The following is a 54701-nucleotide window of genomic DNA, read 5'->3' as shown; positions in this document are numbered from 1 at the left end:
CGACCGGCGGCCTGAAGCTCGTCCGCGATGGCTCGGCAATAGGCGTCGTCCACGCCGACGACGGCGGTATCGGCGCCGCGCAGGAGCCGCGCCTTGACCTCGGCATAGTGCTCCATCGAGCCGTGGCGATCGAGATGGTCGGGCGTGAGGTTGAGAAGCAGGGCGACGGAGGGCGCAATCGAGGGGGCGAGGTCGATCTGATAGGACGAGCACTCGACGACGTAGAAGCGCGTCGGCACGGGCGGATCGAGCGTCAGGACGGCGACCCCGATATTGCCGCCGAGCTGCGTGTCGCGGCCGGCCGAGCGCAGGCAATGAGCGATGAGCGCCGTCGTCGTCGACTTGCCGTTCGTGCCGGTGATGGCGACGAAGGGGGCCTCCGGCGCATGGGCCCCGCGCTCGCGGCTGAAGAGCTCGACATCGCCGATGATCGGAACGCCGGCTTGCGCCGCGAGATCGGCCGTCCAGTGCGGGCGGGGATGGGTCAGTGGCACGCCGGGCGAGAGGATCAGCGCCGAGACGCCGGACCAGTCGATATCGTGGAGGTTTCCCGTCGCGATGCCGTCGCCCGCGGCGGCTTCGATGCTGGCGGGATTGTCGTCGAAGGCGATCACCGTCGCGCCGCCGGCCTTGAGCGCCAGGGCCGTCGCGCGGCCGGACCCGCCGAGCCCGAAGAGCGCGACGGTCTTGCCGGAAAAACTCGTGACCGGGATCATGGCGGCCTACCGCAGCTTCAGCGTGGAGAGGCCGACGAAGGCCAGCATGAAGGCGATGATCCAGAAGCGCACGACGACCTGGCTCTCCGTCCAGCCGAGCTTCTCGAAATGGTGGTGGATCGGGGCCATGAGGAAGACGCGCTTGCCCGTGAGCTTGAAGCTCGCGACCTGGATGATCACGGACATGGCTTCGATCACGAAGAGGCCGCCGATGATGGCGAGAACCAGTTCGTGCTTGGTCGCCACCGCGATGGCGCCGACCATGCCGCCGAGCGCGAGCGACCCGGTGTCGCCCATGAAGATGGCGGCGGGCGGGGCGTTGAACCAGAGGAAGCCGAGGCCCGCGCCGATGACCGCGCCGCAGACGACGGCCAGTTCGCCCGTGCCGAAGACGTAGTGGATCTGCAGGTAGTTGGCGAAGTTCACGTTGCCCGCGAGATAGGCGATGAGGCCGAAAGCGGCGCAGGCGATCATGATCGGCACGATGGCGAGGCCGTCGAGACCGTCGGTCAGGTTCACCGCATTGCCCGCGCCGACCATGACGAAGGCGCCGAGCGCGACATAGAACCAGCCGAGATCGATCAGGAAGGACTTGACGAAGGGAAAGGCCAGCGAGGTCGCGAAGGTGCCCGTGCCGGCATAGACCGTCAGCGTGCAGGCGATGCCGGCGATGGCGAACTCGATGGCGAGACGCGCCTTGCCGGAAAAGCCCTTATGCGACTGCTTCGTCACCTTCAGGTAGTCGTCGTAGAAGCCGATCGCGCCGAAGCCGATCGTGACGAGCAGCACGGTCCAGACGTAGAGATTGCTGAGCTCGGCCCAGAGAAGGGTCGAGGACAGGATGCCCGTCAGGATCATCAGTCCGCCCATCGTGGGCGTGCCGGCCTTCTTGAAATGGGTCTGCGGCCCGTCCGCGCGGATCGGCTGGCCCTTGCCCTGGCGCAGACGCAGGTTCGAGATGATCGCCGGCCCGAACAGGAACACCACGATGAACGAGGTGATCATCGCGCTTCCCGTCCGAAACGTGATGTAGCGGAACACGTTGAGGCCGGGGAAATCGGCAGAGAACTGGCCGAGATATGCGAGCATTTACACGGTTCCCGTCTGCGTCGCGGTCGAGCCCGCGCCATTCGCGGAACCCGGCACACCGGAGCCATGGGCCGCGATCAGCCGGTCGACGATGCGCGACAGGCCGATACCGTTGGAACCCTTCACCATCACGACATCGCCGGCGCGAAGATGCCCCAGCAGGCTTGCCTGAAGCTCGTCGAGACTCTCGTGCCATTCGGCCGGGAGTGTGCCGTCCAGCGCATCGTCAAGCGCCTTCATCTCGTTGCCGAGGAGGTAGACCCGATCGACCCCGGCCTCGACCAGCACGGGCCCGAGTTCGGCATGAAGATCGCCGGACTGCTCGCCGAGTTCCAGCATGTCGCCGAGAATGGCGATGCGGCGTCCGCCGGAGGACGGCGCCGCCGCGGCGAGAACCGCGATGGCCGCGCGCATGGAGGCGGGATTGGCGTTGTAGCTCTCGTCGATCAGCGTCAGCTCGCCCTCGCCGAGGGGCAGGCGATGGCGCTCGCCGCGCCCCTTGCCCGCGCGCCAGCTCGACAAGGCGGCGGCGACGGTCTCGACATCGGCACCGACCAGCTGCGCGGTGCCGAGGACGGCAAGGAGGTTGTCGGCGATGTGGCGGCCGGAAGCGGCCAACTCCAGGGCGACCTCCGTCTCGCCGATTCTGGCCCGCATCCGCGCGCCGTCGGGCATGGGCTGGAAGTCGAGAAGCCGGTACTCGGCCCCCTCGCCCTCGCCGAAGATCTTGATGTCGTCGACGCCAGCCGCGCGCGCCATTTCGATCAGGGCAGGCCCCTGCGGATCGTCGGCATTGACGACGGCCGTGCCGCCCATGACGAGGCCCTCGAAGACCTCGCCCTTCGCTTTGGCGATCTCGCCGATGTCGTTGAAATGTCCGAGATGGGCGGGCGCGATCAGCGTCACGATGGCGACGTGCGGGCGAACGATCTTGACGAGCGGGCGGATCTCGTCGGGATGGTTCATGCCGATCTCGAAGATGCCGAAGCGGGCGTCGGCGGGCATGCGGGCGAGACTCAGCGGCACGCCCCAATGGTTGTTGAACGAGGCGGCGGAGGCATGGACCTTGCCGGCGGCGGAAAGGCCGTGGCGCAGCGCTTCCTTGGTCGTCGTCTTGCCGACGCTGCCCGTGACGGCGACGATCTTGGCCTTCGATCGGGCGCGGGCGGCGGTGGACAGGCGCACGAGGGCGGTCAGCACGTCCTCGACCACGATGAACTGTCCGTGCACGCGGCCGAGCGCGGGCAGCTTCTTCTCGGACACGACGAGGACGGACGCCCCGGCCGCCACGGCGGCGGTCAGGAACGTGTGGCCGTCGAAGCGGTCGCCCTTGATGGCGAAGAAGGCGTCGCCCGGCGTGACCGTGCGCGTGTCGATCGAAAGGCCGGTCACGCCTCGCGGCATGGTGCCGATGGCACGTCCGCCCGTGGCCGCGACGAGCGCGTCGATATCCCAGAGATAATCCGTCATTCCGTTTCCCCCGCGATGGCGCGACGGACCTCCTCGTGATCGCTGAAAGGCAGGGTCTGCCCGCCGATGGTCTGTCCGTGCTCGTGGCCCTTGCCGGCGACGACGATCGTGTCGCCGGCCTGCGAGAGGCCGACCGCGTGGCGGATCGCCTCGCGCCGGTCGGCGATCTCCTCGGCCCCGGCGGCGGCTTCGATGATCGCGGCGCGGATCGAGGCCGGGTCTTCCGAGCGCGGGTTGTCATCCGTGACGATCGCGACATCGGCAAGGCGGGCCGCGATTTCGCCCATGATCGGGCGCTTGCCGCGATCCCGGTCGCCGCCGCAGCCGAAGACGCAGATCACGCGGCCCGTCGTGAAGGGACGCACGGCCGAGAGCACGTTCTCCAGCGCCTCGGGCTTGTGGGCATAGTCGACGAAGACGGGAACGCCGGATGCCGTGGTCCCCGCGAGGTCGAGGCGGCCGGGCGCGCCCTCCAGATGTTCGAGAGCCCCGAGCGCCGTCTCGGCGGGAACGCCGGTGACGATGGCGAGCCCTGCCGCCGTCAGCGCGTTCGCCATCTGGAACTCGCCGGCCAGCGGCAGCACGACGCGATGGATGCGCCCCTCCGCCTCGATCTCGGCGATCTGGCGGCTGCGCTCGTGCTCGAGGCGTTTCAGCTGAAGGAGCGTGCCCTTGCGGCCGACCGTCTCGATGCGCATTCCGGCATGGAGCGCGATGGCGATCGCCCGGTCCGACCAGGGGTCGTCGGCGAAGATGACGGCGGGCGCGCCGCGCGACAGGAGGACCTCGAAGAGCCGCATCTTGGCGGCGAAATAGTCCTCGATGGTCGGGTGGTAGTCGAGATGATCGCGGCCGAGATTGATGAAGGCGCCGGCAGCGAGCGTCACGCCGTCGAGGCGGCGCTGGTCGAGACCATGGCTGGAGGCTTCCATCGCGACATGGCTGACGCCCTCGGCGGCAAGCTCCGCCATGACGCGGGCAAGCTCGATCGGGTCCGGCGTCGTCAGCGAGCCGTAGTCGTCGCGGGTCGGCGAGCGAATGCCGGTCGTGCCGACGGAGGCGGCGGCATGGCCGGCTTGCGCCCAGATCTGGCGGGTGAAGGCCGCGATGGAGGTCTTGCCGCTGGTGCCGGTGACGGCGACGATCGTCTCCGGCTGGCGCCCGTGGAAGCGCGCGGCCATGAGCGCGAGCGCGCGGCGCGGATCGTCGGCGACGAGAAGCGGCAGGGCGGTCTCGACGGGCGCTCCCGCGAGGATCGCGGCGGCGCCCTTCGCCTCGGCATCGCGCACGAAGCCCGCGCCGTCGGCCCGAGAACCGCTTAACGCGGCAAAGAGATAGCCGGGCTTCACGGTCCGAGAGTCCGAGGAAAGGCCCTCGATCCGAGTACCGAGCCGTTCGGCCCCGCTGGCGATGCCCTCTGCAAGATCGCTGATCTTCATCTGTCCCAACCCGCGTTCGATGCGACGACCGGCGGATGGCGCCATCCGGCCCGGAAAACGTCGCGGACCTTTAGTGACTGTCGGCCGGCTTGGATAGGTCCCCGGCGAGGGCCCGCCCGCCCGGGCCCGGTCAGTTCGAGACGAGAAGCGGCCGGTTGGCCTCGCTGAAATCGGGCTTCACCTTCAAGAGCGCGGCCGATCGGCGGATGATGGCGCCGACCGTCGGCGCCGCGTTCATGCCGGCCGTCGCGCCCGCCTTGCCCGCTTCGGGCTTGGGCTCGTCGAGGACGACGAGAACCACGAAGCGCGGCTTGTCGATCGGAAAGGCGGCCAGATAGGCGTTGAAGCGCTTGTTGGCGGCGTAGCGACCGTTCACGACCTTCTCGGCCGTGCCCGTCTTGCCGCCGACGCGATAGCCGGCGACCTGCGCGCTCTTGCCCGAACCGCTCCGTCCGTTGAGATCGAAGAGATAGCGGATCTCGTCGCTCGTCCTCTTGCGCACCACCATTTCGGCCACGGCATCGGCCTCGGCCTTGGTGCGCGGCAGGAAGGTCGGCGGGATCAGCCGGCCGCCATTGACGAGCGCGGCGGCCGCGACCGCCGTCTGGAGCGGCGTCGTCGAGACGCCGTGGCCGAAGGAGATCGTGATCGAGTTCAGCTTCTTCCAGACCTTCGGCTGGGTCGGCATCGCCGTCTCCGGCAGCTCCGTCTTCAGCCGCGTCAGAAGGCCCATCTTCGTCAGGAAGGCCTTGTGGCCCTCGATGCCGACGAGATCGGCCTGCTTGGCGGTGCCGATATTGGACGAGTATTCGAAGATTTCGGGAACGGTGAGGACACGGTGCTTGCCGTGGAAATCGGAGATGGTGAAGCCGCCGATGCGGATCGGGCGGGAGGCGTCGAAGCTGTCGGTGATCTTCACGAGGCCGGAATCCAGCGCCATCGCCGTCGTGAAGGTCTTGAAGGTCGAGCCCATCTCGAACGTGCCCGCCGACATGCGGTTCATGTTTTCCGTCTTCAGCGCGTCCTTCGGATCGTTCGGGTCGTAGTCGGGCATCGAGGCCATGGCGAGGACCTCGCCCGTATCGACGTCGAGCACGACGCCGCCGGCCGCGATCGCGTCGTAGCGCTTCATCGACGCGGCAAGCTCGTCGCGCATGATGTGCTGGACGCGCAAGTCGAGCGAGAGGCGGACCGGCGCGAGATTGTCGCCATTGGCGAGGTTCATCCGCTGGATGTCGCCGAAGCCCTGGTCGTCGACATATTTCTCCATGCCGGCGATGCCCTGGTTGTCGACATTGACGAGGCCGACGACATGGGACGCTGTGGGGCCGCCGGGATAGAAGCGGCGCTTCTCCGTGCGAAAGCCGATGCCGGGGAGACCGAGCGCGAAGATCTGGCTCTGCTGGCGCGGCGTCAGCTGGCGCTTCAGCCAGACGAAGCCCGCCTCGCCGGACAGGCGCGCATGCAGGCTGCGGGCGTCGAGATCGGGCAGGACGGACAGGAGCGCCTCCGTCGCCTCGTCGGGATCGACGATGCGGCGCGGCTCGGCGAAGAGCGAGGCGGTCTTGATGTCGGTCGCCAGCACTTCGCCGTTGCGGTCCACCAGATCGGGACGCGAGGCGACGACGGGACCTAAGCGGCCGTAGCTGGCACCCTCCCCCGGGATCGCGCCCCACATGAGAAGACGCCCGCCGATGACGGCATAGACACCGAAGAAGAGGCCGACGGCAATGGCGAAGCGTCCGCTGTGACGCGGCGGCGCCACGCGACGGGCGCGCAGGGGCACGCGCGACGATGTCGCCTCCGCCTTGGAAGCGCGGGAAAGGCCCGGCCAAGCCGGAAGCTTCATTCGCATCATCTCACGACGCTGCCGGCGTTGTCGGCGAAGCCGCCGAGCGCCTTGGTCGGGTCGGGCACGAGATTGATCGGCTGCTGCGGCAGCTCGTCGATGTCGACGATCTGGTCCGGCCGGATCGCCTCGAGGGACAGATCGGCATGGAAGGCCTCGGCGAGGCGCTGCAACCGGTCCGGCTGGTTGAGCAAGCTCCAGTCGGCCTGGAGAAGCGCGATCGTCTCGCGCTCCAGCGCGCTCTTGCGCTCGACGGCGGCGATCGCATCGTCGATCAGCTCGGCCTCGTGCTTCACCTTGAAGGTCCAGGCGGCGGCGGAAATCATGACCGCGATCAGGACGATATCGAGCGTCTTCAACATCGGGGTTCAGGCTCCGGAACGCGGCAGGTCGGCAAGGGCGGGAAGGTCGAAGAAGGCCCCGGCATCGGCATCGCCGCGCGGGGGCGCGTCCGTGCGAAGGCCGACGCGCAGCTTGGCCGAGCGGGCGCGCGGATTGGCGGCAAGCTCCGCCTCGCCGGCCGTCACCGCCTTGTTGCGCGAGGCGAAGGTCAGCACCTTCTCCGCGACGTCCGGCAGATGGCGCGAGCCCGTGACCTGCTCGGACCGGTCGCGCAGGAAGCGCTTCACGATCCGGTCCTCCAGCGAGTGGAAGGTGACGACGACGAGGCGCCCGCCGGGCTTAAGGGCGCGCTCGGCGGCGAGGAGCGCGCGGGCAAGCTCGCCCAGCTCGTCGTTCACGAAGATGCGCAGCGCCTGGAAGGTGCGGGTCGCGGGATCGATCTTGTCCTTCGGCGCGCGGCCGATGACCTTGAGGATATGGCCGGCGAGATCGAGCGTCGTCTCGAACGGGCGTTCGGCGCGGCGCGCCTCGATCGAGCGCGCGATGCGCCCGGCCTGCCGCTCTTCGCCGAGGAAGTTCAGGATGCGGGCGAGGTCGCCCGTCTTCAGCGTGTTCACCACGTCGGCCGCAGAGGGGCCGGAGCGGCTCATGCGCATGTCGAGCGGGCCGTCCTTCTGGAAGGAGAAGCCGCGTTCGGCTTCGTCGATCTGCATGGAGGAGACGCCGATATCGAGCACGACGCCGTCGAGCGATGCAAAGCCAGCGGACGCCGCCAGCGCATCGAGATCGCCGAAGCGGCCGTGGACGGGCGTCAGCGCGCCCGAGGTTTCGGCCTCCAGCGCCCGCGCCGTCTCAATGGCACCAGGATCGCGATCGACCGCGAGCACACGGGCGCCGGCCGCGAGGATCGCGCGGCTATAGCCGCCCGCGCCGAACGTGCCGTCGAGGACGATCTCGCCGGATACGGGCGCCAGTGCCTCTAGAACCTCGGCGAGGAGAACGGGGATGTGGCGGACAGGCTCGCCCGCGACCGGCGCGGCGCCGCTCATCGGGAAGGCTCGGCCGGTCGGGAGGCGCCGGAGGCCCGCGCGGAGGCCAGACGCTCGCGCGCGGCGGCACGATGGGCCTCGAACTGCGAGGGCTCCCAGAGCTGGAAGAAATGATTGCGGCCGACGAAGACGACTCGGTCCGTGATGCCCGTGTGCGAGCGGATGAAATCGGTCACCGAGATCCGGCCCTCCGCGTCGAACTTGAGAAAGGCACCATCCCCGTAGGTGAAGAGCGACATGTCGGCATAGGCCTCGCTGAACGGGTCCTCGGAGGCCATGCGCTCTTCGTAGCGCGTCAGGAGATCCATGCCGCCGACGTCGATCGCGGGCTGACCGATGGCCTGCAAGGCATAGAGCTCCTGATGGCCGCGCGCCGCCAGAACCTGACGGAACCCGGCCGGAACCGAGACCCGGCCCTTGGAGTCGATGTTGTTGACCGAATTGGAAAGAAAACGGTCCATCGAGCCCCATGCCTGCATCCCCTTTCGCGACCCGCCCCATCACGGTCCCACCCCATCAGAAAACCGAACGCAAAAGCCCGTCCTCGGCCAGCGAACAGGCTGACAGAAGGGGCTCCGAACGCGCCGGAGTTGAATTCGTATGGCTGTAGAACCGCCCGATCGGGCCGCCGGGTGATGTCGTCGTGGTTAACATGGGCCCCTATGGGCGTCAATGGGAACGGCCCCCACAGACCTGTGGCAGGCATGCAAGCCGTTCATAGCTCATCAAGCTTAACACGTTCTTAATATGAGAGATTTCAATCCAGGCGTGGTGTGGCAAGCTTGCCTCAACCTGCCAGTTGCAGCGCAATATCCGGGGCTCGATCCCCAAGTGAAACCGGCACTTAAGCGGCTTCCCATGCCGCTTTCGGGCAAAGGCTCGAAGACGGCTACAAAATCAGGTCGCTTTACAATTTTGAATTGCTAACGCCACGGCATTTTCACCCGGAAATGGGAGTCCGCGGACGGTTCGAAAGTGCCAGTCGGCCTATAAGCCGGGTTCTGTGAGCGGCTCTCGCCGCCCGGCGACCATTCCTCTGGGACGACGCTTGCGCGCCGCCTCGAGCAACCCACCCGAACGACTGACCCGGAGAGGCCGGCGGTCGCCCGCCACGTCGTTCCTATTCGGTCTTGCTCCCGGTGGGGTTTGCCGTGCCGCCCATGTTGCCATGAAGCGCGGTGGGCTCTTACCCCACCGTTTCACCCTGACCCCGCAGACGCCATCCGCCAGCGCACGAGGCGCCGGTGCGAGGATGGGCCGCGAGGCGGTCTGTTCTCTGTGGCACTTTCCCTAGGGTCGCCCCCGCCGGGCGTTACCCGGCACCGTTTCTCCGTGGAGCCCGGACTTTCCTCCCCCGCCGTCTTTCGACATTGGCGGCAGCGGTCGCCCAGCCGACTGGCGCGCGAGCCATCGGACGCGCGCGCGCTCGTGTCAACCCGCGAGCGCGCTCAGGCGACGGCGAAGGGCGAGGTCGGCAGGCTTACGAGGAGGCGGTGGAGCGTCTCGATCGTGGAGAGGTCGGCGACGCCATCGATCTTGGCCGGGCGGAAATGGCGCTGGAAGGCGATGGTCGCAAAGCGCGTCGCCTCGTCGAATCGGCCGTTCGCCTCGACCTCGTAGCCATAGGCGGCCAGGAGGCCCTGATAGGCCGCGACGGGCTCGCCGGCATCGCCGAGCCCGAAATAGCGCCCGCCCCGGATCGGCGAGGGCGCGACGTGGTGGCCGAGCCCCTCGCGGTGCAGCCGATCCCAGGGGAAGAGCTCGCCCGGGTCCTGCTTGCGGGCGGGCGCTATGTCGGAATGGGCGAGGATGTTTTCGGCCGGTATGGCCCATCGCGTGCCGATGTCGCGGCAGAGCGCGATCACGCGCTCGATCTGCGCGTCCGGGAAAGGCCGATAGCCGTGGTCGTGGCCGGGATTGACGATCTCGATGCCGACGGACCGCGAGTTCACGTCGTCGCGCCCCCGCCAGCTTCCCGCGCCCGAATGCCAGGCGCGCAGGCGCTCTTCCACCAGCTGGACGATGCGGCCGTCCTCGTGGACGAGATAGTGGCAGGAGACCTGGCTCCGCTCCATGGCGAGCCAGCGGGCCGCCGCTTCGCCGTCCTCCATGCCGGTGTAATGGAGGATGACCATGTCCGGCCCCGCCTGCCCGCGCCGTTCGCCGATGTTCGGCGAGGGCAGGATGGCATCGACCAGCAAGCTGTCCGGCGCGAAATCCGACCTCACGAGGCCACCGCCCGAGCGACTTCGTCATAAGCCGCGTTGATCGCCTTGATGCGCTCGAGGCCGATCGCCATGAACTCGTCGGGCACGCCGCGCGCCGCGAGGCGGTCCGGATGGTTCTCCTTGACCAGCTGGAGATAGCGCGCGCGCACCACGGCCGGCGGCGCATCCGGCTCGACGCCGAGCACGGCATAGGCGCCCCTGCGGCCCGTCGAGACATGCCGGCGCAGGATCGCGGCGAACTCGGCTTCGGGGATGCGGAAAATCTCGGAGACGTGGGTCAGGAAATCCAGCTCTCGCTGGTGGATGACGCCGTCGGATTTGGCGATGTGGAAGAGGCCGTCCAGAATGTCCGCCAGGAGCTGGCAGCCGCCGCTCGGGTCGGTGCAGAGCGTCGTCATCCGGCGCGCATAGGCCTCGTATCCGGCCGTGTCCTCCTTGGCCAGATCGTAGAGGCGGAAGACGTTGCGCAGCTCCTGCGGCGGAATGTCGAAAATCTGCCGGAAGGCCGAGATTTCGGGCGCCGAGACGATGCCGTCGGCCTTCGCCATCTTGGCGGCCAAAGCGATCATGGCGACGGAGAAGGCGACGCTGCGCCGCGTCTCGCGATCGCCGGAAAACAGCGTTCGAATGCTCTCGTAGAGGCCTTCGAGCGTTTCGCGTCCGCTCTGCGGCAGGGATCGAAGAAGGGCCGCGAGGCTGGAAAGGATCTGCATCGACTGTTCCGAACCCGCCTCTCTAGCACCCGCTGCGCTGTCTCCTGGCGTTCCCCCGATCCTATCGCGCCGCAACAGGCGGCGTCACCCCCCGTTCTCCTGCCGAACACTCCTTCTTGAAAGCGCAGGCTTCCAGAAAGTGGCCTCGAAACGAAAACGAGGCGACCCGCCGAATGCGGATCGCCTCGCGATCGTTCGAAAGCCCCCGTCCCGCCCCGCGCCGAAGGCGCGGCGCGGGAGCATCGAGGCTTACTGGGTGGTCGTGGTGCCCGTGGTCGTGCCCGTGGTTCCGGTCGTGCCGGTCGCGGGGGCCGTGGTGCTCATGGAGCCCGTCGCAGGCGTCGTGGTGGTGGTCGTTGCAGCCGGCGCGGTCGTCGTCGTCGTTGCGGCGGGCGTCTCGGTCTTGTTGTCCGAGCAGGCCGAGAGCGCGAGGAGGGCCGAGGCGCAGATTGCGAGAGAGATCGTCTTCATCGTCAACATCCATTTCGTTGTTTCGGAGCCTCAACGCATGGAGGCCCCGCGGCGTTCGGTCTCCCATCATCACGCCTCATTTCGATGCGCAACGATCCGAACCCTTCAGGTGGAGCATCGACGATGCCCCGCGCAATATATGGGGTGCGCGACGGGCGCGGCGAGGGAGAGGCAAGCTTTCGATGCTAGAGGCCGCGTGGCGACGCCGAACCGAACCCACGATTTCAAGCTCTTGCACCCTTGCGGAGATATCATGACGCCTCCTCCGTCCCGCCCCCTTTCGCGCCGCGCCTTCCTGCCCCTTCTGGCCGGCGGGCTGCTCGGCGGCTGCAGCGGCGGCGGGCTCGACGCGCGTGATCTAGCGCTGTCCGGTTTCACCGGCCCCAGCCCGAACCACTATCCGATCCACGGGATCGACGTTTCGAAATACCAGGGCGACATCGACTGGTCGGCCGCCCGCAATGGCGGCGTCGCCTTCGCCTATCTCAAATCCACCGAGGGTGGCGACCGCGTGGACTCGAGGTTCGAGGAGAACTGGAAGCGGGCGGGCGCGGCCGGCATGCCGCGCGGCGCCTACCACTTCTTCTACCATTGCCGCTCCGGCGCCGAGCAGGCGCGCTGGTTCATCCGCACCGTGCCGAAGCAGGCCCATGCCCTGCCCCCGGTTCTCGATGTCGAGTGGACGCCGGATTCGCCGACCTGCACCATTCGCCCGCCGCGCGAGGATCTCGTGCGCGAGATGGAGGACTTCCTCAACATCGTCGAGAAGCATTACGACACCCGGCCCATCATCTACGCGCCGATCGACATCCATCGCGACCGGCTCGTCGGCACCTTGCCGCGCCACGAGTTCTGGCTGCGGGCGGTGAAGGATCATCCGAACAACGTCTACACCGACCGACCCTTCCGGTTCTGGCAGTGGACGGCGACGGGAACGGTGCCGGGCGTGACGGGCGACGTCGACCGCAACGCCTTCTCCGGCTCCAAGGGCGACTGGGCGAAATGGCTGAAGGCGCGCAGCATCCGCGCCTGAGCGCGCCGATGGCAGCTTGACGAGGCGGCGCTTTCCTTCAAACCGCCACGTTGGACCTAAATAGGTCCGCGCCAGTCGCAGCGCCTGATTCGAGGCTCCGCCGGGGATCGATGACCCGGCCCGGCCGAAGGCGCGTCCGTTTCGAAGGAAAGCCTGCCCATGTCCGTTCGCCGCCTCGCCGTCTGCCTCGCGCTCCTCCTCTCCGGCACCTCGCTGGCCGCAGCCCAGTCCGCTCCCGCCTGCGGCGGCGACTTCGGCGCCTTCATCGAGGGCGTGAAGACGGAAGCGCGGGCGGCCGGCATTTCGGAGGCCGCGATCGAGGCCTCGACGGCGCGCATGGTGCCGAACCCGAAGGTGCTGGCGCGCGACCGGGCTCAGGGCGTGTTCAGCCAGACCTGGGGCGAGTTCTCCACCCGCATGGCGAACGCCTCCCGCCTGAAGCAGGGCAAGGCGAACCTTCAGAAATACGCCTCCACCTTCAAGAAGATCGAAGCGGAGACCGGCGTGCCCGGCCCGGCGATCGCGGCCTTCTGGGGCCTCGAGACCGACTATGGCGCCGTTCTCGGCGACTTCGACACGCTGAGCGCGCTGGCGACGCTGGCGCATGACTGCCGCCGACCGGAGCTTTTCCGCCCCCATCTCATCGGCGCGATGCAGGTCGTCGATCGCGGCTATCTCACCCCCGACGAGATGAAGGGCGCCTGGGCCGGCGAACTCGGCCAGACGCAGATCCTGCCCGAGGAGTATCTTAAGTTCGGCACGGACGAGGACGGCAACGGGCGCGTCGATCTCCTGAAGGACGACGAGGACGTTCTGGCGACAACGGGCAAGTTCATGCAGTCGCTCGGCTGGCGCAAGGGCGAGCCCTGGCTCGAAGCCGTGCGCGTGCCCGACGACTTTCCCTGGGATCGCGCCGCGCTCGCCAACAAGGAGCCGCGCTCGGAATTCGCGAGCCTTGGCATCACCAAGGCGGACGGCTCGGCGCTCGAAAGCGACGCGCTGCCGGCCTCGCTCATCCTGCCGATGGGCCGGGGCGGCCCGGCCTTCCTCGCCTTCCCGAATTTCGACGTCTATCTCGAGTGGAACAAGTCGCTCGTCTATTCCCTGACGGCCGGCTACTTCTCGACCCGCCTCGCCGGCGCTCCGCCGATCGACATGGGCAATCCTCAGAAGGGCCTTTCGACCGACGAGATGAAGTCGCTCCAGACCAAGCTCGCCGGCCGCGGCTACGATGTCGGCAAGGTCGATGGCATTCTCGGCGGCGCCACCCGCGAGGCGGTCCGCCGCGAACAGCAGCGCTTGGGGATCCCCGCCGACGGCTGGCCGACGCCGGACCTGCTTGCCGCGCTCTGAAAGCGTTCTGAGCGATGGAAGACGGCTGGAACGAGTCGGCGGAAGGTTGGATCGAGGCTCAAGGCGTCGATGGCGACTGGGGCCGTCGCTTCGTCCTGGACCGGCCCATGATGGCACGCGTGACCGGTCGAGACTTTATCGACGCCATCGATATCGGCTGCGGCGAAGGCCGATTTTGCCGGATGCTGCGCAGGAGCGGTCTCCGCCCCGTCGGGATCGATCCGACGGCGGAGCTGATCGAACGGGCTCGCCGGCTCGATCCGGACGGCGACTACCGTATCGGAAAAGCGGAAGCACTGAATGTTGCGGATCAATCCTTCGATCTCGCGGTCAGCTATCTTTCCCTGATCGACATCCCCGATCTTCCAAGGGCCATTTCCGAGTTCAATCGGGTGCTTCGTCCCGGCGGCACTTTGTTGATCGCCAATTTGCAAAGCTTCAATACGGCTGGTCCGCCCAAGGGCTGGACGCGCGAAGCCGATGAAACGCAGCGTTTCTACATTGATGACTATCTCGACGAACGTGCGCAGTGGGTTGAGTGGGGTGCCATCAAAGTCCTCAACTGGCACTGGCCGCTGAAAACCTACATGAAGCTTCTACTGGAAGCGGGCTTGCAACTTCGACATTTCGACGAACCAGAGCCGGTTGAGGCAGAACAATCCCAAACCGACCGCTACCGCCGGGCGCCGTATTTTCTCATCATGGAATGGCAAAAGCCGTCCTGAACGATGGCGCCTCAACCGCGGTGCAGGAAGTCCGCGACCCGACCGTCGCATACGACGGAACACAAATGCCGCAGACTGATTTTGACCGAACGGCCCACGAACCTTTCACTCTCGTCTGCTATCGTCGTCCGATGAGCAACATCCACAAGTTCGAACCCCGCAAGCCGAAGCCAGCGCCCGCCAAGCCGAAGCGCGACACGGCGAAGCGAAACGCCCTCGTCGTCATCATCGGCGTCGCCGTTCTGGTCGTAGCGTCGATGCTGTTGAGCTCGTTCGGAACTGAGATGTAAACTTGCTAGGATGAACGGCGGCAGATGTTCCGTTACACTTACGATGACATCTTGCTAGGCTTGGCGTCGTAGAAACCCGGGGCCAATTATGCCGGACGCCATCCTTCCGTTGAAGCGCTATTTCGACTTTTTCGGGCGCTCGCGTCGACGGTAATTTTGGCTTTGGGTTCTGCTGTACTTCGTTATTTCGCTGGTTTTGCCCACGGTGGATTTGATCGCAGGACTTGGCGGCGCCGTAGACACGCAAGTCGCGGCGAACGCGACATCTTATACGCTGAACGGTGGTCTTCTCAGTAAGATCTGGTTATTTGGAACTCTACTGCCCAGCTTTATGGTTACGGCGCGCCGTCTGCACGATAGCGAACGAAGCTCTTGGTGGATTGCACTTCCTTTAGCACCCATTTTTATCGCAAACTCCAGCCTACCTTTTTACCTTATTGGTTCGGAAATGCCGTCTACCGAAGGCGAAATTCTCAAACTAACAATCTATCTGGGCGGTTTTGCGCTTATCAGTCTTGTGTCGGCGATCATATTTCTTGTTTTTCTCTGCCTCGAAGGTACACCGGGCACAAATCGCTACGGGCCCAATCCAAAAGATCAAAAGTAACTCGCCGCGGCGGTGGCCGGCGTACAGACCGTTTGATTTCAAGTTCCTTCTGCGTGCACCCGCCCCGCCTGCCGCCTGCGCCGAATGGCCCGCCGCAGCGCGCGCCGCCGGATGTTCAGCCGGTGCGCCCAGTCGCCCAGCGCATCGACGCTTCGCACGGCCCGGCCGCGTTCAAAGGAGAGTTCCGCCAGCGCCCGCCTGAACTCGACGATGCCGAAGCGGGCCTCGTTGTCGATCATGCGCATCAGCGACATCCAGGCGGGCGAGACGAGGAGCGTGATGGCCGTCACCGCGATGGCGAGGCGGTAGACGTCGTCGCCGATGGCGCCGGACGCGAAGGCGGCGGCGGCGATGATGAAGGAGAACTCGCCGATCTGCGCCATGGAGAGCCCGGCCTCCAGCGCGGTCCGGCGGGGCAGGCCCGCCATGCGGATGAGAAGGATGTTGAAGGCCGTCTTCGCCATGATGACGAAGATCGAGGCGAGGAGGACGAGCTTCCACTCCTCCACAATGAAGGACAGATCGATCAGAAGGCCGATCGACAGGAAGAAGACGACGAGAAGCAGGCTCTGGATCGGCTCGATCACCGGGATCACCCGCCCCCGCAGCGTGGAGGAACCGACGATCAGCCCCGCGATGAACGCGCCATAGGCGGGCGACAGACCCGCGACGCCGGAGAGCGAAGCCAGAGCCAGGCAGAAGGCGAGCGAGCCGAGGACGAGGATCTCGACATTGTTCTCCACCGCCGCCGCAAACGAGGGCCGCAGCTTCGGCCGCCGGCCGAGATAGCGCAGGAGCAGCGCCAGCACTCCGACCGCGCCGACGATCTTCAGCGCGATCATCGGCCAGCCGATCTCGGCGGTGCCGCCGAGCGCGGTGGCGAGGATGAGCATCGGCACGACGGCGATGTCCTGCGCGATCAGGACGCCGACCGTGATGCGCCCGACATCGGTGCGAAGCTCGCCGATCTCGGCCAGCATCTTCATCGCGACCACCGTGGAGGAGAGCGCGATGATGAAGCCGAGGATGATGGCTTCGGATAGCGTAGCGGTCGAGATCGCCATCAGGCCGAAGGTGATGGCCATGGCCGCGCAGAGCTGGCCGCCGGCGATCTGGAGCGCGGGCTTCAGCGTCTGCACGAAGGCCTTCAGCGACAGTTCCATGCCGATGAAGAAGAGCAGAACCACGACGCCCATCTCGGCGAGCGCGGAGACGTTCTCGGAGTTGTCGATGACGCCGAAACCCGTCGGCCCCAGCGCGATGCCGGCGAGGATGAAGCCGATCATCGGCGGCAGCTTCAGCTGCATGAGAAGCAGCCCCGACGTCACCGCGACGACGGTGACGAAGGCGATCTCGACCAGTCCGGTCGCATGTCCGGCTGCCTGTTCCAATCCGATCCCCCGCCCCTGCCGCGGCCCTGGAATCGGTCGCTGCGGCCATGGAGGGCAGGACTGCGGCTCCTTGATGGTGCCGCCCTGTGCGGTGCAAAAAATCCGTCGGAAAGGCCGGGGTCTTTCGCAAGGCGAACGGTCTTCCCATATGATTTCCAGACGCCGGCCCAACCCCCGGCGCGATGCCGGAAAGGTCCTTCGAGAAAGACGATGGTCTACAGCACCACCGCCGACGCCGTCCCCGAAGCCGCGTTCTCACGCTCCGAGCGCATTCGCCGCCTGAAGCGGATCAGCCGCCTCGCTCGGCTCATGGACACGGCCATCCGCGTGCCGGTCATCGGCGTGCGCTTCGGCGCCGATTCCGTCATGGGCCTCGTCCCCGGCATCGGCGACGCGGCCGGCGGCCTGATCGGTCTCTTCATCATCAACGAAGCGCGCAAGCTCGGCCTGCCCCGGCACAAGATCATGCGCATGGTCGGCAATGTCGGCCTCGACGTCGCGGTCGGCTCCGTGCCGCTCCTCGGCGACGTGTTCGACGTCTACTTCAAGGCGCACAAGCGCAACGCCAACATGATCCTCGACCACTTCCCCGATCACCGGGCGGATCTCGATCCCGAGCTTCTGAAGGACATCACGCCGAAGCGCTGAGGCGAGGTTCCGGGCTGCCGAAAGCTCATGTCGGTAGCTGCCAACAGCCTTAGTCAGGAACGCTTAAGTTAACGACCCGTTCGGATAGGACCACAGCGAAAGGTCCTTCCATGTTCATGCGAGTCGACAAGCTCCAGGCCGAGCTTCCTGCGCCGAAACGGGCGGATCCGAACGCGGCGGCCGCGCTTCAGGAACTCCTGGGCGGCAAGTACGGCGAAATGTCCACGCTCGGGAACTACATGTTCCAGAGCTTCAATTTCCGCTCCAAAGACAAGCTGAAGCCCTTCTACAGCCTCGTCGCCTCGATCACGGCGGAAGAGCTCGGCCATGTCGAGCTCGTCTCGAACGGCGTCGCCATGCTGGCCAACGGGCCGGACAAGCCCAAGGGCGACGAGAAGGACGGCGGCGACATTTCCGGCGCGCCCTTCGAGGACATGAAGGACATCCGCCTCGCGGCTGCCTTCCTCTCCGGCGGAGGCGGCGCGATGCCGGTGAACTCCAACGGCGCCTCCTGGAACAACGACTTCATCACGACGACGGGCAATGTCGTCGTCGATCTCCTGCACAACTTCCATCTCGAATGCGGCGCGCGCCTGCACAAGCTGCGCGTCTACGAGACGCTGACCGATCCGACGGGTCGCGAGGTCTGCGGCTATCTCCTGGTGCGCGGCTCGGTCCATGCGCATGCCTATGCGCTGGCTCTGGAGAAGATCACGGGCGTCAAGATCAAGGACTTCCTGCCGACGCCGAACATTCCGCTCGACAAGATCCCCGAGTGCCAGAAGTATCTCGACGAAGGCTCGCATCGCCGCCTCTATACGTTCAGCCCGAACGACTACAAGGAGATGGCCGGCATCTGGGGCAATGGCGAAGTCGCTCTGCCGAACGATCCGCCGGGCGAGCTGGAAGTCGTCGACGGCATGCCGGAAGGCGGCAAGATCCACCAGCTGACGGGCGTGCCCTCGGCCTTCACCCCGGACTACGCGCCGGAGGAAATGTTCGAGATCGCGCAGAAGCTCTACAAGGCGTCTCGCTGATCCCAGCAAACGATGGGCGAGGCGCTCGGCGCCTCGCCCTAAAAACCGGCAGATAACTGCATCTCGTTCTCTTGCAGATGCGCGAAGCTGACGGCGACGAGCCCCTTCTGCATCGCCTCCAGGTAGAGCGGGAGATCGGCCGTTAGCAGAACGCGGTCGTGATTCAGGATTGCGAGTAGACCGGCATCCGTCAGTCCCAGCGACCGAAATTCCGCGGATGGAGCGATGTTCACGGACGGGCTGTAGATCTCCTCGCAATGCAGGATCAGCCGCCGGAGCGAAGCGGCAATCTCCGACTTCATCGGTTCGGAAATCTGACGTGTCAGGTTGGACGTTTCTGTGAGCACATTGACGCTGCAGATGAGGCTTCGGAACCGATCGACCACGCGGCACAAGAGATCATGGTCCTCCGACCGATAGGCCGAAAGGCGCTTGTGGCGCTCGATGTAGCCGCGATCGGCATTGCCGACGACCAAGAGAACCGCAAGCTGGGTATCGAGAACAAGCGCCTTGCGCACCGCTCAGTTCAGCTCTCGCAACTTCACCGAGATGATCGCGCCATCCTCATCGCGCACCTTCACGACACGGTAGTGCCTGTTGGCCAAGGCATCGGCCCCCAGGAGGTTGGAAAGCCCGCGGCGATCGTCCCAGGGACGGGAGAATCCGAGGGTAATGTGCCAGACCCGCTCGTCGTCGCTGTACTCGATTTCTTCAAGCCCGAGATTTTGAATCGATTCACCGACGAACAATTCGGCTATGCCCCGTTTGGCGGAACTCACGGCTTCGGCTGGACGCATCGTAGGGCCCTTCTGTTCGGTCGCTTCAGATTTGGGAGAAAGCCGGCTCCGACGCAAGATGATCTCCCGCCCCTACTCCCCCATCGTCTCCAGGCTCGCATATCCTTCCGCCTTGCCGGGGTCGAACGGGGTCGTCACCTCGACGAACGTGTCGGGATAGAAGCCGTTGAAGCGGGTGCGAAGGGAGAGGGAGTAGGCGCCGATATGGCCGATCTCGATCCAGTCGCCGGTGTCCACCGTCTCGGGGAGCCAGAAGGGCCGGGAGAGGATGTCGACGCTGTCGCAGGTCGCGCCGCAGACGCGGAAGGGGGCGATGGTCTTCGGGTCGCCGTTGCGCCGGGTGCGGGCGGGATCGGGGATGAAGCGGGCGGGCAGCGTGATCTTGCCGGTCCAACTGTCGGATAGCGAGGCCCAGATTCCGTCGTTGATGTAGAGCCGGCGGCCCTTGCGCAGAAGCACGCGCACGATCAGCGAGAAGGCGCGCGCCACCACGACGCGGCCGGGCTCGGCGACGAGCGCCATGTCCTGGAAATCATGGGCTTCGATGTCGCCGCGAAGGCGCGACATGATCTGGCCGAGGCCCGGCATTTCGGGCTTCTTCGATTTCGGATCATGGCCGTATTCGGCGGGAAAGCCGCCGCCGACATCGAGCCCCGCCAGCGGAACGCCGGCCCGCGAGCGCACCCAATAGGCCGAGCGCAGCGCCCGCTCGTAGGTCTCGGGGTCCTCGATCTGCGAGCCGACATGGAAGCAGACGCCGACCTTGAAGCCGATATTGTGGCAGCGCTGGAGAAGCTCGACCGCATGGGCGGGCGCTGCGCCGAACTTCTTGGACAGCTCGTAAGCCGCGCTGCCCTTGGTCTGCAGGCGGATGAAGAGCGTGATGGTCGAGGGATCGAGATCGAGCGCGCGCACGATGCGCAGGATCTTGGCGACCTCGTCCTCGTGGTCGAGCGACAGGATCCGGATGCCGTAGGTCTCCAGCGCGAGCCGGATGTCGGACTGTGCCTTGACCGGGTGCATGTAGAGCATCTCGGCCTTGGGCGCGACGGCGCGCACGGCCGCGAACTCGCCGGGCGAGGCGACGTCGAAGATCCTCACGCCCGCCTCCGACAGGGCTTTCAGCACCATCGGCTCGCCATTGGTCTTCACCGCATAGGCGGTGTCGCCGGGAAAGGCTTCCATGAAGGCCTTGGCGTCCTCCTTCAGGACGTTGGGGCGGAAGCAGTAGACCGGCACGTCCGGCCGCAGCGCCAGGGCCGCATCCTTGGCCGTCTCGAAAATCTGCATCGGTGTTTCTTCAACCTTGCGCGAGGGGATCGGGCGGTCTCAGTCGCGAAGCGCCCGCACCTTTGGAAAACGGGTGGCATGCGAGGGCGTCATCTGCAACACCGGAGACCAAAGGAGCGCCTTGCGATGACCATCCAACCGACCGCCCCGCCTTCCATGAGCGGGCGCTCCTGGGCACTCCTCTTCGTGCTGGGCGGGCTCTGGGGCGGGTCCTTTTTCCTGACGCAGATCGTCATCCGCGAACTGCCGCCGCTTCCCCTCGTCGGCGCCCGGCTCGGTCTCGCCGCTCTGGCGCTTCTCGTCTACCTGCGCCTGCGCGGCATCTCGTTCGCGCCCCTGCGCCAGCGCGCGGGCGACTTCCTGATCCTCGGCCTTCTCAACAATGCCGTGCCCTTCCTTCTGCTCGCGATCGGGCAGACGCGGATGGGCGGCGGGCTCGCCTCGATCCTCAACGCCACGACCCCGCTCTGGACGATCCTCGTCGCGGCCATCGCGACGTCGGACGAGCGGCTGACCGGCCGCAAGCTCGCGGGCGTCATGCTCGGCATCGTCGGCGTCGCGGTGCTGGTCGGACCGGAGGCCTTCGGGACCGGTCATAGCGTTCCGGTCTACGCCTTCGCGGCCATTCTCGCGGCGACGTTCTGCTATGCGCTGTCCGGCGTCTTCTCCCGCCGCTTCAAGGGCGTTCCGCCGGCCGTCGTGGCGACCGGGCAGCTTTGTGCCTCCGGCCTGATGATGATGCCGCTCGTGCTCGCGGTCCATGGCCCTCTCGTCTACGGGGATCTCAGCGGCGGCGGCGCGGTCGCGCTCCTGGCGCTGGCTCTCGGCGCCACGGCGCTCGCCTTCATCCTCTTCTTCCAGATCGTGGCCGCGGCGGGCGCGACGAACGCCTCGCTCGTCACGTTCCTGGTGCCGGCCAGCGCCATCCTTCTCGGCGTGTTGTTCCATGGAGAGGCGCTGACGGCGGGCGAGGTCGGCGGCTTCGCGCTGATCCTGGCAGGCCTTGCCGCGATCGACGGGCGCATCGCGCGCCTGATCCACGCCCAGGCCGTCGCCCGATGAGCGCCCTCACCCTTCGCCAGCGCCTCTCCGCCATCGAGACGGGAGCCCTCTCGGCCAGCGCGTCGATCGCGGAATTCGCCGAGCGCGTCGATGCGGCGGATGGCGACATCCGCGCCTTCGTGCGCCGCGCGCCGGCCGAGACGCTCGAAGCCGCGCGCCATGCCGCGGGGCCGCTCGCCGGCATCCCGCTCGGCATCAAGGACATCTACGACACCGCCGACATGGCGACCGAGCATGGCTCGCCGATCTATGCCGGCCATCGCCCGCGCGCCGACGCGACGCTCGTCGCCATCGCGCGCGAAAAGGGCGCGTTCATCGCGGGCAAGACGGCGACGACGGAGTTCGCCTATCTGACGCCGGCCAAAACGCGCAATCCCCGCGATCTCGCGCACACGCCCGGCGGCTCCTCGTCCGGCTCGGCGGCTGCGGTCGCAAGCGGCATGGTGGCGGGCGCCTTCGGCTCGCAGACGGCGGGCTCGATCATCCGCCCCGCCGCCTTCTGCGGCGTCGCCGGCTACAAGCCGAGCTTCCGCCTTTTGCCGACCGTCGGCATGAAGAGCTTTGCCTGGTCGCTCGACACGGCCGGGCTCTTCGCCCCGACCGTGTCCGACGTCGCCCTGCTCGCCGCCCTCCTGACGGGCCGCGCGCTCGACGTGGAGCCGGTCGAGGCGCGGGACCTGCGGATCGGCATCTATCGCTCCGGCGCCGACGATGCGCTGTCGCCCGAGATGGCGGAGGCCGTTTCGCGGGCTGGGCGCCTCATGGAGCGCGCAGGGGCGAGTCTGATCGATGTCGCGGAGACGGAAACGCTGGCCGCGGCGCGTCTGGCGCAGCCGCTGATCCAGTCCTACGAGGGGGCGCAGTCGCTGGCGCATGAGCGGCTGATCGAGGGCGCTCGGCTGAGCGAGAGCCTGCGGCAGGCCCTCGCCGAGGGCGCGGCTCTCTCGCCGGAGCGCTACGACGAGGCCCGGCGCGCCGCGCGGCAGGGGCGCAAGGCGGCGACCGCCCTCTTCGAGGAGGTCGATGCGCTGATCGCGCCGTCGGCGCTCGGCGCCGCACCCGCCTCGCTCGCCACGACCGGCGATCCCGCCATGAACCGGCTCTGGACCGTGACGGGCAATCCGTGCGTCAACGTTCCAGGTTTTCAGGACGAAGACGGCCTGCCGCTCGGCATCACCCTCGTCACGCGCTTCGGCCGGGATCGGGCGGCCCTCTCGATCGCCGACCTGCTGGAGCGGCTCCAGCGGCCCGACTGAACCTTGTCCACAACAAGGCGATGGAATATTTTGGCGTCATTTTGATCATTTATGGCAAGCCATGCCATCAATGTCACCACTATGAGCATAGCATCCCGCGAACGATCACGGATTGAGATAAGCCGTCATATCCCGTGCGGTGCAGCATGAATTGGATCTTTACCTATCTGAACGGTGGGTTAACGTGTTGGGCATGAAACGTGAGGGAAACACGATGCTCATTTCGCGATCCCTGAACCTCCTGATGATCTCGGCCGCCTTCGTTTTCGTCGGCGCCATGGTCCTGGGGGTCCTGCCGTAGGGCTTTCGCAGCCCGTCCATCGGCGATCCAGATCGATATCCGAAAGGCCGGAGCGGAAACGCTCCGGCCTTCGCCGTTTATAGGGTTGCGAGGCAAGAGCGTCCGCCCTGGCGCCCCCTCGGATGTTCGAACGCTGAGGCTCGCGACTTCGAACATCGAGCGGAGTTAGAAAGGCGCTTGGGGCGAGCCGCTTCCCGTCTCGGGGAAGCGGACGCCGGTTCAGGCGGCGGCCGCCGTGCCCGCTCCGGCCACGCTTGCCGCCGGCTCGCCGGTCTTGGGGCGAAGGCCGAGAATGTGGCAGATCGAGTAGACCAGATCGGCGCGGTTCATCGTGTAGAAGTGGAAATCGTCGACGCCGCGCTCGACGAGATCGAGCACCTGCTCGGCGCAGACGGCGGCCGCGACATGGCTGCGGGTCTGCGCGTCGTTCTCCAGTCCCTCGAAGCGCTCGGCCAGCCAGGTCGGGATCGTGGCGCCGGTGGCGGCGGAGAAGCGCGCGACCTTCACGAAGTCGTGGATCGGCACGATGCCGGGCACGATCGGGATATAGATGCCCGCCTTGCGGACGCGCTCGACATAGCGCTCGTAGAGATCGTTGTCGAAGAAGAACTGGGTGATCGCCCGCGTCGCGCCATTGTCCACCTTGCGCTTCAGGAGATCGATATCGGTGGCGAAATCGGCGCTTTCGGGATGCTTTTCAGGATAGGCCGAGACGGAAATCTCGAAATCGTCGATGGCGCGCAGGCCCGCGGCCAGTTCGACCGCGTTCCGGTAGCCGCCGGGATGGGCGACATAGGCCGCGCCCGCGCCGGCCTGGCTGTCGCCCCGCAGCGCCACGAAATGGCGAACGCCCGTGTCGCGATACTGCCGGACGACGGCATCCACCTCCTCGCGCGAGGCATCGACGCAGGTCAGATGGGCGGCGGGCGCAAGGTCCGTCTCCTTCAGGATGCGCGAAACCGTGTGATGCGTGCGCTCGCGCGTGGAGCCGCCCGCGCCGTAGGTGACGGAGACGAAGCTCGGCGAGAGCGGAGCGAGCCGCTCGATCGCAGCCCAAAGCGTCTCCTCCATCTTGTCCGATTTCGGCGGAAAGAACTCGAAGGAAACGCGGATATCCTTGCCGGACGAGGGCGCGCGACGGGCCATGGGGCGTGCTTTCTTGCAGAGGGTCGAGTTGTCTAGACGGCGATAGAAGACGCGATCTCGGCCGCAGGGCGGCGGTCCCGCGCGAACCAGATCGTGACGGTCAGGCGGTCGGGCTCGGCCGAGCCGGGTCCGAGGCGATCGACGGAGAGGAGGTCGAGACCGGCCTCCTCCAGGATCGCGGAAAGCCATTCCTCGCTGAAGCCGAGGCGCAAGTGCGCGTGCTCGTTGCGTAGGAATTCCAGATGATGCGGGGCGAAGTCGACGACGGCGAGCCGGCCGCCCGGCGAAAGCACCGAGGCCGCCTCGCGGAGCGCGGCGGCGGGATCGTCGAGATAGTGCAGCACCTGATGCAGCGTCACGAGATCGAAGGCATCGCGCGGCACGGGCAGCCGATAGCAGTCGCCGAGGCGCACCGTGGCATTGGCGATGCCGCCGGCCTCGAGCTTGGCCCTCGCCACCTGCAGCATCTCGCGCGAGGCATCGATGCCCGTGGCGCGGCCGCTGCGGCCGGCCAGAAGCTCGAGCAGACGGCCCGTGCCGGTTCCGATGTCGAGCAGGCGCTCCACCGGCGCCTCGCCGATCCGGTCGAGCAGGCGGCGCTCGACATCGGCATCGGGCGCGTGGAGAAGGCGGATGCGGTCCCAGCTTCCGGCATTGCGCGCGAAATAGTCGGCCGCCCGCGTCGCGCGGTCGCGGCGCACGGCCTCCAGGCGCTCGGCATCGCGCCGAAGCGTCGCGTCCTCGCCGTCCACCCGCTCCAGCAGCCGCTCGACGAGATCGGCGACGGCCGCATCGTCGGCGAGGCGGAAATAGGCCCAGGCGCCCTCCTGGTAGCGCATCAGGATCTTCGACTCGACGAGAAGCTTCAGATGGCGCGAGATGCGCGGCTGGGACTGGCCGAGAATCTGGACGAGATCGGTCACGGTGAGATCGCCGACGGCCAAAAGACGCACGAGCCGAAGGCGCGTCGGCTCGCCCAGCGCCTTCAGCGCATCGACGGCGCGTTCGAAATCGAGATGGGAAGACGACATGGGAGCCCGCTGAACCATATAAAGATATCTTTATATGGTTTTCCGACGAGCGATCAAGCCCCTTCGTGCGGCCGGCGCTTGACGGAGCCCTGCCAAGACGGGCGAAGTCGCCGGATGACGACACCCTTACCCCCGGCCCCGTCCTCGATCCGCCCCGGCGAGGTGCCGTTCACCCTCGATCCCGCCGGCGCCGACGATGCGCGCCTCGCCTTCATCGGCCGCGTGCGCTCGTTCCATCGCTCGCGTGCGGAATGTCCGAAGAATCTCCGCGAGGCCCGCGAGCGCGGCGGGCCGGCCCATGTCGAGATCGCCGAGGCCTTCCGGCCGGCGCTGGCGGGCCTTGCAGCCGGACAGGCGGTGCATCTCCTCACCTGGCTCGACGGAGCGCGACGCGATCTCGCCCTCCAGACCCCGCGCCATTCCGCCGAGCCGCGCGGCACCTTCGCCCTGCGCTCGCCCGTCCGGCCGAACCCGATCGGGCTGCATCTCGTGCGGATCACCACGCTCGACATCGAAGCGGGCCTCGTCGGAATCGATGCCATCGACGTGCTGGACGGTACGCCACTTCTCGACATCAAACCTTATTTCGAGAGCGTGGACGTTCCGCCTCCCCTGCCCGAACGACCCGCCGGCGACGAGGCGAGATGACGACCAAGCGCCAGCAGGCGATCGCGAAATATCTCACGCTGACCATCCCGCGCGTCCCCTTCTTCGACGCGGAGGCCATTCGCGAGGCCGCGGGCGCGCGGCGCATGAAGGATCTGCCGCCGGCCACCGCGCTCTGGCTGGCGACGATCGCCTATATCCGCCATGCCCATACCGACTACGACACGCTGCTCGACGAAGGCTACGGCCGGGACGCCGCGCGCTTCTTCGTCGTGGACGCGATCAACGAGACCCTCGACCGATGGGGGGCAACCCGGCGCCTGGAGCCGGAGCCGGACGAGGAGAGCGGCGAGAGCGAGCCCGACGCATCCGGCGACTGATCTTCGCCGAAGGACAAGCGGAGCGCAGGGGGCCGCCGGACCGCGGAGCGAGAGTGCCCCGCCGTCGGCGGCTCCATCGAATGGATCGGCCGATCGTCCGTTGCACCGGCTTCGACCCGCCTTGCAGGATCGGCTGCCCGTTCGCGCCGTCGGCATCGGGTGATCCGGCGCGCAAACCGGCCGGCCGGCAGCAACGGAGCAGTCTTCTTCGAAAAGACGCGGTCGAAGCTCGCAGTGTACGATCCATGGATTGTTTGAACTGACACACTCTTGTAAGTCGAGCGCGTTTCGACGATGCCGACGGCCGCGCCAATAAGGACGGCTTAGTAACGAAAGTTTCCATCTCATGGCGACAACAGCGCGACCGATCGGTCTTCCAAGTAAGATCTGGCTCGTCTTCCTTGGACTTGTTCTATTTCTCGTCGGTGCATTCTTCGTCGTCGCGGGCAGGAAGCTTCTCAGCCTTGGCGGCAGCTGGTACTTCCTCGTCGCCGGCCTCGTCATCTGCGCTTCCGGCGTTCAGATCGCCCGCCGTCGCCCGTCGGGCGCCTGGCTCTTCGCGGTCGCCTTCCTCGGTACGGCCGCATGGTCGCTCTGGGAGGTCGGAACGACCTTCTGGCCGCTCGTCTCGCGGCTCTTCGCCATGGCGATCGGCCTCGTCGTCGTCATCCTCAGCGTTCCGCTTCTTCGCCGGAGCGCAGGACGCTCGCCGGCCTCGGGGCCGAGCTTCGCCTTGGCCGCGATCCTCGCCGTGATCTGCGGCGCGGTCGCCTACGGCATGTTCCTGCCCCATCCCGAGGTCGCGGCGACCGGAACGGTACCGACGACCCCGGTCGATCCCGCGGCCACGCCCACGAACTGGTCGAGCTACGGCAACGATGCCGGCGGCACGCGATTCGCGGCGCTGGACGAGATCAACCGCGACAGCGTCTCGAAGCTCGGCGTCGCCTGGACCTACCGGACGGGCGACACGCCGGAGAGCCCGACCGGCAACGGGGCCGAGGATCAGCAGACGCCGCTTCAGATCGGCGACCGGGTGTTCCTCTGCACGCCCCACAACAACGTCATCGCGCTCGACGCCGACACGGGACGCGAGGTCTGGAAGACCGAGATCAACGCCACGTCGTCCGTCTGGAACCGTTGCCGGGGCCTCGGCTATTTCGACGCGGCAGCCGCGCTCGCGCAGCCGACCCTGCCGGGCGCGACGCCCGTCACCGCCGTCGCCGTGGCGCCGGGCGCGCCGTGCCAGCGGCGGATTCTCATGAACACGATCACGGCCGAACTGATCGCGCTCGACGCCGAGACGGGCGCCTTCTGCCCGGACTTCGGCGCGAACGGCCGCGTCAATCTGAAGGCCGGGCTCGGCGCCGCGCCGGACCCGCAATATCAGCTCACCTCGCCCCCGACGATCGCCGGCACCACCGTCGTCGTCGGCGGGCGCGTCGCCGACAACGTCCAGGTCGACATGCCGGGCGGCGTCATGCGCGGCTTCGACGTCGTGACGGGACAGCTGCGCTGGGCCTTCGATCCCGGCAACCCGGCGATCACCGGCCTCCCGCCGGAAGGCCAGACCTACACGCGCTCCACGCCGAACGTCTGGGCGCCGATGACCTACGACGCAGCCTCCAACACGGTCTACATGCCGGTCGGCAGCCCGTCCGTCGATCTCTGGGGTGGCTCGCGCACCGAGCTCGACCATAGATACGGCGCCTCGATCCTTGCCCTCGACGCGACCACCGGCCGTGAGAAGTGGGTCTATCAGACCGTTCACAACGACCTCTGGGACTTCGACGTGCCCATGCAGCCGACGCTGATCGACTTTCCCGCCGCGGACGGATCGAGCGTTCCCGCGCTGATCTTCGGCACCAAGGCCGGACAGGTCTTCGTGCTCGACCGCGCGACGGGACGGCCGCTGACCGAGGTGATCGAACAGCCCGTGCGCTCCGCCGCCATCGAGCGCGAACAGTACGCGCCGACGCAGCCGCGCTCCGTCGGCATGCCGCAGATCGGCGCGCAGACGCTGACCGAGGCGGACATGTGGGGAGCGACGCCCTTCGACCAGCTCCTCTGCCGCATCCAGTTCAAGTCGATGCGCTACGACGGGCTCTACACCGTTCCGGGCACGGACACGTCGCTGAGCTTCCCCGGCTCGCTGGGCGGCATGAACTGGGGCGGCCTCTCGATCGACCCGAACGCAGGCTATGCCTTCGTCAACGACATGCGTCTCGGCCTTTGGGTGACGATGGTCCCGCAGCAGCCGAGCCCGGCCGCGACGGCTAATGCCGCCACGAGCGGCGCGGAGACGGAGAAGAGCGGCGGCGAGACGCCGAACACGGGAATGGGCGCGGTGCCCCTCAAGGGCACGCCCTATTCGGTCAACAAGAACCGCTTCCTGTCGCAGCTCCAGATCCCCTGCCAGAAGCCGCCCTTCGGCTCGCTGACGGCGATCGATCTGAAGACACGCCAGATCGCCTGGCAGGTTCCGGTCGGAACGGTTCAGGACACCGGGCCTTTCGGCATCAAGATGCTGGCGCCGATCCCGATCGGCATGCCGACCCTCGGCGGCACGCTCGCCACGCAGGGCGGCCTCGTCTTCATCGCGGGCACGCAGGACTACTACCTGCGCGCCTTCGACAGCGGCACCGGCCAGGAGGTCTGGAAGGCCCGCCTGCCCGTCGGCAGCCAGGGCGGACCGATGACCTACAAGTCGCCGAAGACGGGCAAGCAGTATGTGGTGATCTCGGCAGGCGGCGCTCGCCTCTCGAAGGATCGCGGCGACTACGTGATCGCCTACGCCCTGCAGCGGTGAAAGGAAGCATCACGGCCGGCGCGCGGGGGTCTCCTCGACGATGCGCCGGCCGTGTACGGGCTGCTCGGAGAAATCGCGAGGAGACCGTCGCCCATGACCTTCAGAGCCTCGCCGATGCGATGCTCGATGGGCTCGAAAGCAGCGTCGAACTATTGGTTCAGGAGTTCGGTCAATGCGTGACGCGGCAGGCGTTCGGACCCGCGGGTGACGCCGCTCAGGTCGCGCATGAGAATGGCCGCGCCGACCGTTCGCACGCTTCCGCGAGTAACGGCGCATCAGTAAAGGCTTGCCTTGAGCCATCGAGGTGAGCCCGCGAAGGATGGAGCCGACGTCAAGGATCGCACGCCCGCCGGGCTCCGACGCTTCGCCGGGGCGCCTCGCCCCCCTCCCCGGTTAGGCTCAGCAAACTCGTGCGCAACCGGGTGCGGAGCCTTCGCAGGCGCGACGATCTTGGGCAGAGCCTGCAGGCCCTCGGGCTTTCGGCAAGCTCGCATCGCCGGCCCGCCGGATGCCCGAACGGCTCGCGCATCACGCTCCCTCAACCGATACGACGTCGAACGAAGCGCCCGGCAGCGGCGAGCCTTTCGCAGCGCCCGCCGTCGCTGCCGCCTCGGGCGGTTTCACGCGGAACCAGGTCGCGTAGAGCGCGGGGAGAAAGAGGAGGATCAGCACCGTACCGCCCGCCGTGCCGCCGATCAGCGTGTAGGCCATCGAGCCCCAGAAGACCGAATGCGTCAGCGGGATGAAGGCGAGCACGGCGGCGAGGGCCGTCAGGATGACGGGGCGCGTGCGCTGGACGGTCGCCTCGATGACGGCATGGTAGTCGTCGAGGCCGGCGTGCTTGTTCTCCTTGATCTGCTCGATCAGGATCAGCGTGTTGCGCATGAGGATGCCGGCGAGCCCGATCATGCCGAGAATGGCGTTGAAGCCGAAGGGCTGGTCGAAGGCCAGGAGGATCGGCACGGCGCCGACGAGACCGAGCGGTGCGGTGAGCACGGTCATGAAGGTCGCCGAGAAGGACCGGACCTGGACCATGATAACGACGAGTGTCAGCAGGATCATGATCGGGAAGACCTTGGCGAGCGCGGCATTGGCCTTGGCCGCCTCGTCGATCGAGCCGCCCATCTCGATGCGATAGCCCTCGGGCAGCGAGGCGATCAGCGGCTGGAGGGCGGCCAGGACGGCGGTCGAGACCTCCGGCGGCTGCGCGGTTTCCGCGATGTCGGAGCGAACCGTGATGACGGGCGTCCGGTCGCGGCGCTTGAGGATCGGGTCCTCCATCTGCACCTCGGTGCGCCCGATCTGATCGAGCGGGATCAGCTTGCCGTCGCGGCTGGTGAGCGAGAAGTCCTTCAGCCGCGTCGGATCGAGCCGCTCCTCGCCGGCGCTGCGCGCGACGATGTCGACGGTGCGGATGTCCTCGCGGACCTGCGTCACCGTGATGCCGCTGAGAAGGAACTGGAGCTGCTGGGCCGCTTCGGTCGGCGAGAGGCCGATCAGTCTCAGGCGGTCCTGGTCGAGCACGAAGCGAAGGTTCGGCGTGCGGCTGCCCCAGTCCCGGTTGGCCTGTCGCACGTCCGGCACCGAGCGCATGACCGACAGCGCCTCGCCGGATATCCGAACGAGCTCCTCGGGGTTCGGCCCCATGACGCGGAACTCCACCGGGAACGGCGTGTAGGGACCGAAGACGAGCTGGGTGACGCGCACATAGGCTTCCGGCGCGAGGCCCTCTGCGACGGCTTCGCGCATCCGGTGCTTCAGCACCTCGCGGGTCTCGGCGTCCTTGGTAAGGACCACGATCTTGGCAAAGGCGGGGTCGGGCATTTCCGGCGACATGGCAAGAAAGAAGCGCGGCGCGCCCTGCCCGACATAGCTCGAGACCAGCTCGGCCTCGGGCTGCGCCTGAAGCCAGATCTCCAACCTCTCGACCGTCTTCGTGGTCGCCTCGATGCTCGTGCCCTCGGGCAGGCGGACCTCGACGAGGACTTCCGGCCGGTCGGAGGTCGGGAAGAACTGCTGCTTCACGCCGCCCATGCCGACGATCGCCAGCCCGAAGGCCAGCACCACGGCGATGCAGACCACGAACTTGTGGCGCACGGCCGCCGTGACGACGGCGCGCAGGCGCCGGTAGTTCGGCGTGTCGTAGATCGCATGGGTCCCGCCGGGGATCGGCTCGATGTCGGGCAGGAGCTTCACGCCGAGATAGGGCGTGAAGGCCACCGCCACGAACCAGGAGGCGATGAGCGAGAAGCCGACGATCCAGAAGATGTTGCCGGCATACTCGCCCGCCGTCGACTGCGCGAAGCCGACGGGCATCAGGCCGATCACGGTGACGAGGGTGCCCGACAGCATGGGCGCCGCCGTGTGGCTCCAGGCGAAGGCGGCCGCCTCGATCCGGTCCATCCCCTCCTCCATCTTCACCACCATGACCTCGATGGCGATGATCGCGTCGTCGACGAGAAGGCCGAGCGAGAGGATCAGAGCGCCGAGCGTGATGCGATCGAAGAAGCGCCCGGTGTCGAGCATGATGAGGAAGACCACCGCCAGCGTCAGCGGCACAGCGAGCGCAACCACGATGCCGACGCGCCAGCCGAGCGCGATCAGGCTGACGACGAGCACGACGCCGAGCGCCATCACGAACTTCAGCATGAACTCGTCGATCGAGGCCGAGATGTTCACCGCCTGATCCGACACCTTGGAGAGGCTCATGCCGAGCGGCAGCCGGGCGCCGATCTCGGCGGTCTTGGCTTCGAGCGCCTTTCCGAGGTCGAGGCCGTTCCAGGCATCCTGCATCACGACGCCGAGCATCAGGGCCGGTTCGCCCTCGGTGCGGATCTGGAAGCTTGCGGGGTCCTCGTAGCCCCGGCGCACGCTCGCGATGTCGGAGAGGCGCAAGGTACGCCCGGAGGCGACGATTGGCGTGTCCGCGATCTTCTGGACGTCGTCGTAGGCGCCGTCGAGGCGCAGGAAGACCTGTGGCCCCGCCGTGTCGATGGAGCCGGCGGGCGAGACGGTGTTCTGGCGTTGGAGGGCGAGGAAGACGTCCTGCGCGGAGACGCCGAGCGTGGCGAGCTTGGCATAGGAGAACTCGACGAAAATCCGCTGCGGGCGCTCGCCGAGGATGTTGACCTTCTTGACGCCGGGCACGTCGAGGATCTCCTGGCGCATGGCTTCGGCCTCGCGCACCAGCGCGCGCATCGGCATGCCCTTGGCCTTCAGCGCGTAGAGCCCGAACGTCACGTCCGAGAACTCGTCGTTGACGAAGGGGCCGAAGGCGCCGGACGGCAGGTTGCGCGCCTCGTCGCCGAGCTTCTTGCGCGCCTGATAGAACTCCTCCTGCACATCCTTCGAAGGGGTGTCATCCCTCAGCGTCAAGGTGAGGAAGGCCTGCCCCGGCCGGGCGATCGTCTCGACGCGGTCGTAGTGGCGCAGCTCCTGGAGCCGCTTCTCCAGCGGTTCGGCCACGAGGTCCTGCATCTCGCGGGCCGTGGCGCCGGGCCAGACCGTGGTGACGACGAGCGTCTTGATCGTGAAGCTCGGATCCTCGGAGCGCCCGAGGTTGACGAAGGCGAGCGCACCCGCGAGCGCGAAGACGATGATCAGGAAGAGCGTGACGGAGCGTTCGCGGACCGCGATGGCGGAGAGATTGAGGCTCACGGCTCAGAACCCCTTGGCGGGGAGAATGCGCACGGCCGCGCCCTCGTGCAGGAGATGGGCGCCGAGCGCCGCGACGGGCGTTCCCGGCTCGACGCCGGAGACGACGGCCGTTTCCTCGCCGAGCGAGAGGAGCGTCACCTTGCGCAGGTTCACCTTGGCGGCACCGCGGTCGACGACCCAGACGCCCGTCGTGCCGCCCTCATCGAGAATGGCGCCGATCGGCACCTCGGCCGAGGTCGCGGCCGTGGGGTCCTCGATCCAGACGGTCACGGTCGAGCCGATCGGGGCCATCGCGGCGTCGCCATCGAGCACGTAGCGCGCCTCGTAGGTGCGGGTCTCAGCGTCCGCGGCATTGGAAAGCTGGCGCAGGGTCGCCGTCCAGCGGCGGTCGCCGAGGCCGTAGACGCTGGCCTCCGCGGTCGATCCGATGGCGGGGCGCACGGTCTCGGGCAGCGAGATCGTCGCCTCGCGCTGTCCGCCATGGGCGAGACGGGCGACGACCTGGCCTGCGGAGACGACCTGTCCGGGCTCGCCGAGCGTCTCGACGATCGAGCCGTCGGCGTCGGCAACGAGGACCGCGTAGCCGGCCTCGTTGCGGGCGACGTCGGCCTCGGCCTCGGCGGCGGAGAGCTGGCCCTCGGCCGCGTCGAGCGCGGCGAGCGCCTGCTCGTAGCGCTGCCGGGGCGACTGGCCGAGCTTCAGAAGCGTGGCGTAGCGCTTCTCGTCGGCGCGCGCCTGCACCGCTAGGGCCCTCGCAGCGTCCGCCGCCTTGGTTCGCGCCGTCAGGGCAAGGCGGAGATCGCGGTCGTCGATCCGCATCAGCGGCTGGCCCGCCCTCACCTCGTCTCCGTCGTCGACGAAGCGCTCGACGATCTTGCCGGGCACGCGGAAGCCGAGATTGCTCTGGACCCTGGCTGCGACCGATCCGGTGAACGCCCGCTCCGCCGCGCCGATCCGCTGCGCCTCGACGGTGGAGACGAGCGGCGGCGCGAGGCGCGCATCGGCCGGCGCCGCGTCCGTCCGCTCCTGGCCGGACACGGAAGCATAGGCGGCGAAGCCGGCGCCGCCGGCGGCAAGCGCGACGACCGCATAGGCTGCAAGGCGGAGGGGTTTCATGGGACACCTCGTTTGACGGGAACCGACCGTCACGTTAGATTGCGTTTGCATTCTATATCGATAATAGAATGCGATTGCAATCTAAGAAAGGTGATCCCGATGCGCGTGTCGCGAGCCCAGGCCGAAGCCAACCACGAGCGGGTGATCGACGTGGCAGGCAGGCTCTTCCGCCAGCACGGCTTCAACGGGATCGGCCTCACCGACCTGATGAAGGGGGCGGGACTGACCCAAGGGGGCTTTTACAAGCAGTTCGCCTCCAAGGAGGATCTCGCCGCCAAGGCCTATGCACGGGCCTTCAAAACCGTGCAGGAGCGCTGGCGCCAGTTCGCCGGGCATGATCCGAAGCGGCCGCTGGCCTCCCTCGCGCGGAACTATCTGTCGCCCGAGCATCGCGACGAGCACGCGGAAGGCTGCGCCATGACCGCGCTCGGCGCCGACGCGGCGCGCGGGGGGCCGCTCGTCCGCGCGCCGATGGAGGACGGCGTGAAGGCCTATGTCGATTTCATCGCCAGTTGCATGCCGGAAGACGTGGCGGACCGTCGCGAACGCTCGATGGCGATCGCCTCCACGATGATCGGAGCGCTCCTCCTGTCGCGAAGCGTCAACGACGCGGACCTGTCGAAAAAGATCCTCGACGCCGCGATCCGCGACATCGTCGAGCGTCCGGAAGCCGGCGCGCGGGCCGAGGAGCCGCGTCCGTCCTGACGACGTCAAACGATCGACCGGGCCGGGTCAGGTCAAGCCCGAGCAAGCCAAAACATATCCGGCTTCCGAAGCACCCGGAAGGGTTCAGCCGTAGATCCACTGCTCGGGAAGGCGAGCCTCGAAGGCCTCGCCGAGGGCGACACGGCCGGGCTTCTCGATCCAGCCGACGAGGCCGCGCCTGTTCTTGGCGGCTTTGGGAAAGCCCATCTCGATATCGGCGCGCCCTTCGAAATGCCGGGCGATGCTGCGCCCCGCCAAGCGGCACGGAGCGTTGTCGCCGTCGATCTTCACGGTCGCGCCCCCTTCGAAGAAGAGGAGCGTGCGCGGCGGGAGATGAGTCAGATCGGCGATGCCCTCGATCAGCATGTTGCCGCCGATCCATTCCGGCTTGATCTCGGGAATGCCGAGCGCCTCGGCGGCCTGCGCCAGTTCGTCCGGCGCGAGCAGCGAGAGCTGGCGCTCGTTGCGCATTTCTGTGCCCCGCTTGTACCAAGGCTCGCGCCCGCCGGAGCGGCGCGTCGGGCCGCCATGCACGTCGCCGGCGATCCCGTCGAAGGAGAGGTCCAGCGCCTCCACCGGCGCGGACACGAAGTCCTCGCCGAGCGCGGCATAGAGCCCCGCGATGCGGCCGGACAGCTTGCGGGCGGGAATGCGCTGCATCGTTCGATCCTCACTCGTGCAGATGCGGATGCTCGTTGGACTTCAGATCGACCGGCGTCCGGCGCTTGGCCGGTTTGAAGGTGACGACGCGATAAACGTAGATGAGAACGGCCGCGATGACGACGGTGTTCGAAACCGGTCCGATGAAGCTCTCGATCGACGAGAAGTTCTGGCCGAGAATATAGCCCGCGAGCGCAAGGCCCGCCGTCCAGACCAGGGTTCCGACCGCCGAGATGGCGAAGAATGTCAGGAACGGCATGCGCGACAGGCCGGCCGGCACCGAGATCAGCGTGCGCACGGTGGGGATGAGCCGGCCGAAGGAGACCGCCCAATAGCCGTAGCGCCGGAACCAGCGATCGGCGGATTCCACGTCCTCCGGCGTCATGGTGATCCACCGGCCATAGCGCTCCGCGAGCCAGATCACGCGCTTCTCGCCGAAGGCATAGCCGAGATAGTACCAGGGAACGATGCCGGCGAGCGAGCCGATCGTGCCGGCGACGATGACGGTGACGATCGACATTTCGCCGGTGGCCGCCTTGTAGCCTGCCAGCGGCATGATGACTTCGGAGGGGATGGGCGGGAAGATGTTCTCCAGGAACATCAGGAGCGCGATCCCGAACGGCCCCAGGCTGTCCATCAGGTTCTGAACGAAAACATCCATGCGGCCAGCCGTTTTTCCGTTGGTTGCAGTGCGGTCGGCGTCACTCATGGTCAAATCCGCCCGATGAAACAAGGGCGGATCGACGAATTGCAGCGGCCGACCCGGCCCGTGCCGAAGGAGGACGAGGCGCAGGGCAGGCAAAAAGGGGCCGCAATCGCGGCCTCCGGGGGGCTCGGCGGGAGCGATCCGGCGATACGGCTCGACGCGCGGCGGAATGAATGGCACCCTTCGCGGATGGCGACCGGACTTGCGACCTTCGATGCCTTCTCCTGGGCCAGTCTTCTAAAGGGCCGGCGCGTCCTCGTCGTCGACCGAGACGGCCCGCGCGGCCGCGCGACGCTGGAGGCGCTGGAAGAGGCGGGCGCCGTCGCGACCCTCTCGCCGAACCAGGCCTTCGCGGCGGACCGGTTGGTCGAGGGCCCTTTCCGCCACATCGTCCTGTCGCTCTCGGGCACGGAAGCCTTGGGCGGGCGCTTCACCGATGGTCTACGGGCGGCCGGACGGGGCGCGATCGTCCTTTCCGACCCCGCGCGCCACGAGGAGCTGCGCACGGTCCTGCCGGCCGCCCGGATCGGGGATCAGACGATGGATGCCCGCTCGCTCGTGCTCTTCGTCATCGAGACGCCGGATGAATAAGGGAGGAGCCGGTTCGGCTCAGTCCCGGCGCTCCACGGACAGACCGAGCTTCTCCGCCACCTCGTTCGCCGTATAGGGCTTCTGCAGGATTTCGTAGGACTGCCAGTCCGGCTCGACCCCGGCGCGGCCGTAGCCCGTGGCGAAGACGATCGGCACGCCCCGCTCGCGCAGGGCTTCCGCGACCGGATAGATCTTGTCGCCGCCGATGTTCACGTCGAGAACCGCGACGTCGATCCGCGGCGCGGCCGCCACCATTTCCAGCGCGCGACCGACCCGCATGGCGAGTCCGACGAGATCGCAGCCGAGATCGAGGAGCATGTCCTCCAACTGCATGGCGACGAGGCTCTCGTCCTCGACGACGAAAACCTTCAGCCCGTGCAACTGCCGCGCATCAATGGGCATGGGGCCCCGCACGCATCTCGATTTCGTGGATCGGCACGTCGAGCCGGCAGACGAGGCCCCGCGCATCGACGGCGATGCGCAGCTGGCCCCCGAGCTCGCCTTCGACGATGCGCTCGATCAGCCGCGTGCCGAAGCCGGGCTTGGGCAGCGTCGCCATGGAGACGCCCCCCTCCTCCCGCCATTCGAGAACGAGCCGCCCGCCATCCTCTTCCGCCTGCCGCGACCAGCGGATCGCCAGCGAACCGGAATCGCGGGCCAGCGCGCCGAAGCTCGCGGCATTGGCGGAGAGTTCGTGAAACACCATGGCGAGCGCGATGGCCGCCCGCGGCACGAGATCGACGCCCGGCCCTTCCACGGCGATGCGATGGCTGCCGAAGGGGGCAAGTTCCTGCCCGAGCAGGCTCGCGAGGCCCACCGCCTCCCAATGGCTGGCGCTGAGCGCATCGTGCGCCTTGGAGAGCGCCTGGATGCGCGCCTCGAACGACGCGCGCGCCGCCTCGGAGGCGACCGACTTGAAGCTCTGCCGGGCGATCGACTGGACCGTCGCCAGCGTGTTCTTAACGCGATGATTGAGTTCGTCCACGAGCAGCCGCTGCCGGTTTGAGGCCAGCACATGATCGGTGCGGTCGGCCGCCTGCACGAAGATGCCGGCGATGTTTCCGTCGACGTCCCGGATCGGGTGATAGGAGAAATCGAGATAGGTCTCGCGCGGCCGCGGTTCGCCGTCCTGGCGCAGCGTGATCTTCTGACCCTCGGCGCTGTGCGGCTGGCCGAGTTTGTAGACCCCGTCGAGAAGCTCGTAGAAGCCCTGGCCGGCGATGTCGGGAAGCGCCTCGCGAACGGGCAGGCCGATCAGCGCCCGATCGCCGACGAGCCGACGATAGGCGTCGTTGGCGAAGGTGAAGACATGGTCGGGCCCGGAAAGGACCGCGATCATGCCGGGCGCCTGCTGGAACAGGCGGCGGAAATGGCTGCTTTCGGACAGGCTCGCCTGATAGGCGGTCTCGGCCTCGCGGGCGCGCTGGAGAAGCTCGACGCTGCCGGTCCGCATGCGGAAGGGCAGAGAGGCCGCTTCCTGCAGAGCGACGACGTCTGTCACGTCCACCGTGTTCTGGAGGATGTAGGCGACCGATCCGTCGCCGGCCTTCAAGGGCGTGTGGATCGCGGTCCAGTAGCGCTGCTCGAAGCCGCCGCCTTCGCTTTCGGGACGCGGGATCTCGTAGGGAATGAAGGCGATCGTATCGCTGTCGCCGGTCTCGAGCACCTTCCGGAAGGAATTCTCCAGCCGGCGGCGTCCCTCGCCCTCGTTCGGGAAGAGATCGAAGAGACGCCCGCCCACGAGTTCGGAGCGGCTCTTGTTGACGGCGCCCTCATAGGCGGCATTGGCCGCGACGTAGCGCAGATCCCGGTCCAGGATCATGTGCGGACTGGGTAGAACCATGAAAAGGCTCTCGAAGTCGATCACATCCATCCCTGCCCGGCGTCCCCCGCACATCCATCACCATACGCGCCACGCTCGCGCGAAGTCCGGGCACGGGTGATTCCCCATAGCCCGGCCACCTCGCGCCGGCCTGTCGCCGGTGTCGCACTGCTTGACGGCACACCTATGCGCCGCCAAGCCGACGACAAGCCTTCAGCGCGTCAGGCGCTTGTAGGTTGGACGCTTCGGGTTAACCGAGTCGGCACCGAGACGCCGGATCTTGTCCTGCTCGTAATCCTCGAAGTTGCCCTCGAACCATTCGACATGGCTGTCGCCCTCGAAGGCGAGGATGTGCGTCGCCAGCCGATCGAGGAACATGCGATCGTGGCTGATCACCACGGCGCAGCCCGCATATTCCTCCAGCGCGTCCTCCAGGGCCGTCAGCGTCTCGGTGTCGAGATCGTTGGTGGGCTCGTCGAGAAGGATGACGTTGTTGCCGGCCTTCAGCATCTTGGCCAGATGCACGCGGTTGCGCTGGCCGCCGGAGAGCGTGCCGACCTTCTGCTGCTGGTCGGTGCCCTTGAAGTTGAAGTTGCCGACATAGGCGCGGGAGTTCATCTCGTACTTGCCGAGCTTCAGGATATCGACGCCGCCGGAAATCTCCTCCCAGACGTTCTTGTTCGGCGCCAGAGAATCGCGGCTCTGGTCGACATAGCCCAGATGCACGGTCTCGCCGACCTTGATCGTGCCGGCGTCCGGCTGCTCCTGGCCGGTGATCATGCGGAAGAGCGTCGTCTTGCCCGCGCCGTTCGGCCCGATGATGCCGACGATGCCGCCGGCCGGCAGCTTGAAGGAGAGGTTGTCGATGAGGACGCGGTCGCCGTAGCTTTTGGTCAGGCCCTCGACCTCGATCACGCGATTGCCGAGGCGCTCGCCGGCCGGAATGACGATCTTGCCTTCGGCGGGCTTGCGGTTCTCGGACGCCTCGACGAGGTCCGAATAGGCCTTGATGCGGGCCTTGGACTTGGTCTGGCGGGCCTTGGCGCCCTGGCTGATCCACTCGCGCTCGCGGGCGATGGCGCGCGACCGTGCATCGTCCTCGCGGCCTTCCTGCAGCATGCGCTTCTGCTTCTTCTCCAGATAGACCGAGTAGTTCCCCTCGTAGGGAACGCCGCGGCCGCGGTCGAGCTCGAGAATCCAGCCGGTCACGTTGTCGAGGAAGTAGCGATCGTGCGTGACCATCAGGACGGAGCCCTGGTATTCGCGCAGGTGCTTTTCGAGCCAGGAGATCGTCTCGGCGTCGAGATGGTTGGTCGGCTCGTCGAGGAGCAGGATCTCGGGCTTGGAGAGAAGAAGCTGGCACAGCGCCACGCGGCGCTTTTCGCCGCCGGAGAGGCTCGCCACGTTCGCATCGCGGGGCGGGCAGCGCAGGGCTTCCATCGCCATCTCGACCTGGGGCTCGAGGTCCCAGAGGTTCTGGCTGTCGATGACGTCTTGGAGCTTGGCGCCTTCGTCCGCCGTCTCGTCGGAATAGTTCATCATGAGTTCGTTGTAACGGTCGAGGATCGCCTGCTTGTCGGCGACGCCGAGCATGACGTTCTCGAAGACGGTCTTGGACTCGTCGAGATGCGGCTCCTGCGGGAGATAGCCGACCCGCGCGCCCTCGGCCGCCCAGGCCTCGCCGGTATATTCGGTGTCGACGCCCGCCATGATCTTCAGAAGCGTCGACTTGCCCGACCCGTTCGGGCCGAGAATGCCGATCTTGGCCTCGGGGTAGAAGGACAGATGAATGTCCTCCAGGATCTTCTTGTTGCCATAGGCCTTCTTGAGGCCCGACATGTGATAGATGAACTGGCGTGCCATGGCGCGCGCTTCTCCAAGGTCGGATGAGGCGGGATTTGCGCCTGACTTAAGCCAGCCGGCGCCGATGAGCAACAATGGGCGCGCATGGCAGGGCTTCGCCCCTTGCCGGACGACCCCGGATCGAGACGCCGGACACCTTCCCGGACAAACCCGCTACTGCCGTCCGACCGCGTCGACGATGCCGCCCGCACAGCCGCCCCGAACCTCCGGCGCGGCGAGGATCAGGGGCGCGAGATCGGCACCGGGGCGAATGTCGCCGGAGAGGCCGAGCGTGATCTCCGAGATCAGCTCGCGGCCGCCGTCTCGCCGGCAGGTAAGACGGACGCGGTCGCCGGTGCCGGCACCGAAGCTCCGGTCGAACGCGGCGCGGACCTCGTCGCGGCTGACGCTCTGCCCGACGCGCCCCGAGAAGAGCGCACGCACGCCGGACGCATTGACCGCCTTCAGCACCTCCAGCGAATCCTGGAAATACTCCTCCGCGTCGGTGCCGTAGCAGGTGCCGTGGCGCAGCCATTCGTGCCGGTCGAGGCCCGATCGCGTGCCCGGCATCGCCTCGTCGAGGGCCTTCTTCGTCTCGGCGGACAGCTCCGGGGGCGGCAGGGCGTTCCAGTCGCGCTCGTCCGCCTCGCGCAGCTGGCTCGAAACGCCGCAGAACTCGCGCCCCCGCGGCTGCGGCCAGAGACCATGCAGCGCGAAGTTCGACGCGTCGAACCGGTCCGCGGTCTGCGCGGCGCATTCGGGACGCCCCGAGGTCTCGCAGAAGGCCGGCTGCCAGTTCATCGCGACGATCATGCGCGATCCCGTCATGCGCCGATCGGCGCGGCGTGGCGTCCCGCGCGGCGGCGGCGGAGCCGTCTCGGCCGTGGACGCGCCGCCTGCTTCGACCGACGCGACGCGCGCGCCGCAGGTCTTCTCGATCCACCTCTTCTCCGGCGAGGCGCCGGGCGTCACCACCAGATAGTGCGTTCCGTTCGCCTTGTTCTCGGCGAGGAGGCGGTAGGTCGTGCCGGGCTTCAATCGTATGTCGCCGGGATTGTCCGCGCTTCGAATGGCCGGCGTCGCCGCGCAGGCCTCGGTCGCGCGCAAGAAGCCATCCAGCACCGGCTGGGCGCGGCCCGATCCGGCGCCGAAGAGAATGACAGCCGTCGCGAGAGCCGAGACGAGCAGCCCGGTTGCCGGAAAGACGCGAGAAGGAGGGAGCGGCAAAAAGAACATTATGGCAACATCCTCGATTTCGGTAGCCGGCGCAAGAGCCCGCGGAGAAAGCATCGCGGCATCGATTTCAGCGCTATCGGAGACTCCGGCGAAGCGCTATCGCTCGCTATGTCCGGCCGTCCGGATCGAGGCGGGAGACCGCCCGTCCGCGAGAGAAGCGCCGAGGAGAGACGCCCTTGTACGACCAGCGCTTCACCCTGGACAGTCCGACCGGCGCGGCGCTGAACGTGCGCACCGCGCGAGCCCGGCGCGAGCCGCGCGGCATCCTGCTCGTCCAGCACGGGCTCGCCGAGCATTCCGGGCGCTACGAGCGCTTCGCCGGCGAGATGGCGGCGCTCGGCTTCGAAGTCTTCGTACACGATCATCGCGGCCATGGATCGACGTCCGCGCTCGACGCGCCGCTCCGGCGCTTCGCCAAGTCCAACGGGGCCGCGAAGGTCGTCGCGGATGCCCATGCGGTGATGGTTCATGCGCAGAACGAGCATTGGGGCCTGCCGGTGGTCGTCTTCGGCCATTCGCTCGGCGGCTCGATCGCGCTGAACTTCGCCGAGCGGCACGGCGCCGAGCTGGCGGGCGTCGCCATCTGGAACGCCAACCTCACCTTCGGCCTGCAGGAACGCCTCGCCGTCCAGGCGCTGAAGGTGGAGCGCGCCCTCAAGGGCTCGGATGTCGGAAGCCGGCTCTTCGCGCGCGCGACCTTCGAGACCTGGGGCCGCTCGGTTCCGGGCGCGCGCACGCCGGCTGACTGGCTCTCGCACGATTCCGCCGCCGTCGACGCCTATCTCAGCGATCCGCTCTGCGGCTTCACGCCGACCGTCTCCATGGCCGGCGACATCGTCGAACTCGTGCGCCAGGGCGGCTCGGCCGAGCGGCTGACGCTGCTTTCGCCGGACCTTCCGTTGCATGTTCTCGGCGGCAGCGAAGACCCCGCGACGGCGAAGGGAACGGCGATCGAGACGCTGGCGGCGCGCCTTCGCGTCAACGGGGCCCGGCGCATCAGCGCGGAGGTGATCGCGGGCGCCCGGCACGAGACGCTGAACGAGATCGAGCTCTACCGCGCGCCGGCCCTCGCCTCGCTTTCCGTCTGGCTCGGCCGCATCCTCGCGGAGCATCCGACCGTCGATTCCTGACGGCATGGCTTTGCTTCGCCGCATCAGGCCTGCGGCTTCAACGCCTCGGGCATGGGCGGGCCGAAGCGCTCGGGCGTGACCACCTTCAGCTCCTTCAGCTCGGCCTCGGTGAGGACGTAGAGGTCTTCCGGCGCGGTGCGCATGGCCTTGATCCAGACGGCGGGATCGACGCCCATGTCGAGAAGCAGCTCCTGGCATTCGGCCGTCGTCGCCTGGATCTCGGAGATCGACCGGTCGCGGTCGCGCATCGGCGCCGGGCCCGGCGCATCAGTGGCATAGACCTGATGCACGCCGATCCAGGCGCCCGCGCCGGCCCGCCGCTCGCGGCCGCCGGAAAAGAGAAGCGGACAGGCGGAGGCGCAGTAGCCATCGGCGGGAACGCGCGTGTCGAGGCCCCGCTCGCGCACCAGCCGCGCCATGGCGACGGCGTCCGACACCGAGCCGCCCGGCGAATGGATGACGAGCGCCGCGATCGGACGCTCCGATCTGTCGAGCGCCGTGCGCAACGCCTCGACGCTGCCGCGATCGATCCGGCCGATCGCCGTGAGGATGCCGCCGCCGGCCTCGACGAAGCGCATGGGCGCGGCCATGGCTTCGCCGTCGACGGGGCCGTCATAGCCGGGAAGCCGGGGCTCCCCGCGATCGGGGCCGACGGGGATCGTCTTCGGCAGATAGGGCCGGATCTGGTCGCCCGGCACGGGGCGCTCCAGCGGAACGGGCTCGGTGCGCGAGGATCGCGCCGTGTCCGCCGAAGCCAGCGCCATGTCGCGATAGTCGAGCGCCACGACGCCGATCGCCATGGCGAGCAGCGTGTAGAAGGTGGCGCGCAGCACCGTTCCGTCCGGCACGCGCCGCCACAGGCGTTCGAAGCGGCCGGGAGAGGCGTCGCTCTCGATCATCGAGGTCCCTTAGCGATGCACGGTCTTCGGGAAGGGCGCGACCGGGTCGTTGCGCTGGACGATGTCGTCCTCGGCCTCGCCGATCACGATCTCGCCGCGTCCCTCCTCGGCGAGGCGCAGCTTCTGCTGGATGCGAAGGGCGCGCATCAGCTCGGCCGTGCTCATCTCGACCTCGCCCATCTCGTCGCCCTCTTCGCGCCGGATGACCTCCTGCACGATGCAGAGGATGAAGATGAGGACGCCGGGCACGAGATCGATCGCGATGGCGCCGGCCCAGGAGGGCAGGAAGTCGCGGGCATAGCGGATGACGGCTTCGGGCGCCGAGAGCGGCGTGAAGCGCACGGGTTCGATCACCGGACGGGCGAGGATCTCGTCGGCGGCCGCGCCCAGCGCTACGCTCTGCGCCTTCACGGCGGCCTCGACCTTGCCGACGACCTCGCTCTGGCGGGTCTGCAGCTCCGCATCCGTGCCGTCGGCGACCGGAGCGATGAAGGTCTGGCCGAGATCGGCGGCGGCGCGCTTGACGGCCGGCGCGACGGAGGTCTGCTGCAGGCCGGCGATCAGGCCGGAGAGCTGCACCGCCTCCTCGGCATAGGCATTCGAGCGCTCCGCGACGGGGCCGCCCGACGAGACGAGCTCGCGCATGGTGGACAGGCGCTTGCTGCCTTCCGCGAAGATCGTCTCGACAGCGGTGCGCGAGCCTTCGACCTCGGCCTGAAGACCGCTCAGCTGGGTCGACATCTGCGACAGGAGCTGCACGACGGTGCCCGAGCCCGAGGTTCCCGTCAGCGCGCCGGACTGGCGCTCGATGTCGGCGAGGCCGGCGAAGCGCTGGGAGGCGAGCTGGAGATCGGGAAGGAGGCTTTGCGAGGCCAGCGCGTTCTCGTGCGCGGCGTTGAAGCGCTCCTGATAGTCCTCCGTCGTGTTGGCGAGATGCTGCTCCAGGGCCGCCGAGCCGGCGAGCGCGGAGGCGTTCAGCCAGGAGGACATGGCCATGATGAAGCAGGCGCCCATCGCCATCGCGACATAGAGCATCCGCCGGCTGCCGGCCTGACGCACATGCGGCATGAAGCGCAGGAGATAGGACCAGAAAGCGTAGATCGCGACGGAGACGGAGGTCGAGTAGATGACCGCGCCGAAGAAGACCGTCGTCGCCGAGCCGTCGAGAAGCTCGCGCACGCCGAGATAGGTGAAGACGCCGCTCGCCAGCGCCAGAACGGCGAGCGTCACATGCGTCGTCGTCTCCAGCGCCCGGATCTGACCGCGCAGGGTATAGCCTTGGGATACGCTCATCGTGTGCCGCCTCGCATTGCGCCGCACGATCGAAGCGCGCCTCCTCCTTCGGCAAGGATTAAGCAGACATTAAGGCTTCGAACCCGTGTCGCAACGGCGCGGACGTGGATTGCGCTTCAAGCGGTTAACGGCCGAAGGCGTCGGCGGCGAGCGCGGGCTCGGGGCGCCGTGCCGCCTCGCGGAACACGCGGCGACGGGCGGCGAGAACGCAGTCGGTCAGCCGCCCGGCGGTGGCGGGCGGCACCGTGCCGTCCCCTCCCCCGCCGAAGAGCGCGCCGTCCACCTCGGCGAGCGCCTGCGCAACGGTCGGATCGGCCAGCCAGCGCCGGCCTTCGGCGCCGTCTTCGAGGGCCAGCCGGTAGACGGCGGCGCGCAGGGCCTCCGGCCTGCCGCTCCAGTCGGCGAGGTAGACGGGAACGAGGCGGCGTCGGCGCGCCAGACCGTCCAGAAGGCGGCGCGGCACCGGCTCGCGGTCGCGGCGGCCGGGGGCGAGCAGAAGCGCGACGCCGCCCGCGAAGGCGAGAGCGCCGGAGCCGAGCGAGAGGGCGAGCCGCGCCAGCGGGCTCCAGGCGTCCTTCGCATCGGCGAGCGGCTGGCCGGGGACCACCATGCCCTCCCCGACGCTGGCGCCCGGCACGATCGCCTGGCGCATCTCGCGCGCCGCGACGTCGAACCAGGGCAGGAGCACCTCGCGCAGGATCACGGGATCGCCGGTATGGGGGCGGACGTCGTAGGTGTAGATCGCATGGGCGACGGGCAGGCCCTCGACGATCTCCGTTCGGCGCTCGACGGGGCCGGGAAAGATGACGAGGCCCGGCGACTGGGTGTCGATCGTCGGCGGGAGCTGCTCGGCCAGCGTTCCCGCGGCCGTCACCTCCAGGCGCCGGCGCGAGGTCTCGCCGGCCTTCAGCGTCGAGGGATCGACGCTCCAGGCATCCGCGATCTCGACCGAGCGGGCGGGAAGCCACCACGTGTCCTCGTCCTCCGGCCCGTCGGTCGGCGCGGTCCAGGGGCGGATGGAGAGCTCGACGGGCTTCGACACGGCATCGACCTTCCAGCGCTTGTCCTCCGCATCGATCAGCGTGACGTGATGGGTGAAAGGCGGGATCGTGTAGGTCTTGGCCTCCGGCGCGAAGATCGCGATGCGGCGCGTGACGCCGAACCAGTTGGCCGAGCCGATCTTGGTGGGCGCCCAGACGTCGCGGCCGAGCTGGGTCCAGCCGAGATCGGCCAGATCCGGCTGCTCCATGGATTCGGTCGTCGCGCGCGCCTTGAAGTAGAAGCGGACCACCATGGTGACCATCTCCTGCGCATAGGCGCCGCCCTCCGGCATTTCGAAACTGACCTCGCCGAAGGCCTCCGGCGGCTTGTCGCCGGCGAGTGCCGGACCGGACAGGAGACCGGAAAGGACGAGAAGCAGCGCCAGGATGCGCATCGGCGTCACCATGTGTCGGCCATCGGATCGAGGGCGAGACCCTCGCGCTTGCGGCGCTCCATTTCGGCGACGAGCTGCACCTTCAGAAAGGCGCCGGGATCGTCGGCGATGGTCTTCAGCCATTGGCGCGTGGCCGGCACGGAGCGCTGGTCGAAGCGCTTCTGCACGTTGCGCTGCATCTCGGCCATGGTGATGACGGCCGCGCTCGCCTGCCCGCCGGAGCGGCCGGCGCCGCCGGCATCGCCCGCCGAGCCACGCGCATCGCCGATGCCGGACTCGTCGCCCTGGCGCGAGGTGCCGAGCCGCGAGACGCGGCTGCCGCCGGGCGCCTTGGCCTGGGAGGAGGATTCCTTGTCGCCCGCGCGGCCGGCACCGGAGGTCGCGGTCTCCTTGCCGCTGTCGCTCGGATCGCCGGACGAGCGGTCCTTCTCGCCGAAGGCCGCCGCGTTCGTCTTGGCCCGCCCGCCCGTCTGCGGCTGGATGCCGGTGAAGGCGAGGAGAAGCTGCCGGTTGGCGCCGGCATCGGCGACGAGCGAGCGCGTCACATGATGAGAGGCGAGGACCACGTCGTAGGAGGCGATCGCCTCCTCCATGCGGCCCGTGCGGGCCAGCGCCTCGGCGCGGTTGTAGGCGGAGACGGCGTCCTGGCGATCTTCCAGAAGCCGGGTGGCGCGGCGGAAGTCGCCGGCGCCAAGCGCGGCATAGCCGGCCAGCGCCGGATCGGCGCTGACATGGCTGGCAAGGCCGGGCAGGCCGAGCTCGACGAGGCTGCGCGCGACGCTCTCGCGGCCCTTGCCGAAGGCCCCGAGGGCGAGGACGGCCGCGGTGAGCGCCAGGACGAGAGCGAGGCGGACCATCACGCGGTTCTCCGGAAGAGCATGAGCGCGGGAATCGCCGCGATCAGGAGGAGGAGCGGGCCGAGATCGACCCAGGCGAGCGCGCGGAAGTCGCTGGCGCCGATGCGCCTTGCGGAATCGTCGGCGAGCGCCGCGATGACGGGCGCGAGGTCCGACACGTCGCCCGCGACGCCGCCTGAGAGGCCGGCCAGGGCCGCCAGCTCGCCGGGATTGCCGTCCCGGCCGATGGCGGACTGGGTGTAGAGCGTGTCGATGCGAAAGCCGGCCTCGGCGATGCGGGCGGCGGCAGCGCGCGTGCCTTCGCCGAAGGTCCCGCCATCGGAGACGAGGAGGATGTCGCCCGCCACGATCCCCGCGCCCTGCAGCATCTCCAGCGCCAGATCGAGCGCCTGCGTCGGGCGGGAGCCGGCGACCGGCACCGTCGTGCCGTCGAGGCCGAAGATGGTCCGCGCCAGGGCGGCGTGGTCGGAGGTGAAGGGGCTGGCGATGAAGGCCTCGCCGGCGAAGACGACGAGCGCGGCCTGTCGGGTGCCGGAAGCCTCCAGCGCTTCCTGCGCGGCGGTGCGCGCGGCCTCGAAGCCTTTGGCCTCGGCCACCGATTTCGACAGGTCGAACACGACGACCGTGCCGTCGAGATTGCGGAAGCTCTCCGTCGCCGGGCGCTCCAGCGCGGGGCCGACGAGCGCGAGCGCGATGAGGAGGCCGAGGGCGGCGAGAACCAGGTTGCGCCGGCCGCGTCCGGCGACGACGCCGCCGCGCTTGGCCATGGCGTCGAGAAGCCGGGGCTCGACGATCCTCGTCCATCCGCCGAGCGCGGAGACGCGGCGCGCGGCGAGGAAGCCGAGAAGAAGGACGACAGGCAGCGCCAGGACGAACCACGGGCGCAGGAGGCCGAAGCCGGACAGATCGATCATCCCATCCTCCTTCGCCCGAGCATCATGCCGGCCGCGACAAGCAGCGCGAGGGAGCCGGGAAAGGGCCAGAGGCTGCGGTGGACGATCGTCGCCGGGGCCGCGCTCGGGCTCTTCTCCAGCTTGTCGATCGCATCCATCACGCCCTTCAGCTCCTCGGTGGTGCGGGCGCGGAACGCTTCGCCGCCGGCCTCGGACGCGACGTCGGAGAGCGTCTGCGAATCCACGCCCTCGTCGCCGCGCTCGCCGCCGCCGAGCTCGATCGGACCCATGGAGATCGTGTCGACGCGCACGCCGAGCGCCTTGGCGAGGCCGGCCGCCGAGCTCGGCTGCACCGTGCCGGCATTCTGCGCGCCGTCGGAGAGGAGCACGACGACCTTGGACTTGGCGTCGCTTTCGGAGAGCTTCTTCAGCGCCAGACCCAGCCCCTCTCCGATGGCGGTGGAGCGGCCGGCAAGGCCGACATCGATGGAGTCCACGACCTTCGCCACCGCCTCCACATCGAAGGACAGCGGCGAGGCGACGAAGGCGCGCTCGCCGAAGACGACGAGGCCGACGCGGTCTCCGGCGCGGCCGAGCACGAAGGCGCGCGCCAGCGTCTTCAACACGTCCATGCGGCGGCGCTTTTCCCCGTTCATCTCGAAATCGGGCCGCTCCATCGAGCCGGACACGTCGAGCGAGAGAATGATGTCGCGGCCGGTTGCGGGGGCGGCGGGGGCGGCCGTGACCGTGCGCGGGCCGGCGAGCGAGAGAACCAGAAGCGCCCAGAGCAGCCAGGCGAGCGCCAGTCGGCGCTTCTCGGCGGACAGGACGGCGGCGCCTTCGGCAAAGCCGGCCGCGACCGTTTCGGGCACGCGCAGGGCGCCGCCCGCCTCGCCCGCCGGCGTCAGGAAGCGCATGACGAGAAAGGGCAGCGGCAGGAGAAGGAAGGCGATCGGCCAAGCGAAGTCGAAGGCGTCCGGCAGCGGCATGGCGTCAGGCCCTCACGCCGGAAAAGAGGGCTTCCAGCCGCTCGGACACAGTGCCGCGCGCCTCGGCCGTGCCGGGTTCGTAGAGGCCGCAGACGAGCGCGCGGCCGGGACCGGCGGTGAAGAAGTCGGTGGCGAAGCTTCGGTCGAGATGGGCGGCGAAGGCCTCGCCGTTCAAAAGCGCGGCCTCCCGCCCGTCGCGCGCGGCGACGACGCGGCGCAGAAGCCGGACCTGGACGATCCGCGCCTCCGCCGGCGGCAGGGTCTTCGCGCGCTTCAGCTCGGCCAGCGCGCTCGCCGCCACGCGCGCCCGGCCGGGAATGCGGCGCGGCCAGAGAAGGGCGACGAGCAGCGCCAGGAGAAGCCCGATCGCGACGGGCAGCGCGACGTCGCCGAGCGAGAGGTTGGCTGCGGCCGGCGGCAGATGGGCGGGGCGCAGCGCCTCCAGGATCTTATCGGCGTCGGGCATCGAAAACCTCGATCAGTCCGGCGAGCGACAGCGGCTCCAGCGAGGCGTCGAGCACGAGCGCGCGTCCGCCCAGCCGCTCGATGCGGCGCACCCGCGCGTCGATCTCGCCGGCGGCTCTGGCGTCCTTCACCTCGCCCGAGCCCTTGCGGCCTTCCATGGAGAGATAGGGATAGGTGCCGGGCGTCGGGGCGCGCTCGAAGGCGTCGACGGTGAGGAACACGTCGAGCGCCGCGCGGTGGACGAGATCGCGGGCGACGGCGTCGAAATCCTCGCCCGGACGGTCGAGCGCGCTGGCGAGAAGCAGCGTTCCGTCATGGGGCAGCGTGCGGCCGGCGGCCTCGATCAGCTCGGAGAGCGGCGGCTCCTCGGAGCTTTTGGCGGCGAGCGCGGCGGCATGGGCGGCGGCGAGGCGCCCGGCGACGGCCTTCATCGAGCGGTCTCCGGCGCCCGGCCGGTGGAAGAAGGTCTCCGCCCCGCCGACCGCGAAGACTCCGACGCGCCCGCCCTGCCCCGCCACCCGCCAGCCCGCCAGCGTCAGCGCCTCGGCCGCCGCGACAGAGCGGAAGGCGCGCTTGGTGCCGAAGAGCATGGAGGGCCGGAAGTCCGCGACGAGGAGAACGGAGCGCTCGCGCTCGTCGCGGAAGCTGCGCACATGAAGCTCGCCGGTGCGCGCCGTCGTGTTGCGGTCGACATGGCGCACGTCGTCGCCATAGGCGAAGGGGCGGATGTCGTCGGTCTCGAGGCCCCGGCCGCGCTTTCGCGTGACGATGCCGCCGGGCAGCATCATCGTGCGCGCGTTCGCGCCCGGCTCGCCCGCGCCGATCAGGTGGCGGATGGCGAGGAGATGATCGGTCGCAAGGCTCGTTCCGTCGCCGCCGGTGGTGCTCATGCCCTGCCCTCCCAGGCCCGTTCCAGCTGCGCGTTCAGAGCGGAGCCACCTCACCCAGAAGGCGCCGGATGACGCCGCGCGGCGTCTGCCCGTCGGCGCTCGCCCGCCAGGTGAGAAGCGTGCGGTGGGCGAGAACGTCACCGGCGAGATCGGCCACGTCCTCGGGAATGGCGAAGTCGCGCCCGTGGAGATAGGCCCGAGCCTTGGCGCTCGCGGCCAGGGCGAGCGTGCCGCGCGGGCTCGGCGGATGCTCGATGGCGCGGCCGATCTCGGAGGCCGGATCGGCGCTGCGGGGCGCGGTGACGAGGCGCACGATGAAGTCCTTCAGCGCCGGCGAGAGATGGACGCGCATCGCAGCGTCGCGCGCCTCGCGCACCTCGGCCAGCGTCAGCTTCGTCGCCATCGCGCCCGTCTGGGACACGGTCTCGGCCTCCACGAGGTCGAGAATGCGCCGCTCGGCCGCCGCATCGGGCAGGCCGACCACGACATGCATCAAAAAGCGGTCGAGCTGGGCCTCGGGCAACGGAAAAGTGCCCTCCTGCTCGATCGGGTTCTGCGTCGCCACGACCATGAAGGGATCGGGCAGCGCGTGCGTCTGGCCGCCCGACGTCACCTGCCGCTCGGCCATGGCCTCGAGCAGCGCGGACTGCACCTTCGGCGGCGCGCGGTTGATCTCGTCGACGAGGACCAGCGAGGCGAAGACCGGACCGGGCGAGAACTCGAACGTGCCCTTGGCCGGCTGGAAGACGGGCGTTCCCGTGATGTCGGCCGGCATCAGGTCGGGCGTGCACTGGACGCGGTGGAAGCTCGCCTCCAGCCCTTCCGACAGGCGCTTGACGGCGCGCGTCTTGGCAAGGCCCGGCATGCCCTCGACGAGCAGATGCCCGCCGGACAGGAGCCCGATCAGGAGACGCTCGACCAGCGTCTCGCAGCCGATCAGGCCGTCCTGGAGACCGGTCTTCAGGCGCTCCAGGCGCAGGCGAACGGCAGCATCGGCGCCCGAAGGCGCCTTGGTCGCAGTGGATGAACTCAAGCGCTCTCTCCCGCCGGGTGCCCAAGCCGACATCCCATTGATTACGAACTCGGCAGGGAGGCGTCAACACACGGACCCGGGAGACGAAGGAGCCGGGCTGCCGTTCGCTGCAGATGCGCGGAACCGACATGGCGCCGTCGCGACGGGGCGCTATGTTCGCCGCTCACTGCATCGACGAGGATCGACATGGGTCTTGCCGCCTTCCAGTCCCCCGGCCGCTTCTACCGGGGGAACATCCACACCCACTCGACCCGGTCGGACGGCGCGCTGACGCCCGACTTCGTCTGCAAAGCCTATGCCGAGAAGGGCTACGACTTCCTCTGCCTCTCCGACCACTTCCTGGAGCAGTATGGCTATCCCGTCGTCGACACGGCTACTTACCGGACGGAAAGCTTCACGACGATCCTCGGCGCGGAGCTGCATGCGCCCGAGAACAGCCAGAAGGAGCTCTGGCACATTCTCGCCTGCGGCCTGCCCGGCGACTTCGCGCCGCTCGGCGAGGGCGAGACGGGCGTCGATCTGGCGCGCCGCGCGGTGGAGGCCGGCGCCTTCGTCGGCATCGCCCATCCGCAATGGTCGTCCCTGACGATCGAGGACGGGCGGGCGCTCGCCGGGATCGCGCACACGGTCGAGATCTACAACACAGGCTGCGACGTCGAGAACGTGCGCGGCGACGGCACCTACCTCCTCGACCAGCTCCTCAGCGAGGGCCACCGGCTCACCGGCTACGCGGCCGACGACGCGCATTTCAAGACGCCGGACGCCTTCGGCGGCTGGATGATGGTGAAGGCGGAGGACAACACGCCCGAAGCGCTGCTCGCGGCGATGAAGGCGGGACAGTTCTACTCCTCGCGCGGCCCGGTCATCGAGGACATTTCGATCGACGGCGAGACGCTGCGCGTGCGCTCCTCCCCGGTTTCCGGCGCCTGCATCGTCGGGCGCGGCTCGCGGGCGGTCTATCGCGGCGCTCCCGGCATGGTGGAGGCGGACCTGCCGCTCGAGCGCTTCGCCGGCGACTGGTGCCGCGTGATGGTCATGGACGAGACGGGCCGGCAGGCCTGGTCGAACCCGATCCATCTCTGACCAAACCGGCTCGGGCGGTCGGAGACCGTCCGCCGCCCGGAAGGATCGCTCCCGTGCCGCGGCTTTCCTCGACCGATACGAGGGCTGATTGCCCTCGTCCGCCGCGCCGCTTAAGTGGTGCTGTGCCGACAGTCCTCACCCGCTCCGCCACCCGAGCCAGGATCTTCTGAATGCGAGTCGCCATCTATGCGACGCCGCCGGCCGGCGCGGCGCTGACGCGCGCCGCCGCGCTCTGGCTCGGCCGCGACGCCTTTTCCGGCGAGCCGACGCGGGAACCCGATCCCGCCATCGACCCGCTCGTCGCAGAGCCTGCGCGCTACGGGTTCCACGCGACGATGCGCGCGCCGTTTCGAATCGCGGACGGGTTCGATCTGGAGGATGTCGACGCGCGGCTCGCCGATTTCTGCGCCTCGCGCCCGGCCGTGACGCTGCCTGCGATCGAGCTTTCCGCCATCGGCTCCTTCTTCGCGCTCGTGCCGTCTGCGCCGAGCGCGCCGCTGGCGGATCTGGAGGCCGCCCTGATCGAGGCCTTCGAGCCCTATCGCGCCGGGCTCACCGAGGCGGAGATCGCGCGGCGGCGCCCCGATCGACTGAGCGAGCGCCAGAGGGCGCATCTCGACGCCTACGGCTATCCGTATGTGCTCGAAGATTTCCGCTTCCACATGACGCTGACCGGCTCCGTGCCGGAGGCCGAGCGCGCAAGGGTCGCGCCGCGTCTGGCCGAGCGCTTTGCCGCCTTCGACGGCGCGCCGCTCGTCCTCAGCAGTCTCGCCCTCTTCATCGAGCCCTCGCCGGGCGCCCCGTTCCGCGTGCATTCGCTGCACCATTTCGGCCAGCCGGCGGACCGATGAGCGGCGAGACGATCCTCGACAACGCCCGTCTCGTCCTCGCCGACGAGATCGTCTCCGGCCATCTCGTGCTGCGCGGCGGGCTGATCGCGGAGGTCGCGACCGGCCTCGCCGGACGGGGCGAGGACATGGAGGGGCAGACGCTCGTTCCCGGCCTGATCGAGCTTCACACCGACCATATCGAGGGCCATTACCGGCCGCGTCCCCGCGTTCGCTGGAACAAGACGGCGGCTCTCCAGGCGCATGACGCGCAGGTCGCGGGCTCGGGCATCACGACGGTCTTCGACGCGCTGCGCGTCGGCATGGACGACAAGGCGGACCTCGGCACCGACGACATGCTGGAGATGGGCGAGGCGATCGTCTCGGCGAAGGCGCAGGGGCGGCTGCGGGCCGACCACTTCATCCATCTGCGCTGCGAGGTCTCAGCCGACAACGCCGCCAGCGGCTTCGAGCGCTTCGAGGTCAACCCGCTGGTGAAGCTCGTCTCGCTGATGGACCACGCGCCGGGCCAGCGGCAGTTCACCGACATCTCGGCCTACCGCGCCTATCACATCGCCAAATTCGCCTTCAGCGAGGCCGAGTTCGACGCCTTCTGCGCGCTGCGCATCGCCGAGTCCGAGCGCTACGCGCCGGGCAACCGCGCCTTCATCGCCGAACGCTGCCGCGCGCTCGGCATCGCGCTTGCCAGCCACGACGACGCGACGCCGGCCCATGTCGAGGAATCGCTCGCCCTCGGCGTCGCGCTGGCCGAATTCCCGACGACGCTGGAGGCGGCCCGCGCCTCGCATGCGGCGGGGCTGAAGGTGCTGATGGGCGGGCCGAACGTCGTGCGCGGCGGCTCGCATTCCGGCAATGTCTCGGCGCTCGACCTGCAGAAGGCCGGCCTTCTCGACATCCTGTCATCGGACTACGTGCCGTTCAGCCTGATCCAGTCCGTCTTCCTGATGGCCGAAACGGGGGCGGCGTCCCTGCCCGACGCGATCCGGCTCGTCACGAAACATCCGGCCGAGGCGGTCGGGCTCTCCGATCGCGGCGAGATCGCGCCGGGGCTGCGGGCGGACCTCGCCCTCGTCCGCCCGATGCCGGGGTCGCCGCCCGTCGTCGCGGCGGTCTATCGCGAGGGGCGGCGCGTCGCCTGACGCGTCAGGTCCGCGCGCGAAATCCGGCGAAGAGGCCGGCCAGAAGCGGCTCGCCGACCGCGACGATGTCGATCTCGCCCTTGCGCCGGAGGCCTTCCGAAAAGAGCCCGACGAGCGCGCAGATATAGGCGTCGGCGGCCAGCTGGGGACGCCATCTCGGGGAGAGTTCGCCGGTTTCCGCCGCGCGCTGGAAGACCTGGAGGATGATCGCGCGCATCTCGTCGTCGGCTTCGCAGCGCAGAAGATCGTCGCCGGCCGGCCCGACATATTCGCAGCGGAAGAGG

The 54701-nt window shown here is 68.3% G+C and carries 52 protein-coding genes, 1 other RNA gene and 1 pseudogene (2 of these 54 cut by a window edge); 18 read left to right on the top strand and 36 right to left on the bottom strand.

Annotated features, from left to right (window positions below; genetic code table 11):
* The 12 genes from murD to ASG62_RS21255 form a co-directional block, all read right to left on the bottom strand.
* On the bottom strand, nt 1-716 hold the 5' portion of the coding sequence (gene murD, locus ASG62_RS21305; protein WP_056690086.1) for a UDP-N-acetylmuramoyl-L-alanine--D-glutamate ligase. The gene continues 691 nt to the left of window position 1, outside the view; 716 of the gene's 1407 nt are visible here — the first part of the coding sequence; the start codon lies at nt 714-716; the stop codon falls past the left edge of the window.
* 6 nt (nt 717-722) lie between these two features.
* Nucleotides 723-1805: a phospho-N-acetylmuramoyl-pentapeptide-transferase gene (gene mraY / locus ASG62_RS21300; protein ID WP_056690083.1), complete on the bottom strand. Its 1083-nt coding sequence runs from the start codon at nt 1803-1805 to the stop codon at nt 723-725.
* Nucleotides 1806-3275, bottom strand: a complete 1470-nt coding sequence (locus ASG62_RS21295; protein ID WP_056690078.1) for a UDP-N-acetylmuramoylalanyl-D-glutamyl-2,6-diaminopimelate--D-alanyl-D-alanine ligase — start codon at nt 3273-3275, stop codon at nt 1806-1808.
* Complete coding sequence (locus ASG62_RS21290) at nt 3272-4714, bottom strand: UDP-N-acetylmuramoyl-L-alanyl-D-glutamate--2,6-diaminopimelate ligase (protein ID WP_056690076.1); 1443 nt, start codon at nt 4712-4714, stop codon at nt 3272-3274. Before ASG62_RS21290 ends, ASG62_RS21295 begins: the two co-directional genes overlap by 4 nt.
* Before the next feature lie 130 nt (nt 4715-4844).
* Nucleotides 4845-6563, bottom strand: coding sequence for a peptidoglycan D,D-transpeptidase FtsI family protein (locus tag ASG62_RS21285; RefSeq protein WP_056690765.1), 1719 nt, complete (start codon nt 6561-6563; stop codon nt 4845-4847).
* Nucleotides 6564-6568: 5 nt separating this feature from the next.
* Complete coding sequence (locus ASG62_RS21280; RefSeq protein WP_056690074.1) at nt 6569-6925, bottom strand: hypothetical protein; 357 nt, start codon at nt 6923-6925, stop codon at nt 6569-6571.
* Nucleotides 6926-6931: 6 nt separating this feature from the next.
* The gene (rsmH, locus tag ASG62_RS21275; RefSeq protein WP_056690071.1) at nt 6932-7954 is read right to left on the bottom strand and encodes a 16S rRNA (cytosine(1402)-N(4))-methyltransferase RsmH; all 1023 of its coding nucleotides are present in this window, start codon (nt 7952-7954) and stop codon (nt 6932-6934) included.
* On the bottom strand, nt 7951-8415 hold the full coding sequence (gene mraZ / locus ASG62_RS27740; protein ID WP_056690762.1) for a division/cell wall cluster transcriptional repressor MraZ: 465 nt from the start codon (nt 8413-8415) through the stop codon (nt 7951-7953). The genes rsmH and mraZ overlap by 4 nt, the downstream gene beginning before the upstream one ends.
* A 513-nt stretch (nt 8416-8928) precedes the next feature.
* An RNA gene (gene rnpB / locus ASG62_RS22630) (RNase P RNA component class A) lies at nt 8929-9353 on the bottom strand.
* A 49-nt stretch (nt 9354-9402) separates the two neighbouring features.
* Entirely contained in the window at nt 9403-10182 is a 780-nt protein-coding gene (locus ASG62_RS21265) for an N-acetylmuramoyl-L-alanine amidase (RefSeq protein WP_056690067.1), read from the bottom strand.
* The gene (locus tag ASG62_RS21260; protein ID WP_056690065.1) at nt 10179-10895 is read right to left on the bottom strand and encodes a J domain-containing protein; all 717 of its coding nucleotides are present in this window, start codon (nt 10893-10895) and stop codon (nt 10179-10181) included. The genes ASG62_RS21265 and ASG62_RS21260 overlap by 4 nt, the downstream gene beginning before the upstream one ends.
* Before the next feature lie 249 nt (nt 10896-11144).
* Nucleotides 11145-11366 carry a hypothetical protein gene (locus ASG62_RS21255; RefSeq protein ID WP_156382291.1) on the bottom strand — a complete coding sequence of 74 codons (222 nt, stop codon included), beginning with the start codon at nt 11364-11366 and terminating at the stop codon, nt 11145-11147.
* 253 nt (nt 11367-11619) lie between these two features.
* Between ASG62_RS21255 and ASG62_RS21250 the strand changes: the two genes are divergently transcribed.
* The 5 genes and pseudogenes from ASG62_RS21250 to ASG62_RS25970 form a co-directional block, all read left to right on the top strand.
* Nucleotides 11620-12399, top strand: a complete 780-nt coding sequence (locus tag ASG62_RS21250) for a GH25 family lysozyme (protein WP_056690058.1) — start codon at nt 11620-11622, stop codon at nt 12397-12399.
* A gap of 159 nt (nt 12400-12558) precedes the next feature.
* Nucleotides 12559-13752, top strand: coding sequence for a lytic murein transglycosylase (locus ASG62_RS21245; protein WP_056690055.1), 1194 nt, complete (start codon nt 12559-12561; stop codon nt 13750-13752).
* A 14-nt stretch (nt 13753-13766) separates the two neighbouring features.
* Nucleotides 13767-14477 carry a class I SAM-dependent methyltransferase gene (locus ASG62_RS21240; protein WP_056690053.1) on the top strand — a complete coding sequence of 237 codons (711 nt, stop codon included), beginning with the start codon at nt 13767-13769 and terminating at the stop codon, nt 14475-14477.
* Entirely contained in the window at nt 14459-14767 is a 309-nt protein-coding gene (locus ASG62_RS26770) for a hypothetical protein (protein ID WP_156382289.1), read from the top strand. The genes ASG62_RS21240 and ASG62_RS26770 overlap by 19 nt, the downstream gene beginning before the upstream one ends.
* Before the next feature lie 166 nt (nt 14768-14933).
* A pseudogene (locus ASG62_RS25970) lies at nt 14934-15374 on the top strand (DUF805 domain-containing protein); the annotation flags it as partial.
* 38 nt (nt 15375-15412) lie between these two features.
* Here ASG62_RS25970 and ASG62_RS21235 read toward each other — a convergent pair.
* Nucleotides 15413-16765 carry a cation:proton antiporter gene (locus tag ASG62_RS21235; protein ID WP_244487464.1) on the bottom strand — a complete coding sequence of 451 codons (1353 nt, stop codon included), beginning with the start codon at nt 16763-16765 and terminating at the stop codon, nt 15413-15415.
* A 210-nt stretch (nt 16766-16975) separates the two neighbouring features.
* Here ASG62_RS21235 and ASG62_RS21230 point away from each other — a divergent pair, with 210 nt between their 5' ends.
* The gene (locus ASG62_RS21230) at nt 16976-17413 is read left to right on the top strand and encodes a DUF4112 domain-containing protein (RefSeq protein WP_056690050.1); all 438 of its coding nucleotides are present in this window, start codon (nt 16976-16978) and stop codon (nt 17411-17413) included.
* 110 nt (nt 17414-17523) lie between these two features.
* Nucleotides 17524-18450 carry a manganese catalase family protein gene (locus ASG62_RS21225; RefSeq protein WP_056690044.1) on the top strand — a complete coding sequence of 309 codons (927 nt, stop codon included), beginning with the start codon at nt 17524-17526 and terminating at the stop codon, nt 18448-18450.
* A gap of 38 nt (nt 18451-18488) precedes the next feature.
* On the opposite strand, the gene ASG62_RS21220 is transcribed toward ASG62_RS21225, so the two are convergent.
* From ASG62_RS21220 to ASG62_RS21210, 3 genes are all read right to left on the bottom strand, one after another.
* On the bottom strand, nt 18489-18968 hold the full coding sequence (locus tag ASG62_RS21220; protein WP_056690041.1) for a PIN domain-containing protein: 480 nt from the start codon (nt 18966-18968) through the stop codon (nt 18489-18491).
* A 3-nt stretch (nt 18969-18971) separates the two neighbouring features.
* Nucleotides 18972-19247, bottom strand: coding sequence for a hypothetical protein (locus ASG62_RS21215; RefSeq protein WP_056690038.1), 276 nt, complete (start codon nt 19245-19247; stop codon nt 18972-18974).
* A gap of 72 nt (nt 19248-19319) precedes the next feature.
* Nucleotides 19320-20537 (bottom strand): alanine racemase, encoded by a 1218-nt coding sequence (locus ASG62_RS21210; protein WP_056690035.1) that lies wholly within the window; start codon nt 20535-20537, stop codon nt 19320-19322.
* Between the two features lie 126 nt (nt 20538-20663).
* Here ASG62_RS21210 and ASG62_RS21205 point away from each other — a divergent pair, with 126 nt between their 5' ends.
* Nucleotides 20664-21599 carry a DMT family transporter gene (locus ASG62_RS21205; RefSeq protein WP_082536976.1) on the top strand — a complete coding sequence of 312 codons (936 nt, stop codon included), beginning with the start codon at nt 20664-20666 and terminating at the stop codon, nt 21597-21599.
* On the top strand, nt 21596-22855 hold the full coding sequence (locus ASG62_RS21200) for an amidase (RefSeq protein WP_056690029.1): 1260 nt from the start codon (nt 21596-21598) through the stop codon (nt 22853-22855). Before ASG62_RS21205 ends, ASG62_RS21200 begins: the two co-directional genes overlap by 4 nt.
* Before the next feature lie 520 nt (nt 22856-23375).
* Here ASG62_RS21200 and metF read toward each other — a convergent pair.
* Entirely contained in the window at nt 23376-24302 is a 927-nt protein-coding gene (metF, locus tag ASG62_RS21195) for a methylenetetrahydrofolate reductase [NAD(P)H] (RefSeq protein WP_056690027.1), read from the bottom strand.
* Nucleotides 24303-24334: 32 nt separating this feature from the next.
* Nucleotides 24335-25333 carry an ArsR/SmtB family transcription factor gene (locus ASG62_RS21190; RefSeq protein WP_056690757.1) on the bottom strand — a complete coding sequence of 333 codons (999 nt, stop codon included), beginning with the start codon at nt 25331-25333 and terminating at the stop codon, nt 24335-24337.
* Between the two features lie 114 nt (nt 25334-25447).
* Between ASG62_RS21190 and ASG62_RS21185 the strand changes: the two genes are divergently transcribed.
* The 3 genes from ASG62_RS21185 (at nt 25448) to ASG62_RS21175 (ending at nt 29128) form a co-directional block, all read left to right on the top strand.
* Nucleotides 25448-25981 (top strand): tRNA (N6-threonylcarbamoyladenosine(37)-N6)-methyltransferase TrmO, encoded by a 534-nt coding sequence (locus tag ASG62_RS21185; RefSeq protein ID WP_056690024.1) that lies wholly within the window; start codon nt 25448-25450, stop codon nt 25979-25981.
* Nucleotides 25978-26319 (top strand): DUF2293 domain-containing protein, encoded by a 342-nt coding sequence (locus ASG62_RS21180; RefSeq protein WP_056690021.1) that lies wholly within the window; start codon nt 25978-25980, stop codon nt 26317-26319. The genes ASG62_RS21185 and ASG62_RS21180 overlap by 4 nt, the downstream gene beginning before the upstream one ends.
* Nucleotides 26320-26665: 346 nt before the next feature.
* Nucleotides 26666-29128 (top strand): glucose/quinate/shikimate family membrane-bound PQQ-dependent dehydrogenase, encoded by a 2463-nt coding sequence (locus tag ASG62_RS21175; protein ID WP_056690019.1) that lies wholly within the window; start codon nt 26666-26668, stop codon nt 29126-29128.
* Between the two features lie 528 nt (nt 29129-29656).
* On the opposite strand, the gene ASG62_RS21170 is transcribed toward ASG62_RS21175, so the two are convergent.
* Both ASG62_RS21170 and ASG62_RS21165 read right to left on the bottom strand, forming a co-directional pair.
* Entirely contained in the window at nt 29657-32785 is a 3129-nt protein-coding gene (locus ASG62_RS21170) for an efflux RND transporter permease subunit (RefSeq protein ID WP_056690016.1), read from the bottom strand.
* Between the two features lie 3 nt (nt 32786-32788).
* Entirely contained in the window at nt 32789-33901 is a 1113-nt protein-coding gene (locus tag ASG62_RS21165; RefSeq protein WP_056690013.1) for an efflux RND transporter periplasmic adaptor subunit, read from the bottom strand.
* A 99-nt stretch (nt 33902-34000) separates the two neighbouring features.
* On the opposite strand from ASG62_RS21165, the gene ASG62_RS21160 reads away from it, so the two are divergent.
* Nucleotides 34001-34606: a TetR/AcrR family transcriptional regulator gene (locus tag ASG62_RS21160; protein ID WP_056690010.1), complete on the top strand. Its 606-nt coding sequence runs from the start codon at nt 34001-34003 to the stop codon at nt 34604-34606.
* A gap of 84 nt (nt 34607-34690) precedes the next feature.
* Here the strand turns inward: ASG62_RS21160 and ASG62_RS21155 are convergent, their stop codons facing one another.
* Together ASG62_RS21155 and ASG62_RS21150 are read right to left on the bottom strand one after the other, a co-directional pair.
* A complete protein-coding gene (locus tag ASG62_RS21155; RefSeq protein WP_056690007.1) occupies nt 34691-35266 on the bottom strand; it encodes an MOSC domain-containing protein in 576 nt (191 codons plus the stop codon).
* Between the two features lie 10 nt (nt 35267-35276).
* Nucleotides 35277-35927: a DedA family protein gene (locus ASG62_RS21150; protein ID WP_056690004.1), complete on the bottom strand. Its 651-nt coding sequence runs from the start codon at nt 35925-35927 to the stop codon at nt 35277-35279.
* A 234-nt stretch (nt 35928-36161) separates the two neighbouring features.
* Here ASG62_RS21150 and ASG62_RS21145 point away from each other — a divergent pair, with 234 nt between their 5' ends.
* Nucleotides 36162-36563, top strand: a complete 402-nt coding sequence (locus ASG62_RS21145; RefSeq protein WP_056690002.1) for a hypothetical protein — start codon at nt 36162-36164, stop codon at nt 36561-36563.
* 18 nt (nt 36564-36581) lie between these two features.
* Here the strand turns inward: ASG62_RS21145 and ASG62_RS21140 are convergent, their stop codons facing one another.
* The 4 genes from ASG62_RS21140 to ASG62_RS21125 form a co-directional block, all read right to left on the bottom strand.
* Complete coding sequence (locus ASG62_RS21140; RefSeq protein ID WP_056689999.1) at nt 36582-36965, bottom strand: response regulator; 384 nt, start codon at nt 36963-36965, stop codon at nt 36582-36584.
* Entirely contained in the window at nt 36955-38436 is a 1482-nt protein-coding gene (locus ASG62_RS21135) for a sensor histidine kinase (RefSeq protein WP_056689996.1), read from the bottom strand. The genes ASG62_RS21140 and ASG62_RS21135 overlap by 11 nt, the downstream gene beginning before the upstream one ends.
* 162 nt (nt 38437-38598) lie before the next feature.
* Entirely contained in the window at nt 38599-40248 is a 1650-nt protein-coding gene (gene ettA / locus ASG62_RS21130; protein ID WP_056689993.1) for an energy-dependent translational throttle protein EttA, read from the bottom strand.
* A gap of 153 nt (nt 40249-40401) precedes the next feature.
* Complete coding sequence (locus ASG62_RS21125; RefSeq protein WP_056689990.1) at nt 40402-41463, bottom strand: ribonuclease T2 family protein; 1062 nt, start codon at nt 41461-41463, stop codon at nt 40402-40404.
* Between the two features lie 176 nt (nt 41464-41639).
* Here ASG62_RS21125 and ASG62_RS21120 point away from each other — a divergent pair, with 176 nt between their 5' ends.
* On the top strand, nt 41640-42593 hold the full coding sequence (locus tag ASG62_RS21120; RefSeq protein ID WP_056689988.1) for an alpha/beta fold hydrolase: 954 nt from the start codon (nt 41640-41642) through the stop codon (nt 42591-42593).
* Between the two features lie 23 nt (nt 42594-42616).
* On the opposite strand, the gene ASG62_RS21115 is transcribed toward ASG62_RS21120, so the two are convergent.
* The 9 genes from ASG62_RS21115 to ASG62_RS21075 all read right to left on the bottom strand — a co-directional run bounded on the left by ASG62_RS21115 (nt 42617) and on the right by ASG62_RS21075 (nt 51380).
* Nucleotides 42617-43492: a hypothetical protein gene (locus ASG62_RS21115; protein WP_056689985.1), complete on the bottom strand. Its 876-nt coding sequence runs from the start codon at nt 43490-43492 to the stop codon at nt 42617-42619.
* Nucleotides 43493-43501: 9 nt separating this feature from the next.
* Nucleotides 43502-44785, bottom strand: coding sequence for a hypothetical protein (locus ASG62_RS21110; protein WP_056689981.1), 1284 nt, complete (start codon nt 44783-44785; stop codon nt 43502-43504).
* Between the two features lie 124 nt (nt 44786-44909).
* Entirely contained in the window at nt 44910-46232 is a 1323-nt protein-coding gene (locus ASG62_RS21105; RefSeq protein WP_056689976.1) for a BatD family protein, read from the bottom strand.
* Nucleotides 46226-47077 (bottom strand): hypothetical protein, encoded by an 852-nt coding sequence (locus ASG62_RS26765; RefSeq protein ID WP_056689970.1) that lies wholly within the window; start codon nt 47075-47077, stop codon nt 46226-46228. The genes ASG62_RS21105 and ASG62_RS26765 overlap by 7 nt, the downstream gene beginning before the upstream one ends.
* The gene (locus ASG62_RS21095) at nt 47077-47991 is read right to left on the bottom strand and encodes a vWA domain-containing protein (RefSeq protein WP_056689965.1); all 915 of its coding nucleotides are present in this window, start codon (nt 47989-47991) and stop codon (nt 47077-47079) included. The genes ASG62_RS26765 and ASG62_RS21095 overlap by 1 nt, the downstream gene beginning before the upstream one ends.
* Entirely contained in the window at nt 47988-48959 is a 972-nt protein-coding gene (locus tag ASG62_RS21090; protein ID WP_056689960.1) for a VWA domain-containing protein, read from the bottom strand. The genes ASG62_RS21095 and ASG62_RS21090 overlap by 4 nt, the downstream gene beginning before the upstream one ends.
* Nucleotides 48960-48963: 4 nt before the next feature.
* Complete coding sequence (locus tag ASG62_RS21085) at nt 48964-49425, bottom strand: DUF4381 family protein (protein WP_056689955.1); 462 nt, start codon at nt 49423-49425, stop codon at nt 48964-48966.
* Nucleotides 49409-50314: a DUF58 domain-containing protein gene (locus ASG62_RS21080; RefSeq protein ID WP_082536973.1), complete on the bottom strand. Its 906-nt coding sequence runs from the start codon at nt 50312-50314 to the stop codon at nt 49409-49411. Before ASG62_RS21080 ends, ASG62_RS21085 begins: the two co-directional genes overlap by 17 nt.
* A 34-nt stretch (nt 50315-50348) precedes the next feature.
* Nucleotides 50349-51380 carry an AAA family ATPase gene (locus ASG62_RS21075; RefSeq protein ID WP_082536972.1) on the bottom strand — a complete coding sequence of 344 codons (1032 nt, stop codon included), beginning with the start codon at nt 51378-51380 and terminating at the stop codon, nt 50349-50351.
* A 153-nt stretch (nt 51381-51533) separates the two neighbouring features.
* On the opposite strand from ASG62_RS21075, the gene ASG62_RS21070 reads away from it, so the two are divergent.
* The 3 genes from ASG62_RS21070 (at nt 51534) to ASG62_RS21060 (ending at nt 54417) form a co-directional block, all read left to right on the top strand.
* Nucleotides 51534-52430, top strand: a complete 897-nt coding sequence (locus tag ASG62_RS21070) for a CehA/McbA family metallohydrolase (protein WP_056689948.1) — start codon at nt 51534-51536, stop codon at nt 52428-52430.
* A 170-nt stretch (nt 52431-52600) separates the two neighbouring features.
* The gene (locus tag ASG62_RS21065) at nt 52601-53281 is read left to right on the top strand and encodes a DUF1045 domain-containing protein (protein ID WP_056689945.1); all 681 of its coding nucleotides are present in this window, start codon (nt 52601-52603) and stop codon (nt 53279-53281) included.
* Nucleotides 53278-54417 carry an alpha-D-ribose 1-methylphosphonate 5-triphosphate diphosphatase gene (locus tag ASG62_RS21060; RefSeq protein WP_056689941.1) on the top strand — a complete coding sequence of 380 codons (1140 nt, stop codon included), beginning with the start codon at nt 53278-53280 and terminating at the stop codon, nt 54415-54417. The genes ASG62_RS21065 and ASG62_RS21060 overlap by 4 nt, the downstream gene beginning before the upstream one ends.
* 4 nt (nt 54418-54421) lie before the next feature.
* On the opposite strand, the gene ASG62_RS21055 is transcribed toward ASG62_RS21060, so the two are convergent.
* Nucleotides 54422-54701 carry the 3' portion of a TetR family transcriptional regulator gene (locus ASG62_RS21055; protein WP_162245987.1) on the bottom strand. 338 nt of this gene lie beyond the right edge of the window, so only the last 280 of its 618 coding nucleotides appear in the window; its start codon lies off the right edge, out of view; it ends in the stop codon at nt 54422-54424.

The organism is Aureimonas sp. Leaf427 (genome assembly GCF_001425485.1).
Classification (GTDB): domain Bacteria; phylum Pseudomonadota; class Alphaproteobacteria; order Rhizobiales; family Rhizobiaceae; genus Plantimonas.
Note: the sequence above shows the minus strand (reverse complement) of the source record. Positions and strands in the feature narration are given on the sequence as shown.

What these genes read in the sequence shown, in the direction of transcription:
- mraY (WP_056690083.1), bottom strand. Translation starts at nt 1,805, where the DNA reads ATGCTCGCATATCTCGGCCAGTTCTCTGCCGATTTCCCCGGCCTCAAC.
- ASG62_RS21295 (WP_056690078.1), bottom strand. Translation starts at nt 3,275, where the DNA reads ATGACGGATTATCTCTGGGATATCGACGCGCTCGTCGCGGCCACGGGC.
- ASG62_RS21290 (WP_056690076.1), bottom strand. Translation starts at nt 4,714, where the DNA reads ATGAAGATCAGCGATCTTGCAGAGGGCATCGCCAGCGGGGCCGAACGG.
- ASG62_RS21285 (WP_056690765.1), bottom strand. Translation starts at nt 6,563, where the DNA reads ATGAAGCTTCCGGCTTGGCCGGGCCTTTCCCGCGCTTCCAAGGCGGAG.
- ASG62_RS21280 (WP_056690074.1), bottom strand. Translation starts at nt 6,925, where the DNA reads ATGTTGAAGACGCTCGATATCGTCCTGATCGCGGTCATGATTTCCGCC.
- rsmH (WP_056690071.1), bottom strand. Translation starts at nt 7,954, where the DNA reads ATGAGCGGCGCCGCGCCGGTCGCGGGCGAGCCTGTCCGCCACATCCCC.
- mraZ (WP_056690762.1), bottom strand. Translation starts at nt 8,415, where the DNA reads ATGGACCGTTTTCTTTCCAATTCGGTCAACAACATCGACTCCAAGGGC.
- ASG62_RS21260 (WP_056690065.1), bottom strand. Translation starts at nt 10,895, where the DNA reads ATGCAGATCCTTTCCAGCCTCGCGGCCCTTCTTCGATCCCTGCCGCAG.
- ASG62_RS21255 (WP_156382291.1), bottom strand. Translation starts at nt 11,366, where the DNA reads ATGAAGACGATCTCTCTCGCAATCTGCGCCTCGGCCCTCCTCGCGCTC.
- ASG62_RS21250 (WP_056690058.1), top strand. Translation starts at nt 11,620, where the DNA reads ATGACGCCTCCTCCGTCCCGCCCCCTTTCGCGCCGCGCCTTCCTGCCC.
- ASG62_RS21245 (WP_056690055.1), top strand. Translation starts at nt 12,559, where the DNA reads ATGTCCGTTCGCCGCCTCGCCGTCTGCCTCGCGCTCCTCCTCTCCGGC.
- ASG62_RS21240 (WP_056690053.1), top strand. Translation starts at nt 13,767, where the DNA reads ATGGAAGACGGCTGGAACGAGTCGGCGGAAGGTTGGATCGAGGCTCAA.
- ASG62_RS26770 (WP_156382289.1), top strand. Translation starts at nt 14,459, where the DNA reads ATGGCAAAAGCCGTCCTGAACGATGGCGCCTCAACCGCGGTGCAGGAA.
- ASG62_RS21230 (WP_056690050.1), top strand. Translation starts at nt 16,976, where the DNA reads ATGGTCTACAGCACCACCGCCGACGCCGTCCCCGAAGCCGCGTTCTCA.
- ASG62_RS21225 (WP_056690044.1), top strand. Translation starts at nt 17,524, where the DNA reads ATGTTCATGCGAGTCGACAAGCTCCAGGCCGAGCTTCCTGCGCCGAAA.
- ASG62_RS21215 (WP_056690038.1), bottom strand. Translation starts at nt 19,247, where the DNA reads ATGCGTCCAGCCGAAGCCGTGAGTTCCGCCAAACGGGGCATAGCCGAA.
- ASG62_RS21210 (WP_056690035.1), bottom strand. Translation starts at nt 20,537, where the DNA reads ATGCAGATTTTCGAGACGGCCAAGGATGCGGCCCTGGCGCTGCGGCCG.
- ASG62_RS21205 (WP_082536976.1), top strand. Translation starts at nt 20,664, where the DNA reads ATGACCATCCAACCGACCGCCCCGCCTTCCATGAGCGGGCGCTCCTGG.
- ASG62_RS21200 (WP_056690029.1), top strand. Translation starts at nt 21,596, where the DNA reads ATGAGCGCCCTCACCCTTCGCCAGCGCCTCTCCGCCATCGAGACGGGA.
- metF (WP_056690027.1), bottom strand. Translation starts at nt 24,302, where the DNA reads ATGGCCCGTCGCGCGCCCTCGTCCGGCAAGGATATCCGCGTTTCCTTC.
- ASG62_RS21190 (WP_056690757.1), bottom strand. Translation starts at nt 25,333, where the DNA reads ATGTCGTCTTCCCATCTCGATTTCGAACGCGCCGTCGATGCGCTGAAG.
- ASG62_RS21185 (WP_056690024.1), top strand. Translation starts at nt 25,448, where the DNA reads ATGACGACACCCTTACCCCCGGCCCCGTCCTCGATCCGCCCCGGCGAG.
- ASG62_RS21180 (WP_056690021.1), top strand. Translation starts at nt 25,978, where the DNA reads ATGACGACCAAGCGCCAGCAGGCGATCGCGAAATATCTCACGCTGACC.
- ASG62_RS21175 (WP_056690019.1), top strand. Translation starts at nt 26,666, where the DNA reads ATGGCGACAACAGCGCGACCGATCGGTCTTCCAAGTAAGATCTGGCTC.
- ASG62_RS21165 (WP_056690013.1), bottom strand. Translation starts at nt 33,901, where the DNA reads ATGAAACCCCTCCGCCTTGCAGCCTATGCGGTCGTCGCGCTTGCCGCC.
- ASG62_RS21160 (WP_056690010.1), top strand. Translation starts at nt 34,001, where the DNA reads ATGCGCGTGTCGCGAGCCCAGGCCGAAGCCAACCACGAGCGGGTGATC.
- ASG62_RS21155 (WP_056690007.1), bottom strand. Translation starts at nt 35,266, where the DNA reads ATGCAGCGCATTCCCGCCCGCAAGCTGTCCGGCCGCATCGCGGGGCTC.
- ASG62_RS21150 (WP_056690004.1), bottom strand. Translation starts at nt 35,927, where the DNA reads ATGGATGTTTTCGTTCAGAACCTGATGGACAGCCTGGGGCCGTTCGGG.
- ASG62_RS21145 (WP_056690002.1), top strand. Translation starts at nt 36,162, where the DNA reads ATGGCGACCGGACTTGCGACCTTCGATGCCTTCTCCTGGGCCAGTCTT.
- ASG62_RS21140 (WP_056689999.1), bottom strand. Translation starts at nt 36,965, where the DNA reads ATGCCCATTGATGCGCGGCAGTTGCACGGGCTGAAGGTTTTCGTCGTC.
- ASG62_RS21135 (WP_056689996.1), bottom strand. Translation starts at nt 38,436, where the DNA reads ATGGATGTGATCGACTTCGAGAGCCTTTTCATGGTTCTACCCAGTCCG.
- ettA (WP_056689993.1), bottom strand. Translation starts at nt 40,248, where the DNA reads ATGGCACGCCAGTTCATCTATCACATGTCGGGCCTCAAGAAGGCCTAT.
- ASG62_RS21125 (WP_056689990.1), bottom strand. Translation starts at nt 41,463, where the DNA reads ATGTTCTTTTTGCCGCTCCCTCCTTCTCGCGTCTTTCCGGCAACCGGG.
- ASG62_RS21115 (WP_056689985.1), bottom strand. Translation starts at nt 43,492, where the DNA reads ATGATCGAGAGCGACGCCTCTCCCGGCCGCTTCGAACGCCTGTGGCGG.
- ASG62_RS21110 (WP_056689981.1), bottom strand. Translation starts at nt 44,785, where the DNA reads ATGAGCGTATCCCAAGGCTATACCCTGCGCGGTCAGATCCGGGCGCTG.
- ASG62_RS21105 (WP_056689976.1), bottom strand. Translation starts at nt 46,232, where the DNA reads ATGGTGACGCCGATGCGCATCCTGGCGCTGCTTCTCGTCCTTTCCGGT.
- ASG62_RS26765 (WP_056689970.1), bottom strand. Translation starts at nt 47,077, where the DNA reads ATGGTCCGCCTCGCTCTCGTCCTGGCGCTCACCGCGGCCGTCCTCGCC.
- ASG62_RS21095 (WP_056689965.1), bottom strand. Translation starts at nt 47,991, where the DNA reads ATGATCGATCTGTCCGGCTTCGGCCTCCTGCGCCCGTGGTTCGTCCTG.
- ASG62_RS21090 (WP_056689960.1), bottom strand. Translation starts at nt 48,959, where the DNA reads ATGCCGCTGCCGGACGCCTTCGACTTCGCTTGGCCGATCGCCTTCCTT.
- ASG62_RS21085 (WP_056689955.1), bottom strand. Translation starts at nt 49,425, where the DNA reads ATGCCCGACGCCGATAAGATCCTGGAGGCGCTGCGCCCCGCCCATCTG.
- ASG62_RS21080 (WP_082536973.1), bottom strand. Translation starts at nt 50,314, where the DNA reads ATGAGCACCACCGGCGGCGACGGAACGAGCCTTGCGACCGATCATCTC.
- ASG62_RS21075 (WP_082536972.1), bottom strand. Translation starts at nt 51,380, where the DNA reads ATGTCGGCTTGGGCACCCGGCGGGAGAGAGCGCTTGAGTTCATCCACT.
- ASG62_RS21070 (WP_056689948.1), top strand. Translation starts at nt 51,534, where the DNA reads ATGGGTCTTGCCGCCTTCCAGTCCCCCGGCCGCTTCTACCGGGGGAAC.
- ASG62_RS21065 (WP_056689945.1), top strand. Translation starts at nt 52,601, where the DNA reads ATGCGAGTCGCCATCTATGCGACGCCGCCGGCCGGCGCGGCGCTGACG.
- ASG62_RS21060 (WP_056689941.1), top strand. Translation starts at nt 53,278, where the DNA reads ATGAGCGGCGAGACGATCCTCGACAACGCCCGTCTCGTCCTCGCCGAC.